A 43,234-nucleotide genomic window follows, 5' to 3' on the forward strand; every position below is an offset into this window, starting at 1 on the left:
TGTGGCCAAGGCAACTCCCGACGTGCGGCAGGCCTTGCAGGCCCTGCATCAGGATTTGTGCAAAATGGTCGAGGACATGGGGCCGCAGATGGTGCGACATGGGCCAGCGCATGCGGATTTTACGCAGAAAAACCTGATCTGGGATGGGGCGCAGCTCTGGGGCGTCGATATTCAGGGCGCGCACCCGGCCCCCCTGTTGCATATGATGGCGCGGTTTTCTCTGGGACAGAATGTGTGGCGCAGGCCACAGGATTTGGCGGCATTGCATCCGGCGCGGTTTTCGGCTGGCGCAGATTTTGCGCAGGTGTTTCGCTTTGCTTTGGGCTGGGAGATGTACCGCCGTTACAGCGGGCGGGCCTATGCCAACCAGACTGGGTTGGTTTGCGATGACATTGCATTTTTCCTGTCGGGGTGGATGCCTCCGGCAGCGGTGGCCAGCAAAGCCGCGACATAGCAAAGGGTAAGGCATATGGTGTGGCGTGAGGTGACAGAGCGTGATTTGACCTGGATGGAGGATTTCCTGCGGGTCCACATGCAGAGTTCGATGTTTTTTCTCAGTAACTTGCGGGAGTATGGCCTGCAGGGGGCAGAGGACCGTGCCATGCGTATCTGGGCGCTTGAGGACGGGCGCAAAGGGCTTTTTGCGCTGTCCAATGGCGGTATGATCCTGATGCAGGCGCCGGAGGCGTCTGAGGCAGACTGGCGCGCGGCGGCAGAGCTATGCAAAGGGCGGGCGTTGATTGGCTGCCTTGGGGAAGGCGCTCAGGTGGCGGCATTTATGCCGCTGGCTGGCTTGGATCAGCGGAAGATGTCTCTCAATGAGCGGGAGCCGGGCTATCGTTTGGATCTGGGTCAGATGCGGGTGCCCGATTGCAGCGGTTTCACGCTGACCCCGCTGGATGCGCAATATCGGGATTTGGCCATCGCGTGGCGCAGTGTCTATCATGGCGAGGTGCTCGGCACCCCGGCAGAGGCATGCGAAGAGGCCGCAACACGTGACATTGACGGATGTCTGGAAAGAGACAGTCATCGGATGCTGCTTAAAGACGGTGTGGTCGTGAGCATGACCGGGTTCAACGCCACATTGCCGGATACTGTGCAGATTGGTGGTGTCTATACGCCACCGGAGCTGCGCGGGCAGGGTCTGGCGCGGCGGGCTGTTGCGCTGCATTTGATTGAGGCGCGCGCGAAAGGCGTGGCGCATGCCATTCTGTTTGCCGCCAATGAGGCCGCGGCGCGGGCTTATGAAGCGATTGGATTTGAACGCAACGGGACTTTTTCCCTGATGCTGTTTCATGCAGAAGAGGAGACGGCATGAGTTTTATCCGACCAGAAGCCCGCGCGGCGGTGGTGCAGTGGCGTGAAGCGGTGATTGGGGCGGCTGTGCTGCTGCTTGGTCTTTGGGGGGCGAGCGGCTTTGGCCTTGTGAAGTGGCTGGGCGTGGCCTTGGTGGCGCTGGGGGCTGTGCTGATTGTCAGCGGTTTGCAACGTGGGCGGTTTCGCACCGGAAGTGGTGGCCCCGGCGTGGTGCAGGTGGATGAGGGGCAGGTTGCCTATTTTGGTCCGCTCAATGGCGGCAGCGTGGCGGTGCGCAGTCTCAGCCGCGTGGTCCTGGATGGGCGCAGCCGCCCCGCCGTCTGGGCGCTTTATGAGCCGGGGCAGGCACCACTTCACATTCCCGTCAATGCCGCAGGGGCGGAGGCACTGTTTGATGCCTTTGCCAGCCTAGAGGGCATGCGCACCGAACATATGCTGCAACAACTTAAGGCTGTGTCGGATCAACCGGTTGTGATCTGGACAAAAGGGGATCGCGACAGTCAGGGGCGCAGGCTGCATTGACACCGCTGTGAAATCAGATCACCACTGATTTTCAAAATTGTCTTCAGGAGCAGAGCAAACGCTATGTCCATTCCTCAGTCCGGTGGTGGCCCGATCGAACACCACGATCAGTTGGCCGAATATCTCAGCTCTGGTTGCAAGCCCAAAGAAGACTGGCGCATTGGCACGGAGCACGAGAAGTTCGGCTATTGCAAAGACAGCCTGAAACCCCTGCCATATGAGGGCGAGCGCTCTATTCTGGCGGTGCTGGAAGGGCTGCGCGATGGCCATGGCTGGACCCCTCTGCAAGAGGGCGGCAAGCTGATTGGGCTGGAAAAAGATGGCGCCAATGTGAGCCTTGAGCCCGGCGGACAACTGGAGCTGTCTGGTGCGCCTCTGGAGAGTATTCATCAGACCTGTGATGAGGTGAATCAGCACCTCAAGGACGTGAAAGACATCGCCGACAAGATCGGCGTGGGCTTCATCGGGTTGGGCTCGGCCCCGATCTGGAGCCATGACGAGATGCCGGTGATGCCCAAAGGGCGTTACAAGCTGATGACCGATTACATGGACCGCGTGGGCACCATGGGTAAGGTCATGATGTACCGGACATGTACGGTGCAGGTGAACATCGACTTTTCAAGTGAAGCGGACATGGTGCAAAAACTGCGCGTGGCGCTGGCGTTGCAGCCGGTGGCCAATGCGCTGTTTGCCAATTCACCGTTTCTGGATGGCAAGCCCAATGGCGTGAAATCGACCCGTGGGCTGGTGTGGCGCAATCTGGATGAGGACCGCACCGGCATGCTGCCCTTCGTGTTTGACGAGGGTTTTGGCTTTGAGCGCTGGGTGCAATATGCGTTGGATGTGCCGATGTATTTTGTCTACCGCGACGGGAAATATATCGATGCGCTGGGCATGAGCTTCCGTGATTTCCTCAAGGGCGAACTGCCTGCCTTGCCCGGTGAAATGCCCACCCTGAGCGATTGGGCGGATCATCTCACCACGGCCTTCCCGGAGGCGCGGATCAAGAAATTCATGGAGATGCGCGGGGCAGATGGTGGCCCGTGGCGGCGGCTCTGTGCGCTGCCTGCCTTCTGGGTTGGCCTGATGTATGATCAGTCTTCGCTCGATGCGGCCTGGGATCTGGTGAAAGACTGGAATGCGGAGACCCGTGAGGCGTTGCGTGTGGCCGCCAGTGAACAGGCGCTTCAGGCGCAGGTCGGCAAGATCAACATGCATGAGTTGGCGCGCGAAGTGCTGGAGATTTCTGAAGCAGGTCTGAAGGCACGCGGCATGGCCGGGGCCGGTGGGCTGGTGCCGGATGAGACCCATTTCCTCAACGCGCTGAAAGAAAGTGTGGAGAGTGGGCAAGTGCCTGCGGATGAGCTGTTGGCACAGTATCATGGCGATTGGAACGGCGATCTGACCAAGATCTACGGGGCTTATAGTTACTGATCCAGAGGGTCACCGATTGAGATGAGGCCAAGATCTAAATCAGATAGGCCTCATCGTGACACTCTGGTGGAAAGCTGGCGAGGCTTTCGGCGGGCAAATCCAAATGAGCGAGCGCTTCTGGAAAGCCGGTGACGATGTCGATGGTGACGAGATCGTCTTCCAGCATGGTGAGCGCCTGAAACATTTGGGCCAGATGTCCGGTGAGCGTGGAATTGCACACGATGCAGATATGCACCTGTTCGCCGCGAATGCGGTAACGCTCGTGGGTCAGTGTGGCAAATTTCAGCATTTCCCGGAAGCCGATGTCGGCGTCTGTCACATCCTGAAGGTTCACAACCTGCGGCATTCCGGGCTTGTATAGTGGATCAGAGTGCATGCATTCTGACGAACCGGAAAGATCCGCCATTGTGATCGCACCGCTGAACCGTCGATAGGCCACGCCGGTCGGTTTCAGTATGGACGTGTGAATCGGCATTCAAATTCCAAAACATGAATTTTTCAAAATCAAATTGGACTGGTTGGTTCAATAAAACAACAAAGATTTCAGTCGGATGATCTAAATGGTGTCCAAAAGGTCAATTATCTAGCGCCCGTGCCGACGCGCGTTAGGTGTCGTCTTGAGTGCGCTGGTCGATGAGGTGGGCTTCTGTCAGGCAGCCCTCAGGGAGAAGAGGCAGCAGATCTGCGGGCAAGTCCAGAAGTGCGAAGACTTCAGGGTAACCTGCGAGTACATGAACATGACCAGACTCTCCACTGAGGTCGATGAAGGTTTGGTACATCTCGATCGCATCTAAAACTGGGTTCTTGGACAAGATCATGATGTGTTCAGTCGCACCGCCACGGGCGTTGTTGTAGGCCTGCACATCCAATGCGAAGGTTTTCATTTCGTCAAAGCCGATGTCCACCGCGGTTATGTCCAAGTGGTCTTCGACTTCATTCATGCTGGGACGGTAGTCCGGGTGTGCGTGCGCCTTTGCAACGGCCTGTCTGATTTCTGCCATTGTGATCTTGCCGGAATAACGGCGCAGCACCAGCGAAAGCTCTGGAAGAATATGCGTTGAGATTGGCATGATCAGGCTCCCTGAAGTGCTGGGTAAGACGTCGGCGGGGGAGTAAAGGTGTTTGGAACTGAATTCAATTTGGTACGATCTAAGAATGGGGTGTCAGTGATACGATGAAACTCTTAACAAGGTGCAATTGTGCTTTTGTTTGTGCATTTGCGATCAATCATCGCCTCTTATGTGGGCGTTAGGCAAAGTTTTTTTCGCCCAAGGCCGCTTTTTTATCGACCGGTGCGTTGGCAAAATATGTGACGTACATGGGGGTGGTCATGCAACCCATCGATGTGGGCTTTCGCGTTTGTCGGAGTTTTAGGCCTTATTTAAAGCGTGCTGGGAAGAGGTGGCGGGGGCGGGTTTTCACATGGGAATCTTGGGCGCACGCGGAGCGTGTTTCTGCTTTGAATAAAGTGGTTATCTGACGTGAGCGTCAAAGGTTCTGACGTGGCACGGCTGCCTGCGCGTTAGCAGATCATCAATCAATCTATGTGCATTTAAAGCAATGAGTTTGGAAGAAACGTGACTGTGTCCTCTGGCATCGGCTGCGTTTCGTGGCGGGCGCCTGTGTGGTGACCGTCGCCAGAATGGAGAGTTTGAGTGATGACCCCCGCCTTCAGCAATTTGATCGGAACCGGCACGCCGATTTTGACGCTGTCAGATGCCGCACAGGACATTTATGACAGTGTGCGTGATCTGCCGATTGTGTCGCCGCATGGTCACTGTGATCCACGTTGGTTTGCTGAAAACACCCCTTTTGCGGATCCGGTGGAGGTCTTGATCCATCCCGATCAGGGCGTGTTGCGCATGCTTTACAGCCAAGGTGTCTCTCTGGAGGATTTGGGTGTTGGTGTGGCCGCGCATCAGAGAGAGGGGCGGGCGATATTCAGAACCTTTGCACGCCATTTTCATAAGTTCCGGGGCACGCCTACGGACCTTTGGATGGCGACCACATTGGCGCGGATTTTTGGGATCACCGCCCCTTTGAATGCGGATAACGCCGATGCGGTCTATGATAAGATCGATGCGGAGATCAAATCCACTCAGATGTACCCGCATGCATTGCTTGCGAGCTTCAACATTGAGGTTTTGGCGACGACGGACAGTGCGCTGGATGACTTGGCCCATCACAAGGCCGCGCGGAAGCATAAATTGCGCGGCAAGGTCGTGCCTACTTTTTGTCCCGATGCGGTGCTGGATCCACGCCGGGGGGACTTTAAAGCGAATGTGGTCAAACTGGCGGAGATCACCGATCAGGATACCTCTTCGTTTGAGGGGTATCTTGAAGCCCTGCGGGACCGCCGGGCCTATTTCATGGCGTATGGGGCGACCGCAACGGTGCACAGCCTGCCGGAGCTTGGCACCTGTTACATGACGGAGCGACGCGCGGCGACGCTTTTTGCCAAAGCAATGGGCGGCAAGATTGCTCCAAAGGAGGCGCAGAGCCTCTATGGGCATATGCTCACGGAAATGGCGCAAATGTCGGCTGAGGATGGTCTGGTGATGCAGATCCATGCGGGCACGCGTGTGAATACCAATAAAGAAATGTTTGAGCGGTTTGGGCCCAACACCGGCGCGGATGTTCCGCAGTCTGTAAACTTTATTGACGGTCTGGATGCGTTGTTGAACCGTGTTGGGCATTCACGCGACATCAACATTGTTGTGTTCACACCGGATGCGTCAGCTTGTGAGCGTGAGCTGGCTCCGATGGCCGGGCATTGGCCGGCGCTGCGGCTGGGATCGCCGTGGCGGTTCCGTCATGGTGTTAATGGTATTGCACGGTATCTGGATCATGTGGTGGAAAGCACTGGCTATTGGAACCTCGCCGGTTTCAGTGACAACACGCGCGCTTTCATGTCCATCCCTGCACGCCACGATCTTTGGCGGCGGGGTGTCAGTCTGCATTTGGCGCAGCAGCGTCAGCGCGGCGTTCTTGGGCGCGGAGATGTGGATGAGATTGCCCAGATGCTATGTCGGGATCTGGCCATTGATGCGTACAAGTTCAGTTCTTTTGTGTGATGATCCGCAATTTGCCGGTGTGTCGCCTGTGTTAGAGGCCGCGCTTGCGAACCGGGCGTGCCGTTGAGCCAGGCTGTGGTGGTCTATGGTGTGCAGGGCGGTTTGGGTCTTGCGCTGGCGCGCCGCTATGCGCGGCACATGATGCCGCAGGACGCGCTTGTGCTGATTGTGCGGCCTTCTGAGAGCTTTGCGGAGACCATTGCAGAGGTGCGCGACCTTGCGCGCTGTCGGGTGTTTGGAGTGGCGGCTTGTGCGGGCGCTTCTGAGTGGCGAGTGAGGCAGTGCGCAGGGTTGGCTCAGGCCGCAGTGGTGCCGTGCTGTTTGGTTGTTCCAGTGGTGGCAGAGGAAGAGTTGCCAGAAGACGTGGCGGCACTGGTGCGGCAACTTCGCGTGCCTCAGGTCGCTCTGATCGGAGAGGCTTTGACGGCGCGGCGGATGGCGGCAAAGCTGCGCAGACAGGTTGCGGCGCAGGCCGTGTCCATCCGTGCGTTCTGTGCCGAAGCCTGTGCGACAACCAATGCCGCGCAGTTGCCGTCATTTTCTAAGAACAATGCGCGTGCGGGGCTGGCAGATGTGGTTGCGATGATGTCTTCTCCACATGGTCGACAACTCTGGCAGAGCAATCTGGTGGCGCGCTGCTGAATTTGGCCGTGCGGGGCCATAAGGCAACCCGATCATCCGCGTTTGCGGCGCTGCCCGATGTGGCTGGCGCGATGGGCCTGCCGCTTCTGGAGATATAGAATGGCGATACGATGTGGTCTGATTGGCCCCGGCATGAGGGGATAAGGGCACATTCGCACCCTCAATTTGCGTGAAAGACGGCACCGTGGGCAGGCATTGCATCTGAAGTTCTTAGGCAGGCGGACAGTGCGCGTGACGTGTGCGTTTGTCCGTTGGCGGCGCTGAAATCGGAAGTATAGGGGCAAAATGCACTTTTTCACTGTCATGCCGGGCTTGCAGGTTTAGGATGGGGAAAATATCAACATCGCACAGCCCGGTTTGGATGGGCGCGTGATGGGGGCTTATGCGGGGCTCGCCATGGAGCCTCAGGTCTGGCTGGATGCCCATCACCACGAAGATTTTCCGCAGGCCGTTTTGCGGCCCGCAGAGCGCTATCACCAACAAACACAATTTGTCTTTTCGAAAGGGCAGAGATGAGCAACTTCAACGGATATCTGCTGGAAGCCAACCTGATTGGCGGTCAGTGGGTAGGGGCCGACAGCGGCGCGACAACCGAGATCACCAACCCGGCCACCGGTGCTGTTCTGGGCACGGTGCCTGAAGTGGGCGGCGCAGAGACAGAGCGCGCCATCGCCGCAGCAAGTGCGGCCTTCAAGAGCTGGTCCAAGACCAATCTGATGGAGCGCGTGGGGCTGCTGCACAAGCTGCATGACGCGCTGATGGACCATCAGGAAGACCTCGCGCAACTGCTGACCGCCGAGCAGGGCAAGCCTCTGTTTGAGGCGCGTGGCGAGATTGCGATTGGTGCGGCCTATGTGCGCTGGTTTGCCGAGGAAATCCGCCGCAACAAAGGTGAGATCATTCCGGCACCGACAAATGACAAACGTCTGTTGGTGACCCACCATCCGGTCGGTGTGGTTGGCATGATCACGCCGTGGAACTTCCCAAGCTCGATGCTGGCGCGCAAGATCGCGCCCGCGCTGGCGGCAGGCTGTACCGTGGTGGCGAAACCTGCGCCGCAGACGCCTTACAGCGGTCTGGCCTGGGGCAAGCTGTGTCAGGATGTGGGCTTCCCGGATGGTGTGGTCAACATCGTGACCGGCGATGCGCCGGCGATTGGTGGTGCGATCATGGCCAATAAAGACGTGCGCAAAGTGACCTTCACCGGCTCCACAGGTGTGGGCAAGTTGCTGCTGCGGCAGGCGGCGGATCAGGTGAAGAAGGTCTCCATGGAGCTGGGCGGCAACGCGCCGTTCATCGTGTTTGACGATGCGGATCTGGATGCGGCCGTGGAAGGCGCGATGATCGCGAAATTCCGCAACATGGGGCAGACCTGTGTCTGTACCAACCGCTTCTATGTGCAGGCGGGCATTCACGATGCTTTTGTGGCCAAGCTGAAAGAAGCGATTGCCGCGATGAAGGTGGGTGATGGCACCGAGGATGGCGTCGTGCAGGGGCCGCTGATTGATGAAAACGCGGTGAAGAAGGTTGAGGGCATGATTGCCGACGCCAAGGCCAAAGGCGGCGAGATCGTGCTGGGCGGCGCACGCCATGCGCTGGGCCAGACCTTCTTTGAGCCAACGCTGATCACCGGCGCGACATCTGAGATGTCTTTCTCAACCGATGAGATCTTTGGCCCGCTGGCGGCGATCTACAAGTTTGAAGACGAAGAAGATGCCGTGGCGGCGGCCAATGCCACCGACTATGGGCTTGCGGCCTATGCCTACACCAAAGATCTCGCCCGAGCGTTTCGCATGAATGAGACGCTGGAATATGGCATGGTTGGGGTGAACTCCGGTTTGATCACCACCGTGGAAGCGCCCTTTGGCGGCGTGAAAGAAAGCGGCATGGGCAAAGAAGGCGGCAGCCAGGGTTTGGATGATTATCTGATCACCAAATACACCTGCGTTGCTGGGCTCTAAGCGCCCGATTGAAAAGGGAGATCTCTGATGATTTTGATCACAGAGTTCATGGATGACATGGCGGTTGGGCGGCTTAAGGCGGCCCACGCCACTACTTATGCACCCCAGTTGGCTGATGTGCAGGAAGATATTCCTGCGCAGATGGCCGGGGTGCAGGCGCTGATCGTGCGCAACCGCACGCAGGTCACGGCTGCGTTGCTCGATGCGTCACCAGATTTGAAATGCGTTGGGCGCTTGGGCGTTGGGCTCGACAATATTGATCTCGCGGCCTGCAAGGCGCGCGGGGTGGAGGTCATGCCTGCGCTGGGGGCCAATACGCTGTCGGTGGCGGAATATGTGGTGACCAATGCACTGGTGCTGTTGCGCGATGCCTATGATGCCAAACTGGCGATGCTGGCCGGCGACTGGCCGCGCGCGCAGTGTTCGGGCCGTGAGGCGGGCGGGCGTGTGTTGGGCCTCTTGGGGTTTGGTGCCAATGCGCAGGAAACCGGCCTTCTGGCGCGGGCCATGGGGATGACGCTGATCGCCTATGATCCGTTTTTGCCTGCGGACCACCCGGCCTGGCAGAGTGCTGAGCGCGGCGAGATTGCAGATGTGCTGGCCAAGGCGGATGTGGTGAGCCTGCATGTGCCGCTGACGGATCAGACGCGCCATATGATGAATGCCGGAGCCTTTGCGCAGATGAAACCGGGCGCGGTGGTGATTAATGCGGCGCGGGGCGGCGTTTTGGATGAGGTGGCTTTGGTAGCGGCCCTGAAGGCGGGCCAGATTGGCGGCGCGGCATTGGATGTCTTTGAGACGGAGCCTCTGACCAAAGAGGCAGCAGAGAAATTTAAAGGGGTCGGCAATCTGATCCTCACCCCGCATATCGCGGGGGTCACGCAGGATAGCAATGTCCGGGTGAGCGAGATGATTGCCGATTTGGTGCTGAAACGATTGGGGTAAGCTTGGCTTAGGGAGGAACAATGGCTACAGAAATGGATCATCAGATCGTCCGAGATCTGAAGGCAGCGGGGATCGACTATGTCACCTCGGTGCCCTGCAAACAACTCGCCGGGGTGCTTGAGGTGCTCGATGATGAGGCAAGTATCCTGCATATGCCGTCCAACAAAGAAGATGAGGGCATGGGGCTTTGCGCCGGGGCCTATATGGGCGGCATGCGGCCTTGTATTGTGATGCAGAACACCGCGCTGGGCGTGGTGGTGAACACGCTGGCAACACTCATTCAATTCTATCAGATCCCGCTGCCCATGCTGATTTCCTATCGCGGGGAAGTGGGCGAGCCGGTGGCCTGTCAGGTAGAGATGGCGCTGCACACCAAGGCGATCCTGAACCAGCTGCACATCCCGACCTACCACTTCCATAAGCCAGAGGATGCCGCCGAGCTGCCCGGCATTCTGGAATATGCGCAGATGGCCTCTAAGCCGGTCGCCATTTTGTGTGATGCTTCTTTCTGGAGGGCTTCCGCATGATCCGTAATGACGTATTTCAGACGCTGAAACCGATTATCCGCGAGCATCTTGTGGTTTGTAACATCGGTGCGCCGAGTCAAGAACTGCATGCGATGGATGATCAGCCGTCCAATTTCTACATGTTGGGCACCATGGGGCTGGCGTCTTCGATTGGTCTGGGGCTGGCCGCGGCGCAGGACAAGCCGGTGATCGCGATTGACGGGGATGGTTCTGTGCTCACCAATATGGGCACGTTGGCCACCATCGGGAACAATGCGCAGGGCAACTTTACGCTGCTGATCATCGACAATGGCTCTTATGGATCGACGGGCGATCAGCCGACCTATGCAGGGATGAAAACCGATCTGGCGGCCGTGGCACGGGCTTGTGGCGCGGAAAACGTGCAGACCGTTTCTGCGCAAGACACAGCCGCAGCGGTCAAGGCGGCGATTGCCAGTGACGAGATGACCATCATCGTCTCCAAATGTGAAAGCGGCAACGTGAAGGTGCCGGTGATCAAGACCAATCCGATCGTGATCCGCGAGCGCTTTATGGAGGAAGTGCGGCGGTAAGATTATCCTTTAGGAGGATTTTCTCAAAAGGGTGCCGGCAGCGGTGCCCTTTTTTTACTTGTTAAGTAACTGTGAGGGATGTGGAGGCGGCAAAAGGCCGACGAGAGACTTGCCAAGCGCGGCTTGCGGGGCAATCATCACCGCACCAACTTTATCAGGGAGTGAAAGTGATGAAGTTCAAAACAATGATGCTGGCCACCGTTGCCGTTGCGGCGATGCCGATGCTGGCACAAGCAGAAACTCTGCGCTGGGCTCGTGCCGGGGATGCGCTGACGTTGGACCCACATGCGCAAAATGAAGGGCCGACCTCGGCTCTTGCGCACCAGATCATGGAAACGCTGGTGATGCGGGACCATTCCGGGGCCATGGTACCCTCGCTGGCGACCGAATGGGGCCCCTCTGCGGACAACCCGAATGTGTGGGTGTTCAAGCTGCGTGAAGGTGTGACCTTCCATGATGGCGCAAGTTTTGACAGCGAAGATGTGAAATTCTCGCTTGACCGCGCGATGACAGAAGACTCTGACTACAAAGAGCTGCTGGCCTCTGTGAAGGAAGTGCGCGCCACCGATGCTTACACGATCGAGATTGAGACCAATGGTCCCAACCCGATCATGGCCAACAACCTGACCAATATGTTCATCATGGACAAGGACTGGGCAGAGGCCAACAACGCCACCAAGGTGCAGGACTTTGAGGGCGGCGAGGATACCTTTGCAGCCAAGAACGCCAATGGCACCGGCCCTTACAAGCTGGTCAGCCGCGAGCCGGATGTGAAGACAGTTCTGACGATCAACGAAAACTACTGGGGCAAGGATGAGTTCCCACTGGAAGTGACCGAGATCATCTATACCCCGATCCAGAACGCAGCGACCCGTGTGGCCGCGATGCTCTCTGGTGAGGTGGACTTCATTCAGGATGTGCCGGTGCAGGATCTGAGCCGGGTGGACAGCACAGAGGGGCTGGAAGTGCGTACAGCCCCGCAGAATCGCGTGATCTTCTTCGGGATGAACCAAGCGGCAGAAGACATTGCCAATGATGATGTGGACGGTGTGAACCCGATGTCTGATGTGCGCGTGCGCAAGGCGATGTCCATGGCGATTGATCGCAACGCGATCATGAAGGTTGTGATGCGCGGCCAATCCGCCCCTGCGGGCATGATCGCGCCGCCGTTTGTGAACGGCTGGAACACTGAGATGGACAGCTCTTCCAAGACAGACATCGAGGCGGCCAAAGCCTTGATGGCGGAAGCGGGCTATGCGGACGGCTTTGGCATCACGCTGAACTGCCCAAATGACCGCTATGTCAACGACGAGAAGATCTGTCAGGCGGCTGTGGGCATGCTCGCTAAAATTGGCGTAAAGGTGAACCTCGACGCCAAGCCCAAGGCACAGCACTTCCCGCTGCTGAGCAATCTGGAAACAGATTTCTACATGCTGGGCTGGGGTGTTCCGACCTATGATTCTGAGTATATCTTCAACTTCCTCGCCCACTCCAAAGGCGAGAAATATGGCTCCTGGAACGCAACCCGCTTTGCGGATGCGGATCTGGACGCGAAGATCGAAGCGCTGGCCGGGGAAACCGATCTGGAGAAGCGCAACGGCATGATCAACGAGATCTGGCAGGTGGTGCAGGATCAGCAGCTTTACATCCCGATCCACCATCAGGTGCTGAACTGGGGCATGAAGACCAATGTGGGTACCATTGTGGAGCCTGAGGATTCGCCAAAGTTCAAATATTTCACCATGAACTAAGATCTCAGACGGCCCTTTGCCGCTCTGCACCCCCCGTAGCCTGATCGCTGCGGGGGTTTTTCTTTGCGGGTTTTGGCTCTGAAGGGGGGCGCAAAAAGGCCATAATCTGTGCCGGAGTTCGGTCACATTCATCCTTCATTAACCATAATAGAGGGCTCCCGCCGATGGGTGGGGCTGCCGCAAAATGGGGGCGGCAATGTGAGGCATGATCGATGCGACATGGATTCCGACTCGGTGATTTTGAAACGCCTGTTTCGCAGGCTGAGACGGCGCGTGAGCGCAGGCGGGACGACCGTAGATTGATGCGTGAGGTCAACCGGCGGATGCGCCGGGCCATGGCGCGCGCGACCGCTGCGGATCAGATCTCTGCGGTGGAACGCGTGATGGCGCGCAATGCCCGACAGCTTGAACAGCAGCGCGAAGAGGCGCGGTTGCGGCGTGATATCGTGATGGCGCGGCGCTGGCCACGCCCGCGGCTGCTGGCGTTGATTGTGGTGATCACACTGGCGGCGGTGGTGCCGTCGGTGACGTTGCGCCTTATGATCTGGATGGTGATTTTGCTGCTGCTGACAGCTGTGATGCTCGGGCCGGAGCGGGCGCGGGATGGGATGTTGATCGCATGGCGTCATGTGGCAGGTGTTTGGGGCAGCGACTGGCATGTGCTGCGCCGTATGATTGGCGTGGGAGAGCGGTGAAGGTCGCCACAGTTTTTCCATGATTTGACCGCAGATTTGCCACCGTGCCCCCGGAGGGTTTTTCGCCAAAGTGCGGATCTGTGGGGGCGGTGGTGCAAAAGGGTTTGTAAGGCGACGTAGAACGAGTGGTGATATGACCGATGGTTTGATGGTCGCAGATGCCCCCAAAGGGTCATCAGGCGACGAGGACATGCAAGCGAAAGAGATCAGCGCCGGTGGCGAAGGCTTTAGTGATGCCACGCTGGAGACCATCCGGGCCCTTTTGGCGGAAGCGGATCCGGTGCCGGAGCCCAAGCCCTTGCGTGCGGCCCCGTTTGCGCGGATGCGCCGTGTGGATGGCGCGCAGGTCAGCTCGCATACCGGTTCTGATGGCGCAGGGGCCAGAGACCTGGCTGCCCCGGTAACTTCCCAAGTTTCAGAAGCTGACCCGGAGGTTGCCTTTGCTCCGCGCAGTTGGCGCAGGATTGAAGTGGTTGAAGGGCGAGCCGGGCGCAATCTGCGCCGGTTTCTGATGTCGCCCCGAATGGTCTCTCTGGCCTTTCTCTGTGGCGTGGTGATCTGGCAGCCGTGGTTTATCCCCATGCTGGCGTTGCTGATCGTATCGACGTTGCTTTTGATTGGGGCGCTGATTGGACAGGACCGCATGGCACGCATCGTGCTTTATGTGCTGAAGCGTTTTGTCTGGGCCGATCCGGCGCTGGGGCGGTTCCTGCAAAAGATCTTGCCGTACCGCTGGCACGGGGTGTTGCACCGTCCGGCCAGTGAGGAAGATGTCTGGGATGGGCCGATTGATCCGAGTTTTGCGGATCGGATTGCGCGACTGCGCAGCTAGGCCCTTGAATTTGGCGCGCAGCCCAAGTATGTCAGCCCCTGATCAAGGCAAAGAAGAAGCGTCATGGCGAAAACCAATCCGATCACATTTATTCAGCAAGTCCGCGCGGAAGTCTCCAAAGTGGTCTGGCCGACCCGTCGCGAAGTGCTGCTGACCACCGTGATGGTGTTCATCATGGCCGCGCTGACGGCGGCGTTTTTCTCGCTGGTGGATATCCTTATCCGCTCTGGCCTTCAGGGCGTTCTGGCGCTGTTTGGCTGAGGGCTGCCCATGTGGTTGTGCCTTGAAACCAAGGCACAACAGGGGTAGTCACTGGCACATAAGATGCTTGGCGTGTGACGAATCGAGTTGCACGCCGATTTTTTGTTCCTGATAGTCTGATTTGAGACACTGGACATAAACGAGAGTCCGGCTGGTGCCGGCAAGGACGGGAAGAACAACACATGGCGAAACGGTGGTATTCGGTCAGCGTGCTTTCGAACTTCGAAAAGAAGGTCGCCGAGACAATTCGCACATCGGTCGAAGAGCAGGGGCTTGAGGATCAGATTGACGAAGTGCTGGTCCCGACCGAGGAAGTGATTGAGGTGCGTCGCGGCAAGAAAGTGACCAGCGAGCGCCGCTTTATGCCGGGCTACGTGCTGGTGCATATGGAAATGTCCGACCAAGGCTATCACCTGATCAACTCCATCAACCGCGTCACAGGCTTCTTGGGTCCACAGGGCCGTCCGATGCCGATGCGTGATGCGGAAGTGCAGGGTATCCTGGGCCGCGTGGAAGAGGGTGAAGCCGCGACACCGAAGTTGATGATCAGCTTTGAAGTGGGTGAGAAGGTCAAAGTTAACGACGGTCCGTTTGAGGATTTCGACGGTATGGTCGAGGAAGTGGACGAAGAGAACCAGCGCCTGAAGGTGACGGTCTCCATCTTTGGCCGCGAGACTCCGGTCGAGCTGGAATACACGCAGGTGACCAAGCAGATGTAAGTCTGCGATATAAGTTTGTAGGAAACCCCGATGCCTTGGCATTGGGGTTTTTTGTTTTTTGGGGTTGGAGGGGGCGATTTGCGGGAAAGGTGCGCAGTGAATGCGCACCCTACGGGGTGTCAGTGGTGCAGGCGATGGGCGAGGTCGGAGACCATTTCTTTGATCACCGCAGGGTCGTCTGCCCTCAGCGCGTAAAAACACAGACCCGCCAGATCTGCGCTTAACTGACGGGCGCGTTTATGGGGGGCGGTGTTGGCGGGCAGTTCCCCTGCGTCGATGGCCTGCTGAAAGATGTCTTCAAAGACGGCGTCATTTTTGGTGAGCAGCTCTGCAATTTTCTCTTCGATCATCTGATTGCCGTGGCTGCTTTCCAGCGTGGCCTTCACCAGATAGCAGACCGGCAGAGGGGCCTCCGCATTGGACAGCGGATGTGCCTCTGTGATGAAGGCGGCGAGACCTGCCAGCGGCGAGCTGGCCTTGGCCAAAAGCTCCGCGCGCAGGGTCTGCAGGCGCGTTGCGTAGCGTTCAAGGCTCAGACAGTAGAGTTTCGCCTTGCTGCCAAAGGCAGCGTAGAGCGAGCCGGGGTGCATGCCTGTGGCGCGCTCCAGATCCTTGAGGGACGTGGAGGCATAGCCCTGCTGCCAGAACAGGTCCAGCGCGGCGCCAAGGGCGGCATCTTTATCATGGCTTACATTCATGGGGGCAATCTAATCGGGCTTTCAGATAATGCCAAGGTCACGTTTGAGTGATTGCTCAAGTTGGCGTATTGAGCAATCACTCAAGTTACCCATATGAGAGGGACGTTGATAAATTGAAAAGGACTTCCTCCCATGACCACCTTCCCCCGTTACACCGCAGAAACCGCCCCAGAAGCCGCCAAGGAGCGTTTGGTTGCCTCCGAAAAGGCCTATGGGTTTCTGCCCGGCCTTTATCAGGTGATGGCCGGTGCGCCGCAGTTGCTTGAAACCTATCAGCGCACCCACGAAGCCTTTGTCAGCACCAGTTTTGACAACACCGAACTGACCGTGGTGTGGCAGACGATCAATGTGGAGCATGAGTGCCACTATTGTGTGCCTGCCCACACCGGCATTGCCCATTCGATGAATGTGGACGCCGGGGTGATTGACGCGCTGCGCAATGAAACGCCGCTGGCCGATCCTAAGCTGGAAGCGCTGCGGACATTCACACTGGCGCTTGTGCGCGGCCGTGGCCATGTGGCGCCAGAGGCCTATGAGGCGTTTTACGCGGCGGGCTATGGCACACAGCAGGTGCTTGAGATCATTCTGGGCCTGTCACAGAAGATCCTGAGCAATTACACCAACCATGTGGCACAGACGGCTGTGGATCCGGCCTTTGAGCCGTTTGCCTGGAGCAAGGCGGAGAAGGCGGCCTAAGCCTCTTTCGAAATATAGGAGAAGGCCCCGGTGTTTTTATTGGGGCCTTTTCATTTTGGGCGGAATGATCACAGCGAGTCTGTGTCGGCGCTGTCTGGGTAGTCACATTCGCTGCAGTCTGCATTGGCGCAGTAGCCCGGTATGCACTGCGGGCCTGCGTAGTCTGAGGCAGGATCGGCAATACAGGCGTGATCAGCCGTATAAGTCTGGCTCTTACAGGCGCCGCCTTCGGTGCAGACCGCCTCTGTGCCGGTCAGAAACTGATACATTTCGCCGGTTTTGACGTTTTCCTCTGGATTGTCGCTGCTCTCTTCGAAGGTGCAGATCGCGGTCAGGGTTGAGGTTTGCGAGGTGTTGAGGGCTTGTTGAAACTCCTGTGACTGCGCGTAGGAGGCGGCAACGCTGGCGGAGACTTTGGAGGAGGTGCCGAAGATACCAAATTCCGCCTCTATTGAGTTGGTCACCACGACCCCCCATTGATGCTGTGTGGACCAGGTGTCGGTTTTGGAGGTGCCAAAGCTGATGGAGCGGCGCAATTCTTTGCAGCTTGTGCCGGTGCAGCGGGCGACAAGGCTCCATTTGCCTTCAGAGCTCACGGTGGCGGGTGCGAGCACGTCATAGTAGCAGCGCTTTTTGGCGTCTTTATTGGGATCATAGCCAAAGAACTTGTCGCTGCAGGGAACGTTGCCGCCATTGCGGCGGTGCAGACGGGTGTCCCAACCGGTTTCATTACCATATCTGAGGACCATGGTGGTGGAGACGTTTTCCTGTGGTGTGCAGGTCATGCCCTCTTTCGCGCATTCCTTGAAGCCGTAGATGCCTTTGGTGTAGGCGGGGCCAACATAGCAGAATTTCTCGGTGCCCTGTGCTGGGTCGATGCCGAAGTAGCTATCGCTGCAGGTGACTTTTTGATCGCTTTGTGCGTTGTCACCGGTACTGCCTTGAAAGAGGCCATATACGTATTTTTCCGGTGCGCCATAGCGCATCCAGAACAGACCTTCGCCCTTATGATAAAAGCTCCCGCCTTCTTTTGCGACTTCGGTCCAGGCCGGGTCGTCCACTGCGGGGGCGTCAAAGATGTTTTCTTGAGTAAAGGCGCATTCTTTTGTGATGTTGTCCTGAGACAGTCCAGAGAGGGGGTCCCCGGCGACAGAGCTGTTGCAGGGGATGCGGGTGGTATTGAAGGTCACCCAATAGGTATATGTGCCGTTTAAGCCATAGCGCGTGGTCAGCAGGCCTTGGGTTTCCGGTTCGCAGGTGGAGTCCTTCTTTGCGCAGGCCACCCACGGGAGCGGTTGCGGGCCAGGGGGCGCGGTGGTCAGTTCGGGGAGAGTTTCAAGCGCGTTGCGTGAGACCGGATCCTGCGCAGTGGCGAGTTGTGGGGAGAGCAGGAGTGTCAGGGCAAGGCCGAGCCCTGTAAGGCAGCTTTTCTGGAAAGTCACAGCAATATCCTCGGTACAAAATAAAGCAAAACTGGTGAACGATAGAGGGGGTAATGCAACGCAGGGTAGCATTAATTCATCAATCTGAACACTGATTTTCCCGGTGTTTGTGACGGTGCGTCGCAAAGAGGGGGGATGAGTGCGCATTTTTCTTGCCAAGGAGAGGGGATCTGCCTATGTCAAAAGTGGTAAACTTATTTTACCAATAGCCGCGCGGGAGGGTGTGCCATGAGATTGAGCGATTGCCATAATTTTCAGGATTTTCGGAAGCTGGCCAAGAAGCGCCTGCCGGGGCCGGTGTTTCATTACATCGACGGGGCCGCGGATGATGAGATCACCTATCGCCGCAATACCACCAGCTTTGATGATGTGGATCTGGTGCCCAATGTTCTGAATGGCGTGGAAAATGTGGACATGTCGGTAGAAGTCATGGGCCAGAAGCTGGACATGCCGATCTACTGCGCGCCGACTGCTTTGCAGCGCCTGTTCCATCACGAAGGGGAGCGCGCGGTTGGTAAGGCGGCGACCAAATATGGCACGATGTTTGGGGTATCCTCGCTGGCGACGGTGACGGTTGAAGAGATCGAGAAGATCGCGCCCGGCCCAAAGATGTTCCAATTCTACTTCCACAAGGACCGTGGCTTGAATGATGCGCTGCTGGAGCGGGCGCGGGCGGCGAATTTCAACGTGATGGCCTTGACGGTGGACACGATCACCGGAGGCAACCGGGAGCGCGATCTGCGCACGGGCTTTACCTCGCCTCCCAAGCTGACCGCCGCTTCGGCGCTGAGCTTTGCCACCCATCCGATGTGGGCGTGGAACTTCTTTACCAAAGAGAAGTTTGACATGCCCCATCTCTCAGGCCACGTGCAGGCGGGCACCAACCTGGCGGTCTCTGTGGGGGAGTATTTCTCTACCATGCTGGATCAGTCGATGAACTGGGAAGACGCAGAAAAGCTCTGTGCGCAGTGGAATGGCCAGTTTGCACTCAAGGGGATCATGAGCGTTGAGGATGCCAAGCGGGCGGTGGATATTGGCTGTACCGGCATCATGGTGTCCAACCATGGCGGGCGGCAGCTGGATGGATCACGTGCGCCGTTTGATCAGTTGGCGGAGATCTGTGACGCGGTGGGCGACAAGATTGACGTGATCTGCGAGGGCGGTATTCAGCGCGGCACTCATGTGCTCAAGGCGCTGTCGGTGGGGGCGAAAGCCTGTTCCGGCGGGCGGCTCTATCTCTATGCGCTGGCGGGTGCCGGGCAGGCCGGGGTTGAGCGTGTGCTGGGCAATATGCGCACCGAGATTGAGCGCGATATGAAGCTCATGGGCATCACCAGTTTGGATCAATTGAGCCGGGACAATCTGCGCTGGCGCTAATCGCGCGGAGAAAGTGTATTTCAGGCGTTGATTGAACGTCTGTGGGTGTGGTTTGAGGGCGCGTAACATCACGCGCCCTTTTTATGTCTCAGATCCCGGATTCCAAAGTCATGTCCAAACCCTCTCTGCCTGCTGCTGTCTGGGGGCTGGGCTTTGTCAGCCTGTTGATGGATGTGTCATCGGAGATGATCAACACGCTGCTGCCGGCCTATCTGGCAGGCGGGCTGGGGGTGTCGGCGCTGGCGATTGGGTTTATTGAAGGGCTCTCCGTAGCGGTTGCGACTGGGGCCAAGTTTCTCTCTGGGGTGCTGGCCGATGTCAGTCGCCGGGCCAAGCCGTTGGCGGTGCTGGGCTATGGGCTTGGTGCGCTGTCGCGGTTGATTTTCCCATGGGCGGTGACGCTGGATCAGATTGTGCTGGCCAAAGCGCTGGACCGGGTGGGGAAGGGCATTCGCGGGGCGCCACGGGACGCGATCCTCACAGCGGCCAGCCCGCCAGAGCTGCGCGGCGCGAGTTTTGGTCTGCGCAAATCGCTGGACACGGTGGGCGGCTTTGTTGGGCCGTTGATTGCGGTGGGGGCGATGGTGTTGCTGGCGGGCAATATTCAGCAGGTCTTCTGGCTGGCCACCATTCCGGCGGCGCTCTGTATGGTGGCGTTGATCTGGTTTGTGAAAGAACCCGCCGGGGAGACCGTGATCAAGCGCAGCAGCTTTCGCCTGACAGAGGCGCTGCTGCTGACACCACAGGTCTGGGGTGTGATTGGTCTGGCATCGGTGATCATGCTGGCGCGGTTTAGCGAGGCTTTTGTGTTGCTCAAAGCATTGGACATTGGGATCAGCGCCACCTGGGTGCCGCTGTCGCTGGTGGTGATGCATGTGGCTTACGGGCGGGCTGACGGCTTATCCGGTGGGGCGCCTGTCTGATCGGGTTGGCAGTTCGGGCCTGCTGCTGTGCAGTCTGGGCTTTCTTGTGGTGGCGCATCTCACACTTGCGGTGGCGGGGAGTGTCTGGGCGTATGTGGCGGGCACGGTGCTCTGGGGGCTGCATATGGGGTTTTCCCAAGGGCTGCTGGGCGCGATGATTGCCAGCGCGACGCCGGATCACCTGAAAGGCAGCGCCTTTGGCACGTTTAACCTTGTGACCGGGCTGGTGGTGCTGATTGGCAATACGGCGGCCGGGGCCTTCTGGCATGGCTTTGGGGCGCAGGCGCCGTTTCTGGTTGGCGCTGGGCTGACGGTTTTGGCGATGGGAGTGATTGCGCTTTGGTTGCCTCGGGCGAAGGTGGGGTGAGGTTTGGGGAGGTGCGCAGTGAATGCGCACCCTACGGGGTTGCCAAACATCCAAAACAGGCGTAAGTGCCGCCTCTATCGTCTTTGGGCGAGATTCTCTCGTGGGAGGTTTTGGCATCGCGATGCTTGGGCCGGACCACGCAACACAAACCGGGCGGAACGCGTTTCGCCTATGTTGAAAGGAAAACCAAATGGCTAAGAAGCTTGCTGGTACAATGAAGCTGCAGGTTCCTGCAGGTCAAGCCAACCCTTCCCCACCCGTCGGTCCGGCGCTGGGTCAGCGCGGCATCAACATCATGGAATTCTGTAAAGCGTTCAACGCCAAGACACAGGACATGGAGCCAGGTGCGCCTTGCCCAACCGTGATCACCTACTATCAAGACAAGTCCTTCACCATGGACATCAAGACGCCGCCTGCGTCTTACTACCTGAAGAAGGCTGCCAAGCTGAAATCCGGTGCAAACCTGCCAGGTCGTGAGACCGTGGGTTCCGTGACCGCCGCTCAGGTGAAAGAAATCGCCGAAGCGAAAATGAAAGACCTGAACGCAAACGACATCGATGCTGCAATGCAGATCATCCTTGGCTCCGCGCGTTCCATGGGCATCGAGGTGAAGTAATGGCTAAGCTTGGTAAACGTACTGCCGCAGCGCGTGAAGCGTTCGCAGGCAAATCCAACCTGACCGTTGAAGAAGCTGTTGCTCTGGTCAAAGGTTCCGCCTCCGCGAAGTTCGACGAAACTGTTGAAATCGCTGTTCAGCTGGGTGTTGACCCACGTCACGCAGACCAGATGGTCCGCGGCGTTGTTGGTCTGCCAAACGGCACCGGCAAAGACGTGCGCGTTGCGGTTTTCGCACGTGGTCCGAAAGCTGAAGAAGCACAGGCAGCAGGCGCGGACATCGTTGGCGCAGAAGATCTGATGGAAACCGTTCAGGGCGGCACCATCGATTTTGATCGCTGTATCGCGACTCCTGACATGATGCCGGTTGTTGGCCGTCTGGGTAAAGTGCTTGGTCCACGTAACCTGATGCCAAACCCAAAAGTTGGCACCGTGACCATGGATGTTGCTGAAGCTGTGAAAAACGCCAAAGGCGGCGAAGTGCAGTTTAAAGTGGAAAAAGCCGGTGTTGTACACGCGGGCGTTGGCAAAGCGTCTTTTGACGAAGGCAAGCTGGTTGAGAACGTGAAAGCGTTCATGGACGCTGTCCTGAAAGCCAAGCCTGCTGGTGCCAAAGGTGCCTACGTGAAGAAGATCGCCCTGTCCTCGACCATGGGCCCAGGCGTGACCATCTCCGTGGACAGCGCATCCGCATAAGATCTCCGGATCTGAGAGATTTGAAGGCGTCCCTTTGGGGGCGCCTTTTTTATTTCTTGTTTGGGGATATGAGGCGGTCTGCAACTGCGGAGGGTGAAGCGGGTGTGGTGTCGGGACAGCGGATGATGGAATCGGAACTGTCGAAAGCCAGACGACTGGCAGAAGCACGTCTTGGTGCTCAGTGGCGGCTGGCTTTTTGCTGGACATATGCAGCCGCAGATGATGTGTTTGAAGCCATTAAAACAACCGCCAGCCTGTGCTGCCCGAAGAAGCTTTGGGGTGGGATTTTGAAACGCATTTTGATTGACCGTGGTGGGCCTATGGGTGGCGAGGGTCGAACTGGCGGCAGCAGAGTGTGCCGAAGCGCGTGAAATTTGGGCGGACGTGAAAGACAGCGGCTCGGCACAGGTGGTTGAGGAGTATCTTTCGGTCTTTGGAGATTGTGCGATTTATTCAGGATTGGCACGGGAAAGGCTGCCGGTTTTAGCGTAGCGCCCGCCGGCTGCGCAGTGGTTCTGAACTGATGGCCTGTTTTTGAACAAATTTCAGATGCCCCAACACGGGTTTGAAAGCCTCGCGGTGGTCATCGCGCGCCATGTAATCCAGGATCCGGTAGATGTTGATTGGCTGTTGCTGAATGAGGCCAATGATACGGTCCTGCGCCTCTTCTGGAGCGTAGTTGTCGATCAACTGGCAGGCGCTTTGTGTCGGGGTGAGGATGTAGAAATCCTGAGGGCGGCGTGGCGTGAAATGGATGGCATCAAACGGGGATTCTCCGAGCGCGCGGAATTTTGGCATGATCAGGCGCATGTCTGCGGCGTGATGTTCGATGATGTGCCCCGTGCGCTGGCGAAATCCCAGAGGCTGCAGCTTTTGCAGGATATGGGTGCGCATGGGGCCTGCGAGCGTGTCCACATCAGCGCGGTCGTAACGCAGATCATCAAAAACGGAGATCAGTTGCAGGTCCCAATCCACCACATGGAGGTAGGGATCTTTGTCTAATGCGCGCAGGCTGTCTTTGAGAGTTTCCAGACTGGGGGCCGCATCTGCCGCCGTGCCTGTTTTCGCAGGCGTTTGTGCGAAGCCCGAAAAGGTGGTGGTGATCCGTTGCAGAAGGCTGCGCATGGCCATAGGGGGCTCCTCGGACAGGTTTTCGTTTCTTTACCTGTTACGCGCGGGCGGTGCAGCGGGTTCAGTCAAATTTGATCGGGCACGTGGGCGCGCATGTAGAGGTTCTCTTTGCGGTCATCTATTGATCTGGATGCCCCGTAATAACATCTGAAGAGAAGAGCTTGCCTCAGGAGGATGAGAGATGTTGCAGGAGAAACGCAAGGATCTGGACTCAGAGAAGCAGAAGAAGCTGTTGCAGCGGATGGTGTCGGAACTGAGCCATCTGTATCCTGACCTCTACTATCAACCGACCAGCGAGGTCGCTGATCTGATCCAGCGTCATGTGGCGGGAGAGGCCAAGCTCAATGCTGAAGAGCACGCGCTGCTCAAAGTGTTGAGCAAACGCGACATTGAAGTTCTGCTCAGCTTGCACTGAGCTCTGTCTTTGACGGCTTGGTCTGTGTGACCGATTCAGAGCGCGACGGTCACGCTGTAGCCAAAGGTTTCCTGAGTGCCGGGCTGCAAGGTGGTGCTGTTGGGGCGGTCTGCGATTTGTGGACCTGCGCCATGCAGGGCGGCCGTGCCATGCCAAGGTTCGATACAAAGGAAGGGGGCCTGCTTTGGCTTCCACAGGGCAATGTCTGGCAGATTGTCGAAGGTGAAGGAGAGGTTTGGCCCGTCTTTCGACCCATAGCGCAGGAGGCTGGGCGTGCCATCCGGGAACACCAATGCGCCCTCCTCAAAGAGCGCTTCTGACAATGGGAGGGTGCCTGCCTGAAACGGGCCTGGCACCAAATCTGGCTCCAGCAGGCCATCAGGGCGCAGCGGGCGTTGCTTGGGGTTGGCTGTGGCAGGCAATTTTATCATGTGGGTCTGATCCGTGGCACCGGGCAGGGGCCAGAGGAACGCCGGGTGAAAGCCAAAACCAAAAGGCATTGGCTGATCTGAGAGATTTTCCACCTCTGCCGTGACCGACACTGTGGGGCCGGAGAGCGCGTGGGTGAGGCGCAGGGTAAATTCAAAAGGGTAGACGGCGCGTGTGGCGGCATCTGCCCGCAGGACATGACGGCACATCGTTGGGGTTTGTGTCTCAATAGCGAAGGGGCTCCGGCGGGCGAAGCCGTGCTGCGGCATGTTTGCGTGATGCGCGCCCACGGCAATGGTGTCGTCAGGCGCGCGCCCGACAATGGGGAACAGAACAGGTGCGCGCCCAGTCCAGAAGGTGGCGTCGCCGTGCCAGAGCAGATCGCGTCCATCGGCCGTGCGCAGAAACTGCATCTCTGCGCCGATGGTGGCGACGGACAGGCTCAGGTGGTCGTTTGTCAGGATGCAATCAGAGGTCATGAAAGGGCTTTGTGGATAAAGGTGGCAGGAATGTCTGTCCCGACAGTAGCGTTCTGAGCAGAGAATGACATGGTGTTTTTGATGGGGGCGGTTAGGGGCTAGGCGTCCCGCATGTGCTGCCCAGCTTAGTGATTTCCTGTAAGTGCGTCGGATGTGCCCGCTATAATCTGGCCAGGCAGCATGAAAGTGCTCTGTGATGTCTTGCATTGAAGGCGGAACAGGGGTAGGACGCGCCTGCCCAGCCTGGAGATCGCATCTGCGATTCTTTCTGGGGTGGCCTGTCCAAGACGGAGGGTTCCGGCATATGCCTGAATAATTCCTTCCCGAGATGGGGTAAGAGACAAGAATTCTAAGAAGGCCCTTTCCGGGTGCTTCGGCGATCTTGGTTCCCAACCCTTTGTTTGGACCTAAACGCATGCCGCTTTGCGGTGTGCAAAACTGAGCCGGGGTGCAAGCCCCATATTTGGAGTAAAACTGTGGATAGAGCACAAAAAGAGAAGGTGGTCGAGGAACTCGGCCAGATCTTTGAAAGCTCTGGCGTTGTAGTGGTTGCCCACTACGCGGGTCTCACGGTTGCTGACATGCAAGATCTGCGTGCACGTGCGCGTGACGCGGGTGGTGCAGTACGTGTCGCCAAGAACAGGCTCGCCAAGATCGCCCTGGAAGGCAAACCATGCGAGAGCATGGGTGACCTTCTGTCGGGTATGACCGTTCTGACCTATTCCGAGGACCCTGTGGCAGCCGCCAAAGTGGCCGAGGACTTCGCCAAGACGAACAAGAAGTTCGAAATCCTTGGCGGTGCAATGGGCGAGAACGCTCTGGACCGTGCCGGTGTTGAAGCCGTGTCGAAAATGCCTTCCCGCGACGAGCTTATCGCTCAGATCGCTGGCATGCTCGGCGCACCTGCTTCCAGCATCGCCGGTGCCATTGGCGCACCTGCTTCGAACATCGCATCCATCCTGTCTACCATCGAGGAAAAGGCAGAGGCTGCGTAAGCAACTTTTTGAACCGCGTAGGGTGAATGCCCAACGTTGGAACACATATCTGATAACGGAAAGAGTCTAAAATGGCTGATCTGAAAGCACTCGCAGAAAGCATCGTGGGTCTGACCCTGCTGGAAGCACAAGAACTGAAAACCATCCTCAAAGACGAGTATGGCATCGAGCCAGCCGCCGGTGGCGCGGTTGTCATGGCAGCAGCTGGCGGCGACGCCGGTGGCGCAGCTGAAGAAGAGAAGACTGAATTCGACGTGATCCTGAAATCCGCAGGCGCATCGAAAATCAACGTCATCAAAGAAGTTCGCGGCATCACAGGCCTGGGCCTGAAAGAAGCCAAAGAGCTGGTTGAAGCTGGTGGCAAAGCCGTCAAAGAAGGCGTGTCCAAGGACGAAGCCGAAGAGATCAAAGGCAAGCTGGAAGCAGCTGGCGCCGAGGTCGAAGTTAAGTAATTCGGATTTTTTCCGATTTGCTGCAGGCGTCCCATTTGGGGCGCCTGTTTTCATTTCAGCACCTGTTGCGATTGCCCAGCAGACTCGGGTAAACCCCTTGTTTTGGTGATCTAGCGGTTGCCATCAGGCGCACAATGGGCAATCACAGGGGCGAGAGCGCCTGCGGACGTCAGCGCCAAGCAGCAAACCTGGCCCCGGTCTTTGGTGCGGGCCACAGATAAGAAGTCGACTATGAAACACTCCATTCCCCTGACGGCACTTCCTGAGAATACAGTTTTTGGCGCAGGCGATGTTTTCGTCCTGTTTGGTGAGCTTTTCGGACGTGGCTATGCGACCGGTCTGATTGACGCGGCAAAGGCGGCGGGCATGACGCTTGTGGGCATCACCGTGGGGCGTCGCGAAGATGATGGCGCGCTGCGTGCGCTGACCGATGAGGAACTGGCGGCTGCAGAGGACAACCTTGGTGGCAAGATCATCAACATTCCGATGATGGCGGGCTTTGATATGGATGCGCCGGAAGGGGGCGCGACGCCAACCGACATGCTCTCTGACATGACGCTGGATAACTGGCAGGAGTACAAGCTGGATTGGGATAAGGTGGATGCGTGCCGCGAGATTGGCACGGCGCGCTTTGTGCAGTCGCTTGAAAAAGTCATGGCAGAGCTTGAGGGGCTGATCCCTGCGGGCAAGAACGTGTTCTTTGCTCACACCATGGCAGGGGGCATTCCACGCGCCAAAGCCTTTCTGGCGATTGCCAATCGTATCTACAAAGGCCGTGGCGCGCGCCACATGCCGTCGCAGGCGCTGATGGACAGTGATCTGGGTAAACTGATCCTGCAGAACTTTGACGAGGTGACCGCAAACAGCTTTGGTCATCTGCTGGAGCACAGTGCTGCGCTGCGCAGCAAGATCGAAGCCGGCGGCGGGCAGGTGCGTTACACTGCTTATGGCTACCACGGCACCCGCGTGCTGATCGACGGGGCCTATCAGTGGCAGACCTACACCAGCTATACGCAGGGCTATGCCAAGATGAACCTGGAAGGCTTTGCGCAGAAGGCTTGGGAGCAGGGCGTGAAGGCGACCGTGTTCAACTGCCCGGAAATTCGGACCAACTCTTCGGATGTGTTTGCGGGGATTGAGCTGTCACTGGTGCCGCTGCTGGAAGCTTACCGCAAAGAAGGTGGTGGTGACTGGGCGCAGGGCGTTTGGGACGAATGTCAGGCGCTGCTGCAAGACGACGTGAAGCTGGAAGATATTCTCGCCACCGTTGGTGCCTATCAGCAGAATCCTGTGATGCAGTCTTTCTACAACTTTGAAGCCTGGCCGATGCAGAACAGCCTTGAGCAGGTGGAGATGACCGTGGGCACCTCGGCAGATATCGTGGCGCTGCATAAAAATCGCAAAGAGCTGGTGAGTGATGTGCTGAGTGCGCATGTGGTGAGCGCAACCGGCGCGCTGATCTTTGGCGCGTCCAGCGATGCGGATGGCCCGGTTCTGTGGCTGGACCATGATCTGGTGGCGCAGCAGTTGATTGCAGCGCACAGCTGATCCATCGCATGACAATTTTGCAGAGACAGGCGCCTTATCGGGCGCCTGTTTGTGTGCTCGTCTCCAATTAGTAATCGTTTATCCGTCATATTCTGCAAAATCTGTCGTAGCCTTGGCGATATATGTGGACTACTAGCGGGGGAATAACGCTTGGTGAGAAGGGGAGTTTCAGAGAGGCGGCAATTGCCATTACCACCAGCGTAATTGTCCATTCGATGCCTTCCTCTACAGCTTTTGCCAAGAAACCATCTGGATCGCAAAATTCCGCACGTAGTTCTTGGGCAATGCCTTCCAAGAAGCTCCGGCCGCGCTGTTTGTCTATGAAGTTCAGAGCATCTCCAATTCTAGGGGCTAGAATGCTCTCTGGCATTGCTGCGGAAAGAGATGAGCTCAACCCCGTCAAGCCGGGGCCAGGCATACCTGCCATGACATCGATGCCCATATCTGCATCCGCATAAATCACGTCCTCGCCAAGGAGCGATGCTTTTTTGTCCAGCATCTCGGCCAGATCAATCATTTCCTCTAATTTCATTGCGCAGATCCCTTTGCTAAATCCCGTTTTGAAATTGGTTGTTGTGCGTCCTGTGATCGGCCGAGGTTGCGGCGCAACTAGCCATGTCTCGCACGTATCAAAATGCTAGGCAGTAAACGGAGGTTGAGAAACCTATCAAAAATGATGGGTTTTGCTGACTGGCAAACGCCTTTGTGATACACTTAACCCAACTGGTTTGGTTGATGAGTGTTCGTTTCATGAAGAACGCGGTTGTGGATTTTTTAGATAATCTATTTTTTGCGCAGACTGCGGATGAGCTTTATGCCGTTTCTAAGGCCTATTTTGGGGATCTTGGCTTCCGCTATGTGAACGTTTCTTATTTTCAAACGGAAACGGCGCAGCATTTGGGGATGTTTTCAAACATGTCCCAAGACTGGCTATCACATTATCAGTTGTCTGGTTACAGCGCTATTGATCCATATATCCGCATGGGGGATGCGCTGGACGGGCGTAAAGTGGTCTCACATGATGCGCTTCTGGATTGCGATAGCGTGCGGCGTGATCCTGTTTTACAGAGGCTGCTTTTGGAGGGCAGGCAGGAAGGTCTGCAATCAAGTTTTTTGCAGTGTGGCGTTAGTCGCTTTATGGGGTTGAAGGCGGGGATAAACTTGATCCTTGATCGGGATGTGGAGGAGTTGATCCGCCTCCAAGAAGAAAAGCGCCAAGAGCTTTTTGTGGGTGCTGCTTTGGCTCAGAGCGCGTTTATGGCTTGTACTAAGAAAGAGAAGCTATGCGCGGAGTATATCAATTTCTCTGGCTTTCAGCCGCGCCTGTCGCCGCGTGAAGCAGAGGTGGTGAAGTGGCTTGCGCAGGGGCTGCGGAATGATCGCATTGCCGATAAGCTCAAAATATCGACTGCCACAGTGAATTTTCACATTGTCTCCGCAAAGCGCAGATTGGACGTAAAAACACGCGAACAGCTTGTTGCTGTCGCTATACTTCAGGGAATTGTCGAGTTCTGAAGTGATGGAGAGTAGGCTTTCTTGTTCTGTGTGGTTTTGTGGGGATGGGCTTCAATTGAATTTGTCAAGCCCAAAGGGGTTGCCAAATAAGGCTTGATTCAATATTCGGTAATCTCTTGCGGTTTCGAGCGATTCGGGACCGCTTTTTGTCCTTTGTGGATTTGATAGATAGGCGGCGCGCAGTGGGTGGCGGATTCCACCCGATCAGAATTAAGTAAATATCAGAAAACAAACGAAAATAGGGTTTGCCCCGGCTTGGCAAGCCTCTTGGGTGGCGCAGAGCGCGCGGTCAGGAGGCTTTCCAAGGCAGGGTTTGGAACGGGAGGCCCCCTTTGGGACGGGGGCCGGGAATTGTCCAGATCTTGACCCTCTCGTATGGGCGCAGTGCCGAGGACCCGACGGCACTTGTGTTCGGTGAGAAATGAAAGGTGACGATAGTCATGGCTCAAAGCTTTCTTGGCCAGAAACGTTTGCGCAAATACTACGGCAAGATCCGCGAAGTGCTGGAGATGCCGAACCTGATCGAGGTTCAGAAATCCTCATATGATCTTTTCCTGAAATCCGGTGATGCACCGCAGCCAACCGCTGGCGAAGGCATCATGGGCGTGTTCCAGTCGGTGTTCCCGATCAAGGATTTCAATGAGACTTCCATTCTGGAATTCGTCAACTACGAGCTGGAAAAGCCGAAGTACGATGTAGAAGAATGTCAGCAGCGTGACATGACCTACAGCGCGCCTTTGAAGGTGACTCTGCGCCTCATCGTATTTGATGTGGACGAAGACACCGGCGCGAAGTCTGTGAAAGACATCAAAGAACAAGACGTGTTCATGGGCGATATGCCTCTGATGACACAGAACGGCACCTTTGTGGTGAACGGCACCGAGCGCGTGATCGTGTCTCAGATGCACCGTTCTCCGGGCGTGTTCTTTGATCATGACAAAGGCAAAACCCACTCCTCCGGCAAACTGCTGTTTGCCTGCCGCATCATTCCCTACCGCGGCAGCTGGCTGGACTTTGAGTTTGACGCCAAAGACATCGTTTTCGCGCGGATCGACCGCCGTCGTAAACTGCCTGTGACAACCCTGCTGTATGCGCTGGGTCTGGACCAGGAAGGCATCATGGATGCTTATTACGACACTGTGAACTACACGCTGGACAAGAGCAAAGGTTGGGTCACCAAGTTCTTCCCTGAGCGTGTGCGCGGCACCCGCCCGACACAGGATCTGATCGACGCGGCCACCGGAGAAGTGATTGCTGAAGCTGGCAAGAAGGTCACGCCACGTGCGGTGAAAAAGATCATCGACGAAGGTAAGATCACCGACCTGCTGGTGCCGTTTGAGCACATCGTTGGCAAGTTTGTAGCGCGGGACCTCATCAATGAGGAAACCGGTGCAATCTACGTGGAAGCCGGTGACGAGCTGACACTGGAATATGACAAAGACGGCGACCTGATTGGCGGTACTGTGAAAGACCTGATTGATGCAGGCTTCACCGAGATCCCGGTTCTGGACATCGACAACATCAATGTCGGCCCTTACATGCGCAACACCATGGCGGCGGACAAGAACATGGGCCGCGATACCGCGCTGATGGACATCTATCGCGTGATGCGTCCGGGTGAGCCACCCACCGTTGAAGCGGCCAGCGCGCTGTTTGACACACTGTTCTTTGACAGCGAGCGTTATGACCTGTCTGCGGTTGGCCGTGTGAAGATGAACATGCGTCTCGCGCTGGATGCGGAAGACACCCAGCGGACCCTGCGCAAGGAAGACATCATCTCCTGCATCAAGGCGCTGGTGGACCTGCGGGACGGCCGTGGCGACGTGGACGACATCGACCACCTCGGCAACCGCCGTGTGCGCTCCGTTGGTGAGTTGATGGAGAACCAGTACCGTGTTGGCCTGCTGCGCATGGAACGTGCGATCAAAGAGCGTATGAGCTCTGTTGAGATCGACACGGTGATGCCGCAAGACCTGATCAACGCGAAGCCTGCGGCGGCGGCTGTGCGTGAATTCTTCGGCTCTTCGCAGCTGTCGCAGTTCATGGACCAGACCAACCCGCTGTCTGAAGTGACGCACAAGCGCCGTCTCTCCGCGTTGGGCCCAGGCGGTCTGACCCGTGAGCGTGCAGGCTTTGAGGTGCGCGACGTGCACGCGACCCACTACGGTCGTATGTGCCCGATTGAGACGCCGGAAGGTCCAAACATTGGTCTGATCAACTCTCTGGCGACTTTTGCCCGCGTGAACAAATACGGCTTCATCGAAACACCGTATCGTAAGGTTGAGAACGGCGTGGTCTCCGATGAGGTGAACTACATGTCCGCAACCGAAGAGCAGCGTCACACCGTTGCTCAGGCGAACGCGGCGCTGGATGAAAACGGCAAATTCGTAAATGAGTTCGTCAACACCCGTCAGGCGGGTGAATATACGCTGGCGTCTTCGGAAAACGTCGATCTGATCGACGTGAGCCCGAAACAGCTGGTGTCTGTGGCGGCCTCGCTCATCCCATTCCTTGAAAACGACGACGCCAACCGCGCTCTGATGGGCTCGAACATGCAACGTCAGGCGGTTCCACTGCTGCGTGCTGAGGCACCGTTGGTGGGGACCGGTATTGAGGAAAAAGTGGCGATCGACTCCGGCGCGGCCATTCAGGCCAAGCGTGCCGGCATCATCGACCAAGTGGATGCACAGCGTATCGTGATCCGTGCCACCTCCGATCTGGAGCTGGGCGATGCGGGTGTGGATATCTATCGTCTGCGCAAGTTCCAGCGTTCCAACCAGAACACCTGCATCAACCAGCGTCCGCTGGTGAAAGTGGGTGACACGGTGTCCAAAGGTGAGGTGATTGCCGATGGTCCGTCCACCGATATTGGTGAACTGGCGCTTGGTAAAAACGTGGTTGTCGCGTTTATGCCTTGGAACGGTTACAACTACGAAGACTCCATTCTGATCTCCGAGCGCATCGCGCGTGACGACGTGTTTACTTCGGTTCACATCGAAGAATTCGAAGTTGCCGCACGTGACACCAAGCTTGGCCCAGAAGAGATCACCCGCGACATTCCAAACGTCGGTGAAGAAGCGCTGCGCAACCTCGATGAGGCTGGCATCGTTTACATCGGTGCGGACGTTGAGCCGGGCGATATCCTCGTTGGTAAGATCACACCGAAGGGCGAAAGCCCGATGACACCGGAAGAAAAGCTTCTGCGTGCCATCTTTGGTGAGAAAGCCTCTGACGTGCGTGACACCTCGCTGCGCGTGAAGCCGGGTGACTTCGGGACTGTTGTGGAAGTGCGTGTCTTCAACCGCCATGGTGTGGAAAAAGACGAGCGTGCGCTGCAGATCGAGCGGGAAGAAATCGAACGTCTGGCACGTGACCGTGACGACGAACTCGGCATTCTGGACCGCAACATCTATGCCCGTCTGAAAGGCATGATCCTTGGCAAAGTGGCTGTGAAAGGCCCGAAAGGCGTCAAAGCGAACTCGGAAATCACCGAAGAGCTGCTGGCAAGCCTGAGCCGTGGTCAGTGGTGGCAGCTGGCGCTGGAAGATGAGCAGGACGCACAGATCGTTGAGGCTCTGAACGAGCAGTATGAGATCCAGAAACGTGCGCTTGAGCACCGTTTTGAGGACAAGGTCGAGAAAGTCCGTCGCGGCGATGATCTGCCACCGGGTGTGATGAAGATGGTCAAAGTCTTCATCGCTGTGAAGCGTAAGCTTCAGCCGGGCGATAAGATGGCCGGTCGTCACGGGAACAAAGGTGTTATTTCCAAGGTTGTGCCTATGGAAGACATGCCGTTCCTCGCAGATGGTACACCGGTTGACTTCTGTCTGAACCCACTGGGCGTGCCTTCGCGTATGAACGTTGGTCAGATCCTTGAAACCCACATGGGTTGGGCCGCACGTGGCCTTGGTCTGAAGATCGATGACGCGGTGCAGGAATACCGTCGCTCCGGCGATCTGACACCTGTGCGTGAGATGATGCGTCTGGCCTATGGCGAAGATGTCTATGAAGAAGGCATCGCAGGCATGGACGAAGGTCAGCTTCTGGAAGCGGCGGGCAATGTGACCCGTGGTGTTCCAATCGCGACCCCAGTCTTTGACGGCGCCAAAGAAGGTGACGTGAACGACGCGCTGGTGCGTGCTGGCTTCTCGGAAAGCGGTCAGTCGATCCTGTTTGACGGTCGGACCGGTGAACAGTTCGCACGTCCGGTGACCGTGGGTATTAAGTACCTGCTGAAACTGCACCACCTGGTGGACGACAAAATCCACGCGCGTTCGACCGGCCCATACTCCCTCGTCACACAGCAGCCGCTGGGTGGTAAGGCACAGTTTGGTGGTCAGCGTTTCGGGGAGATGGAGGTCTGGGCTCTGGAAGCTTACGGCGCCGCCTACACCCTGCAGGAAATGCTCACCGTTAAGTCGGATGACGTGGCAGGCCGGACCAAGGTCTATGAAAGCATCGTCAAGGGCGAGGACAACTTTGAAGCGGGCGTCCCAGAATCGTTCAACGTTCTGGTGAAAGAAGTCCGTGGTCTCGGCCTGAATATGGAACTCCTGGATTCGGAGGAAGGTGAGTGAGGGCGCGGGCTCTCACTCCATCCACTCTCCCAGCAGAATTTGAGGTATCAAAATGAACCAGGAACTGACGAACAACCCGTTTAACCCGCTGGCTGCACCTAAGGCGTTTGATGAGATCAAAGTGTCTCTCGCGTCTCCGGAGCGGATCCTGTCGTGGTCTTACGGTGAGATCAAAAAACCAGAAACCATCAACTACCGGACGTTCAAGCCAGAGCGTGACGGTCTGTTCTGTGCGCGTATCTTTGGCCCGATCAAAGACTATGAATGTCTCTGCGGCAAATATAAGCGCATGAAGTATCGCGGCGTTGTCTGCGAAAAATGTGGTGTTGAAGTTACCCTTCAGAAAGTGCGTCGTGAGCGCATGGGCCACATTGAGCTGGCCGCGCCTGTGGCCCACATCTGGTTCCTGAAATCGCTGCCATCCCGCATCGGCCTGATGCTGGACATGACACTGCGTGATCTAGAACGTGTGCTGTACTTTGAAAACTACGTTGTTATCGAGCCCGGTCTGACTGACCTGACCTACGGGCAGATGATGACCGAAGAAGAGTACATGGATGCGCAGGACGCATACGGCATGGACGCTTTCACCGCCAATATCGGTGCCGAAGCGATCCGTGAGATGCTGTCCCAGATTGATCTGGAATCTGAAGCCGAGCAGCTGCGTGCCGATCTGGCCGAAGCGACCGGCGAGCTGAAGCCAAAGAAGATCATCAAGCGTCTGAAAGTTGTGGAAAGCTTCATTGAGTCCGGCAACCGTCCGGAGTGGATGATCCTGACCGTGATCCCGGTAATCCCGCCAGAGCTGCGCCCGCTGGTGCCGCTGGATGGTGGCCGCTTTGCGACCTCTGATCTCAACGATCTCTATCGTCGTGTGATCAACCGGAACAACCGTCTGAAGCGTCTGATCGAACTGCGTGCGCCTGATATCATCGTGCGGAACGAAAAGCGGATGCTGCAGGAATCTGTGGATGCGCTGTTTGACAACGGCCGTCGTGGCCGCGTGATCACTGGCGCCAACAAGCGTCCGCTGAAATCGCTGTCTGACATGCTGAAAGGGAAGCAGGGTCGTTTCCGTCAGAACCTTTTGGGGAAACGTGTCGACTTCTCTGGCCGTTCGGTGATTGTGACCGGTCCGGAACTGAAACTGCATCAGTGTGGTCTTCCCAAGAAGATGGCGTTGGAGCTGTTCAAACCGTTCATCTACTCGCGTCTGGAAGCCAAAGGGCTCTCTTCCACTGTGAAGCAGGCCAAGAAGCTGGTGGAAAAAGAGCGTCCTGAAGTTTGGGATATCCTTGATGAGGTGATCCGCGAACACCCTGTCATGCTGAACCGTGCGCCGACGCTGCACCGTTTGGGCATTCAGGCGTTTGAACCCACCCTGATCGAAGGCAAGGCTATTCAGTTGCACCCGCTGGTCTGTTCTGCGTTTAACGCGGACTTTGACGGTGACCAGATGGCTGTGCACGTGCCGCTCTCGCTGGAAGCTCAGCTGGAAGCGCGCGTTTTGATGATGTCCACCAACAACGTTCTGTCCCCTGCAAACGGTGCCCCGATCATCGTTCCTTCGCAGGATATGATCTTGGGTCTCTACTACACCACCATCATGCGTGAAGGCATGAAGGGTGAGGGCATGGTGTTCTCCTCCATTGAGGAAGTGCAGTATGCGCTGGACTCCGGTGCGGTTCACCTGCACGCCAAAGTGCACGCCCGTATCCCTCAGATCGACGAGAACGGTCTGGAAGTGGTGCAGCGTTTTGAAACCACGCCGGGCCGTGTGCGTCTGGGTGCGCTTCTGCCGCAGAACAACAAGGCGCCCTTTGAGCTGGTGAACAAGCTGCTGCGTAAGAAAGACGTGCAGAACGTAATTGACACCGTCTATCGCTACTGTGGTCAGAAAGAGTCCGTGATCTTCTGTGACCAGATCATGACCATGGGCTTCCGTGAAGCGTTCAAGGCGGGCATCTCGTTTGGTAAAGACGACATGGTGATCCCGGACAACAAGTGGACCATCGTGGATGACACCCGTGATCAGGTGAAAGACTTCGAACAGCAGTACATGGACGGCCTGATCACTCAGGGCGAAAAGTACAACAAAGTTGTCGATGCCTGGAGCAAGTGTAACGACAAGGTCACCGATGCGATGATGGGAACCATCTCCGCGGCGAAGACCGAAGAGAATGGTGCCGAAGCGGAGCCAAACTCGGTTTACATGATGGCGCACTCTGGTGCGCGTGGCTCGGTCACGCAGATGAAGCAGCTGGGCGGGATGCGCGGCCTGATGGCGAAGCCGAACGGCGACATCATCGAGACCCCGATTATCTCGAACTTTAAAGAAGGTCTGACCGTTCTGGAGTACTTCAACTCCACCCACGGTGCCCGTAAGGGTCTGTCAGATACCGCTCTGAAAACTGCGAACTCCGGTTATCTGACCCGTCGTCTTGTGGACGTGGCGCAGGACTGCATCGTGCGCATGCACGACTGTGGCACTGACAACGCGATCAACGCGGAAGCGGCTGTGAACGACGGTGAGGTTGTTTCTTCGCTGGCAGAGCGTGTTCTGGGCCGTGTGTCGGCTGAGGACATCATGAAGCCGGGCACCGATGAGGTGCTGGTGGCGCATGGTCAATTGATCGACGAGCGTATGGCGGATTCCATCGATGAAGCTGGCGTGCAGAACGCACGTATCCGCAGCCCGCTGACCTGTGAGGCCGAAGAGGGCGTCTGTGCCATGTGCTATGGCCGTGACTTGGCACGCGGCACGCTGGTAAACACCGGCGAAGCCGTCGGCATCATCGCGGCGCAGTCGATTGGGGAACCTGGGACACAGCTGACGATGCGGACCTTCCACATCGGGGGTGTTGCGCAGGGTGGTCAACAGTCGTTCCTGGAAGCGAGCCAGGAAGGCAAGATCGTCTTTGAAAACGCCACCATCCTGGAGAACGCCAATGGCGAGGCTCTGGTGATGGGCCGTAACATGAAGCTGATCATTCAGGGCGAAGACGGCGACGAGCGTGCCAACCATAAGGTTGGGTATGGCTCCAAGCTGTTTGTCAAAGATGGTCAGACCATTGGCCGCGGCGACAAGCTGTTTGAATGGGACCCATACACCCTGCCAATTCTGGCGGAGAAAGACGGTAAAGCGAAGTTTGTGGACCTCATCACCGGTCTGTCGGTGCGTGACGAAACCGATGACGCCACCGGTATGACCCAGAAGATCGTGTCTGACTGGCGTGCGGCACCGAAGGGCAATGAGCTTAAGCCGGAAGTGATCCTTGTGGATGCGGATGGTGAGCCTGTGCGCAACGATGCTGGCAACCCGGTTCACTACCCAATGTCTGTGGACGCGATTCTGTCGGTCGAAGATCAGCAGGACGTGAAAGCCGGTGACGTTATCGCGCGTATCCCGCGTGAAGGCGCCAAGACCAAGGACATTACCGGTGGTCTGCCACGTGTTGCCGAACTGTTCGAAGCCCGTCGTCCGAAAGATCACGCGATCATCGCCGAAATCGATGGTTACGTGCGCTTTGGCCGCGACTACAAGAACAAGCGCCGCATCGCGATCGAGCCGTCTGATGAGTCCAAGGAGACCGTGGAATACATGGTGCCCAAGGGCAAACACATCCCTGTGCAGGAAGGCGACTTCGTGCAGAAAGGGGATTACATCATGGACGGGAACCCGGCGCCGCATGACATCCTCTCCATCATGGGGGTTGAAGCGCTGGCGGATTACATGATCGACGAAGTGCAGGACGTGTATCGCCTGCAGGGTGTGAAGATCAACGACAAGCACATCGAGGTGATTGTGCGTCAGATGCTGCAGAAGTGGGAAATCTCTGACAGTGGTGAAACCACCCTGCTCAAAGGCGAACACGTCGAGAAGGCTGAGTTTGTTGCAGCCAATGAGAAGGCGCTGGCGGAAGGCCGTCGTCCTGCTCAGGGTGAGCCGATCCTGCTGGGTATCACCAAAGCGTCGTTGCAGACCCGGTCGTTCATCTCTGCGGCTTCGTTCCAGGAGACCACCCGCGTTCTTACCGAAGCCTCCGTGCAGGGTAAGAAAGACAAGCTGGTTGGCCTTAAAGAGAATGTCATCGTGGGTCGTTTGATCCCGGCCGGTACGGGTGGTGCGACACAGAAAGTGCGCAGCATTGCTTCTGAGCGTGACAACGTGGTGATCGAAGCGCGTCGTGAGGAGGCCGAAGCGGCCGCCCGTCTGGCCGCCCCAGTGGAAGATGTGAGCGCGGATGACGTGTTTGACAGCGGTCTGGTGGAGACACCTGAGAGCCGCGACTTCGACTAAGACCTCAGACATCTGAAGATTTGAAAGGGCCCCCGGCAAAAAAGCCGGGGGCCCTTTTGCCTTCGGCGAGAGTGTTTTGGTCAGAAGAAGTCACAAGAGGTCTGGGCTTGGCAAAGCCGTCAGACGGCCCTAACGTCGCGCGGTTGCAGCTGAGGGGAGAGGGCGATGGCGGCGCTGTCGGACAATACAAAGGGGGCACTTTTGATGATGTGCTCCATGGCGGCCTTTACGTTCAATGATACATTGATCAAGTCGCTGGGGCCGCAGGTGCCGTTGTTTCAGATGCTGTTTCTGCGTGGGGCCATGGCCTCGGTATTGATCTGGCTGCTGGCACGGCGTGTGGGGCGGCTGCGCTGGCGTCTGGCACGCCGAGACTGGGGGCTGATTGGGCTGCGCACTGGTGCAGAAATTGGCGCCGCTTATTTCTTTATCACCGCGCTTTATCACATGCCCATCGCCAATGTGACCGCGATCCTTCAGATCCTTCCGCTGACCGTCACTTTGGGCGGGGCCCTGTTTTTTGGAGAAAGCGTGGGTTGGCGTCGGGCCTCAGCGATTGTGGCTGGGTTCTGCGGTATGTTGTTGATTGTCAGACCCGGGGCCGAGGGGTTTGACCACTATACAGTTTACGCCCTGATCGCTGTGGGGTTTGTCACTCTGCGGGATCTCGCCACGCGCAAAATGTCAGCTGAGGTGCCCTCCATGACCGTTACCTTAGTGGCGTCGCTGGGGGTGATGTCGTTTGCCGGAGTGGCGAGCCTTGGCGCAGACTGGGTGCGCATGGAGCTGGCGCAATGGGCGCTACTTGCCGGGGCCGCCGTATTCATTCTGGGAGGCTATCTGTTTTCCGTCCTCGTCATGCGGGTCGGAGAGGTCAGCTTTGTGGCACCGTTTCGCTACAGCGGGTTGCTGTGGGCCCTGCTGCTGGGATTTCTGGTGTTTGATGACTGGCCGGACCCAATCACGCTTTTGGGCGCGCTGATTGTGGTCAGCGCAGGCGTGTTCACGCTGGTACGTGGACGCCGCCTCAGTCAGGCAAAGACGGTGCGGACCTGATCCGCGTCGATGGCAAAGCGGGATTTAAACTGCGCCGCTTCTTCGCCGGTGAGTGGCGTGACGGGCACGGGTTTGACCTTTTTCTGGCGGCTGTCGTTGTAGCCATTGTGGGTGCGCACCCACATGGGCGTGTCGGTGAAGCTCAGCGTGGGCATGAACTGGTTCATAATGCCATGGCGGAAATTCATAATGGTCAGATCACAGCCGCCGCGCACATACATGCCCAGTGACGCCACATAGAGATTGCGCACCGTGTCAGCGGCGGCGATGCCTGCGCTGCTCATTTCTGCGATATAGCCGCGGTTCCAGTCAAAAGCGACCGTGCGGTGTTGGGGCAGGAGCGGCGCAACGTCCTCTGCTGCCGCGCGCAGACGCTCGAAAAAATCCACAGAGATGGCATCATCATCGTCATGACGGAACTGTAGGCAGGGGGCCTTGGGATCTTTGCGCGCGCCATTGAGCAGTTTCTTCATCAAAGGGCGGTGTGGCTCTGGTGGATGGGCGACGATGGTGATCTGCGGGATGTCCGTCGTGAGGTCATGCAGCCGTTCCACGTGGCGTTTGGTCAGCGTGTCTCCGATCAGCAGGATCATCTCAAAATTCTGATCGGTCTGGGCCTTCAGGCAGGGCAGGGCCACAGTTTCCATCAGTTGAAAGCGCTCTTCCAACCGGTCTTCTTGATAGAGAAAGGCAATGCGGTCTTCGATGGTGTCATGTTCTACTTGAAACCCACCAAGAGCCGGGTAAGAAAACCGGCACAGGCCAATCACCTGCATGTCCTTACTGTCGATCATTGCTTGCCTTCCCTGTGTTGGCGCCACATTGGCAGGACGCGGCGGTCAGTGCAACCGGACCGCTGTTGACAAGTGTCGCGACTCCCAATATACGCGCGCTCATCCGGCGATGGGGGAAGTGTATCCTGAGCCGTTTCACACCTGTAGTGGTCAAGTTCCGGTCTGCTTTGAAGGCCGCAACCTCTGAGACTCCACCGCGTCGTTTGCCTCGGAATGGAAACGATTGCGGTTTTTGCGCTTGTGCATGCACATGGTGCAGAAAACACAGATAACCGCGTCGGGCTTCGGTCTGGCGTATAAATGGAAGCAATAGGAAAGAGACCCTATGCCAACGATTCAGCAGCTGATCCGCAAACCGCGTCAGCCTAAAATCAAGCGCTCCAAGTCGCAGCACCTGGAGCAGTGCCCTCAGAAGCGCGGCGTGTGCACACGTGTATACACCACCACACCTAAGAAACCGAACTCCGCTATGCGTAAAGTTGCGAAGGTGCGCCTGACCAACGGTTACGAAGTGATTTCCTACATCCCAGGTGAAAGCCACAACCTTCAGGAACACTCTGTGGTTCTGATCCGTGGCGGTCGTGTAAAAGACCTTCCGGGTGTCCGTTACCACATCCTGCGCGGTGTTCTGGATACCCAAGGCGTTAAAGACCGTAAGCAACGTCGTTCAAAGTACGGCGCGAAGCGTCCTAAGTAAGAAGGAGAGGCTGATATGTCACGTCGTCACGCCGCCGAAAAACGCGAAATTCTGCCTGACGCCAAATTTGGCGATAAGGTTCTGAGCAAATTCATGAACAACCTGATGATCGACGGCAAAAAATCTGTTGCCGAAAAGATCGTTTACAACGCGCTGGACCGCGTTGAAAACAAGGTGAAGCGCGCCCCTGTTGAAGTGTTCCACGAAGCACTCGACAACATCAAACCATCGGTTGAGGTTCGCTCCCGCCGTGTGGGTGGTGCCACCTATCAGGTTCCGGTCGAAGTGCGCCCTGAGCGCCGTGAAGCCCTGGCCATCCGTTGGCTGATCACTGCTTCCCGTGGCCGCAACGAAAACACCATGGAAGAACGCCTGGCCGGTGAACTTCTGGATGCCGTGAACTCCCGCGGTACCGCCGTTAAGAAGCGCGAAGACACTCACAAGATGGCAGAAGCTAACAAAGCCTTCAGCCATTATCGCTGGTAAATCCCATAAAGGCTTAGACCAATGGCACGCGAATATACGCTCGAACATTACCGTAACTTCGGTATCATGGCGCACATCGACGCAGGTAAAACCACCTGCTCCGAGCGCATCCTGTATTACACCGGCAAATCCCACAACATCGGTGAGGTGCACGACGGTGCAGCCACCATGGACTGGATGGAGCAGGAGCAGGAACGTGGTATCACCATCACTTCCGCTGCGACGACCACTTTCTGGGAGCGCACCGAGGATGGCAAATCCGCAGATTCCGCTAAGCACCGTCTGAACATCATCGACACCCCCGGCCACGTTGACTTCACCATTGAAGTTGAGCGTTCTCTGGCGGTTCTCGATGGTGCTGTCTGTGTTCTGGACGCCAACGCTGGTGTTGAACCTCAGACCGAAACCGTGTGGCGTCAGGCTGACCGCTACAAGGTTCCACGCATGGTGTTCGTCAACAAGATGGACAAAATCGGCGCGGACTTCTTCAACTGTGTTCACATGATTGAAGACCGTACCGGTGCGACCGCTGTTCCAATCGCTTTCCCAATTGGCGCCGAAACCGAGCTGGAAGGCCTGGTTGATCTGGTGACCATGGAAGAGTGGCTGTGGCAGGGTGAAGACCTCGGCGCAAGCTGGGTGAAAGCACCGATCCGTGACGAACTCAAAGATCTGGCTGACGAATGGCGCGGCAAGATGGTGGAAGCGGCTGTCGAAATGGACGACGACGCCATGGAAGCCTATCTGGAAGGTGAAGAACCTGACGTGCCAACCCTGCGCAAACTGCTGCGCAAAGGGACACTGGAAATGGCCTTTGTGCCTGTTCTGGGTGGCTCTGCGTTCAAAAACAAAGGTGTTCAGCCTCTGCTCAACGCTGTGATCGACTACCTGCCGTCCCCACTGGACGTTGTTGATTACATGGGCTTTGAGCCGGGTGATGAGAGCGAAGAGCGTAACATTGCCCGTCGTGCAGACGACGACATGGCGTTCTCCGGTCTGGCGTTCAAAATCATGAACGACCCGTTTGTTGGCTCCCTGACCTTTACCCGGATCTACTCCGGTGTGCTGAACAAGGGTGACACGCTCTTGAACTCCACCAAAGGTCGTAAAGAGCGCATCGGTCGTATGATGATGATGCACTCCAACAACCGCGAAGAAATCACCGAAGCATTCGCAGGTGACATCATCGCGCTGGCAGGTCTGAAAGACACAACCACCGGTGACACGCTCTGTGCCACCAACGACCCGGTAGTTCTGGAAACCATGACCTTCCCGGATCCGGTGATCGAAATCGCTGTTGAGCCAAAGACCAAAGCTGACCAAGAGAAAATGTCTCAGGGTCTGCAGCGTCTGGCAGCCGAAGATCCATCCTTCCGCGTGGAGACCGACATCGAGTCCGGTCAGACCATCATGAAGGGTATGGGCGAACTTCACCTGGACATCCTCGTGGATCGTCTGAAGCGTGAGTTCAAGGTTGAGGCCAACATCGGTGCGCCACAGGTGGCTTATCGTGAGACCATCTCCAAGGCGATCGAGCACACCTACACCCACAAGAAACAGTCCGGTGGTTCCGGTCAGTACGCTGAAGTCAAAATGGAAATCATGCCGACTGAAGCAGGGGAAGGCTACTCTTTCGAAAGCCGCATCGTTGGTGGTGCTGTTCCGAAGGAATACATCCCGGGTGTGGAAAAAGGCATCCAGTCTGTTATGGACTCCGGTCCTCTGGCTGGTTTCCCAGTGATCGACTTCAAAGTTGCTCTGATCGACGGTAAGTTCCACGACGTGGACTCCAGCGTTCTGGCCTTTGAAATCGCAGCTCGTATGGCAATGCGCGAAGGCATGAAACTGGCCGGCGCGAAACTGCTTGAGCCGATCATGAAAGTGGAAGTGATCACACCGGAAGAATACACAGGTGGCATCATTGGCGACCTCACCTCCCGTCGCGGGCAGGTGTCCGGTCAGGAGCCTCGCGGTAACGCGGTTGCGATCGACGCATTTGTGCCACTGGCCAACATGTTCGGTTACATCAACAACCTGCGTTCGATGTCTTCCGGTCGTGCCCAGTTCACCATGCAGTTCGATCACTACGATCCGGTTCCGCAGAACATCTCTGACGAGATCCAAGCGAAATACGCATAATTTCCGGTGCGCGGGAGACCGCGCACCCTACCCCTGTAGGGTGTGTGCTTGCACGCACCGTTTGAGAGAAAAAGGAGCCATATCATGGCAAAGGAAAAGTTTGAGCGCAGTAAACCGCACTGCAACATCGGCACCATTGGTCACGTTGACCACGGTAAAACCACACTGACAGCTGC

The 43,234-nt window shown here is 57.2% G+C and carries 42 protein-coding genes; 34 read left to right on the forward strand and 8 right to left on the reverse strand.

The features are described from left to right. The 4 genes from SHM7688_RS10010 to SHM7688_RS10025 form a co-directional block, all read left to right on the forward strand. Nucleotides 1–454, forward strand: a 454-nt coding sequence (locus SHM7688_RS10010; RefSeq protein ID WP_158500686.1) for a hypothetical protein, incomplete at its 5' end; no start/stop codon positions are given. A 15-nt stretch (nucleotides 455–469) separates the two neighbouring features. Continuing rightward, nucleotides 470–1,318, forward strand: a complete 849-nt coding sequence (locus tag SHM7688_RS10015; protein WP_058239803.1) for a GNAT family N-acetyltransferase — start codon at nucleotides 470–472, stop codon at nucleotides 1,316–1,318. Beyond that, nucleotides 1,315–1,839: a hypothetical protein gene (locus tag SHM7688_RS10020; RefSeq protein WP_058239804.1), complete on the forward strand. Its 525-nt coding sequence runs from the start codon at nucleotides 1,315–1,317 to the stop codon at nucleotides 1,837–1,839. The genes SHM7688_RS10015 and SHM7688_RS10020 overlap by 4 nt, the downstream gene beginning before the upstream one ends. A 63-nt stretch (nucleotides 1,840–1,902) precedes the next feature. Beyond that, a complete protein-coding gene (locus SHM7688_RS10025; RefSeq protein ID WP_058239805.1) occupies nucleotides 1,903–3,273 on the forward strand; it encodes a glutamate--cysteine ligase in 1,371 nt (456 codons plus the stop codon). 34 nt (nucleotides 3,274–3,307) lie between these two features. Here SHM7688_RS10025 and SHM7688_RS10030 read toward each other — a convergent pair whose 3' ends face one another. Next, complete coding sequence (locus tag SHM7688_RS10030) at nucleotides 3,308–3,748, reverse strand: hypothetical protein (RefSeq protein ID WP_144432546.1); 441 nt, start codon at nucleotides 3,746–3,748, stop codon at nucleotides 3,308–3,310. A gap of 130 nt (nucleotides 3,749–3,878) precedes the next feature. Beyond that, the gene (locus SHM7688_RS10035) at nucleotides 3,879–4,343 is read right to left on the reverse strand and encodes a hypothetical protein (protein ID WP_058239807.1); all 465 of its coding nucleotides are present in this window, start codon (nucleotides 4,341–4,343) and stop codon (nucleotides 3,879–3,881) included. Nucleotides 4,344–4,931: 588 nt separating this feature from the next. Between SHM7688_RS10035 and uxaC the strand changes: the two genes are divergently transcribed. The 11 genes from uxaC to nusG all read left to right on the forward strand — a co-directional run bounded on the left by uxaC (nucleotide 4,932) and on the right by nusG (nucleotide 15,231). Then, entirely contained in the window at nucleotides 4,932–6,347 is a 1,416-nt protein-coding gene (gene uxaC, locus SHM7688_RS10040; protein WP_058239808.1) for a glucuronate isomerase, read from the forward strand. Between the two features lie 63 nt (nucleotides 6,348–6,410). Next, nucleotides 6,411–6,989 carry a hypothetical protein gene (locus tag SHM7688_RS10045; RefSeq protein ID WP_058239809.1) on the forward strand — a complete coding sequence of 193 codons (579 nt, stop codon included), beginning with the start codon at nucleotides 6,411–6,413 and terminating at the stop codon, nucleotides 6,987–6,989. 512 nt (nucleotides 6,990–7,501) lie between these two features. Further along, nucleotides 7,502–8,950, forward strand: a complete 1,449-nt coding sequence (locus tag SHM7688_RS10050; protein ID WP_058239810.1) for an NAD-dependent succinate-semialdehyde dehydrogenase — start codon at nucleotides 7,502–7,504, stop codon at nucleotides 8,948–8,950. Nucleotides 8,951–8,977: 27 nt separating this feature from the next. Further along, on the forward strand, nucleotides 8,978–9,895 hold the full coding sequence (locus tag SHM7688_RS10055) for a hydroxyacid dehydrogenase (protein ID WP_058239811.1): 918 nt from the start codon (nucleotides 8,978–8,980) through the stop codon (nucleotides 9,893–9,895). A gap of 20 nt (nucleotides 9,896–9,915) precedes the next feature. Beyond that, the gene (gene comD, locus SHM7688_RS10060) at nucleotides 9,916–10,422 is read left to right on the forward strand and encodes a sulfopyruvate decarboxylase subunit alpha (protein WP_223229270.1); all 507 of its coding nucleotides are present in this window, start codon (nucleotides 9,916–9,918) and stop codon (nucleotides 10,420–10,422) included. Beyond that, the gene (comE, locus tag SHM7688_RS10065; RefSeq protein ID WP_058239813.1) at nucleotides 10,419–10,973 is read left to right on the forward strand and encodes a sulfopyruvate decarboxylase subunit beta; all 555 of its coding nucleotides are present in this window, start codon (nucleotides 10,419–10,421) and stop codon (nucleotides 10,971–10,973) included. The genes comD and comE overlap by 4 nt, the downstream gene beginning before the upstream one ends. Nucleotides 10,974–11,143: 170 nt before the next feature. Then, on the forward strand, nucleotides 11,144–12,724 hold the full coding sequence (locus SHM7688_RS10070) for an ABC transporter substrate-binding protein (protein ID WP_058239814.1): 1,581 nt from the start codon (nucleotides 11,144–11,146) through the stop codon (nucleotides 12,722–12,724). A gap of 212 nt (nucleotides 12,725–12,936) precedes the next feature. Then, complete coding sequence (locus tag SHM7688_RS10075; RefSeq protein WP_144432547.1) at nucleotides 12,937–13,419, forward strand: hypothetical protein; 483 nt, start codon at nucleotides 12,937–12,939, stop codon at nucleotides 13,417–13,419. A 133-nt stretch (nucleotides 13,420–13,552) separates the two neighbouring features. Further along, nucleotides 13,553–14,251, forward strand: coding sequence for a hypothetical protein (locus tag SHM7688_RS10080; RefSeq protein ID WP_058239816.1), 699 nt, complete (start codon nucleotides 13,553–13,555; stop codon nucleotides 14,249–14,251). A gap of 63 nt (nucleotides 14,252–14,314) precedes the next feature. Then, nucleotides 14,315–14,512, forward strand: coding sequence for a preprotein translocase subunit SecE (gene secE / locus SHM7688_RS10085; RefSeq protein WP_058239817.1), 198 nt, complete (start codon nucleotides 14,315–14,317; stop codon nucleotides 14,510–14,512). A 182-nt stretch (nucleotides 14,513–14,694) separates the two neighbouring features. After that, nucleotides 14,695–15,231: a transcription termination/antitermination protein NusG gene (nusG, locus tag SHM7688_RS10090; protein ID WP_058239818.1), complete on the forward strand. Its 537-nt coding sequence runs from the start codon at nucleotides 14,695–14,697 to the stop codon at nucleotides 15,229–15,231. 119 nt (nucleotides 15,232–15,350) lie between these two features. Here nusG and SHM7688_RS10095 read toward each other — a convergent pair whose 3' ends face one another. Next, entirely contained in the window at nucleotides 15,351–15,929 is a 579-nt protein-coding gene (locus tag SHM7688_RS10095; RefSeq protein ID WP_058239819.1) for a TetR/AcrR family transcriptional regulator, read from the reverse strand. 132 nt (nucleotides 15,930–16,061) lie between these two features. Between SHM7688_RS10095 and SHM7688_RS10100 the strand changes: the two genes are divergently transcribed. Further along, complete coding sequence (locus tag SHM7688_RS10100; protein ID WP_058239820.1) at nucleotides 16,062–16,625, forward strand: carboxymuconolactone decarboxylase family protein; 564 nt, start codon at nucleotides 16,062–16,064, stop codon at nucleotides 16,623–16,625. 68 nt (nucleotides 16,626–16,693) lie between these two features. Here SHM7688_RS10100 and SHM7688_RS10105 read toward each other — a convergent pair whose 3' ends face one another. Next, nucleotides 16,694–18,067 carry a hypothetical protein gene (locus tag SHM7688_RS10105; protein WP_144432548.1) on the reverse strand — a complete coding sequence of 458 codons (1,374 nt, stop codon included), beginning with the start codon at nucleotides 18,065–18,067 and terminating at the stop codon, nucleotides 16,694–16,696. A gap of 228 nt (nucleotides 18,068–18,295) precedes the next feature. Between SHM7688_RS10105 and SHM7688_RS10110 the strand changes: the two genes are divergently transcribed. The 6 genes from SHM7688_RS10110 (at nucleotide 18,296) to SHM7688_RS10130 (ending at nucleotide 22,416) form a co-directional block, all read left to right on the forward strand. After that, entirely contained in the window at nucleotides 18,296–19,444 is a 1,149-nt protein-coding gene (locus SHM7688_RS10110) for an alpha-hydroxy acid oxidase (protein ID WP_058239822.1), read from the forward strand. Between the two features lie 110 nt (nucleotides 19,445–19,554). Next, a complete protein-coding gene (locus SHM7688_RS10115; protein ID WP_223229271.1) occupies nucleotides 19,555–20,367 on the forward strand; it encodes an MFS transporter in 813 nt (270 codons plus the stop codon). Continuing rightward, a complete protein-coding gene (locus SHM7688_RS20045) occupies nucleotides 20,318–20,734 on the forward strand; it encodes an MFS transporter (protein WP_223229272.1) in 417 nt (138 codons plus the stop codon). Before SHM7688_RS10115 ends, SHM7688_RS20045 begins: the two co-directional genes overlap by 50 nt. A gap of 190 nt (nucleotides 20,735–20,924) precedes the next feature. Then, nucleotides 20,925–21,350 carry a 50S ribosomal protein L11 gene (rplK, locus tag SHM7688_RS10120; RefSeq protein ID WP_058239823.1) on the forward strand — a complete coding sequence of 142 codons (426 nt, stop codon included), beginning with the start codon at nucleotides 20,925–20,927 and terminating at the stop codon, nucleotides 21,348–21,350. Continuing rightward, nucleotides 21,350–22,045 carry a 50S ribosomal protein L1 gene (rplA, locus tag SHM7688_RS10125; protein ID WP_058239824.1) on the forward strand — a complete coding sequence of 232 codons (696 nt, stop codon included), beginning with the start codon at nucleotides 21,350–21,352 and terminating at the stop codon, nucleotides 22,043–22,045. The genes rplK and rplA overlap by 1 nt, the downstream gene beginning before the upstream one ends. A gap of 122 nt (nucleotides 22,046–22,167) precedes the next feature. Further along, nucleotides 22,168–22,416 (forward strand): hypothetical protein, encoded by a 249-nt coding sequence (locus tag SHM7688_RS10130; RefSeq protein ID WP_199556618.1) that lies wholly within the window; start codon nucleotides 22,168–22,170, stop codon nucleotides 22,414–22,416. Between the two features lie 112 nt (nucleotides 22,417–22,528). Here the strand turns inward: SHM7688_RS10130 and SHM7688_RS10135 are convergent, their stop codons facing one another. Next, on the reverse strand, nucleotides 22,529–23,176 hold the full coding sequence (locus SHM7688_RS10135; RefSeq protein WP_058239826.1) for a hypothetical protein: 648 nt from the start codon (nucleotides 23,174–23,176) through the stop codon (nucleotides 22,529–22,531). Nucleotides 23,177–23,357: 181 nt separating this feature from the next. On the opposite strand from SHM7688_RS10135, the gene SHM7688_RS10140 reads away from it, so the two are divergent. Continuing rightward, on the forward strand, nucleotides 23,358–23,591 hold the full coding sequence (locus tag SHM7688_RS10140; protein ID WP_058239827.1) for a hypothetical protein: 234 nt from the start codon (nucleotides 23,358–23,360) through the stop codon (nucleotides 23,589–23,591). 35 nt (nucleotides 23,592–23,626) lie between these two features. Here SHM7688_RS10140 and SHM7688_RS10145 read toward each other — a convergent pair whose 3' ends face one another. Further along, a complete protein-coding gene (locus tag SHM7688_RS10145) occupies nucleotides 23,627–24,499 on the reverse strand; it encodes an aldose 1-epimerase family protein (protein ID WP_058239828.1) in 873 nt (290 codons plus the stop codon). 476 nt (nucleotides 24,500–24,975) lie between these two features. Here SHM7688_RS10145 and rplJ point away from each other — a divergent pair, with 476 nt between their 5' ends. From rplJ to SHM7688_RS10160, 3 genes are all read left to right on the forward strand, one after another. Then, complete coding sequence (gene rplJ, locus SHM7688_RS10150) at nucleotides 24,976–25,494, forward strand: 50S ribosomal protein L10 (RefSeq protein WP_058239829.1); 519 nt, start codon at nucleotides 24,976–24,978, stop codon at nucleotides 25,492–25,494. 71 nt (nucleotides 25,495–25,565) lie between these two features. Beyond that, a complete protein-coding gene (rplL, locus tag SHM7688_RS10155) occupies nucleotides 25,566–25,946 on the forward strand; it encodes a 50S ribosomal protein L7/L12 (RefSeq protein WP_058239830.1) in 381 nt (126 codons plus the stop codon). A gap of 231 nt (nucleotides 25,947–26,177) precedes the next feature. Next, a complete protein-coding gene (locus SHM7688_RS10160; RefSeq protein ID WP_058239831.1) occupies nucleotides 26,178–27,494 on the forward strand; it encodes an enoyl ACP reductase FabMG family protein in 1,317 nt (438 codons plus the stop codon). Nucleotides 27,495–27,579: 85 nt separating this feature from the next. On the opposite strand, the gene SHM7688_RS10165 is transcribed toward SHM7688_RS10160, so the two are convergent. Then, nucleotides 27,580–28,026 (reverse strand): hypothetical protein, encoded by a 447-nt coding sequence (locus SHM7688_RS10165; RefSeq protein WP_058239832.1) that lies wholly within the window; start codon nucleotides 28,024–28,026, stop codon nucleotides 27,580–27,582. A gap of 218 nt (nucleotides 28,027–28,244) precedes the next feature. Here SHM7688_RS10165 and SHM7688_RS10170 point away from each other — a divergent pair, with 218 nt between their 5' ends. The 4 genes from SHM7688_RS10170 (at nucleotide 28,245) to SHM7688_RS10185 (ending at nucleotide 38,942) form a co-directional block, all read left to right on the forward strand. Next, nucleotides 28,245–29,009 (forward strand): helix-turn-helix transcriptional regulator, encoded by a 765-nt coding sequence (locus tag SHM7688_RS10170; protein ID WP_158500687.1) that lies wholly within the window; start codon nucleotides 28,245–28,247, stop codon nucleotides 29,007–29,009. A 440-nt stretch (nucleotides 29,010–29,449) separates the two neighbouring features. After that, a complete protein-coding gene (gene rpoB / locus SHM7688_RS10175) occupies nucleotides 29,450–33,586 on the forward strand; it encodes a DNA-directed RNA polymerase subunit beta (protein ID WP_058239834.1) in 4,137 nt (1,378 codons plus the stop codon). A gap of 52 nt (nucleotides 33,587–33,638) precedes the next feature. Then, nucleotides 33,639–37,886, forward strand: coding sequence for a DNA-directed RNA polymerase subunit beta' (gene rpoC / locus SHM7688_RS10180; protein ID WP_058239835.1), 4,248 nt, complete (start codon nucleotides 33,639–33,641; stop codon nucleotides 37,884–37,886). Between the two features lie 165 nt (nucleotides 37,887–38,051). Next, nucleotides 38,052–38,942, forward strand: a complete 891-nt coding sequence (locus SHM7688_RS10185) for a DMT family transporter (RefSeq protein WP_058239836.1) — start codon at nucleotides 38,052–38,054, stop codon at nucleotides 38,940–38,942. Here the strand turns inward: SHM7688_RS10185 and SHM7688_RS10190 are convergent. Beyond that, a complete protein-coding gene (locus SHM7688_RS10190) occupies nucleotides 38,918–39,718 on the reverse strand; it encodes a putative rhamnosyl transferase (protein WP_058239848.1) in 801 nt (266 codons plus the stop codon). The genes SHM7688_RS10185 and SHM7688_RS10190 overlap by 25 nt on opposite strands. A 343-nt stretch (nucleotides 39,719–40,061) precedes the next feature. Here SHM7688_RS10190 and rpsL point away from each other — a divergent pair, with 343 nt between their 5' ends. The 4 genes from rpsL to SHM7688_RS19420 all read left to right on the forward strand — a co-directional run. After that, on the forward strand, nucleotides 40,062–40,433 hold the full coding sequence (rpsL, locus tag SHM7688_RS10195) for a 30S ribosomal protein S12 (RefSeq protein ID WP_054000841.1): 372 nt from the start codon (nucleotides 40,062–40,064) through the stop codon (nucleotides 40,431–40,433). Between the two features lie 15 nt (nucleotides 40,434–40,448). Next, complete coding sequence (rpsG, locus tag SHM7688_RS10200) at nucleotides 40,449–40,919, forward strand: 30S ribosomal protein S7 (protein WP_058239837.1); 471 nt, start codon at nucleotides 40,449–40,451, stop codon at nucleotides 40,917–40,919. Between the two features lie 21 nt (nucleotides 40,920–40,940). Further along, a complete protein-coding gene (gene fusA, locus SHM7688_RS10205; protein WP_058239838.1) occupies nucleotides 40,941–43,058 on the forward strand; it encodes an elongation factor G in 2,118 nt (705 codons plus the stop codon). 84 nt (nucleotides 43,059–43,142) lie between these two features. Next, nucleotides 43,143–43,234, forward strand: a 92-nt coding sequence (locus SHM7688_RS19420; RefSeq protein ID WP_131822069.1) for a GTP-binding protein, incomplete at its 3' end; no start/stop codon positions are given.

The sequence above is a fragment of the Shimia marina genome (assembly GCF_001458175.1).
GTDB lineage: Bacteria > Pseudomonadota > Alphaproteobacteria > Rhodobacterales > Rhodobacteraceae > Shimia > Shimia marina.

Excerpts from the sequence above, each read along its gene's own strand:
- SHM7688_RS10015 (WP_058239803.1), top strand. The coding sequence starts at position 470 with ATGGTGTGGCGTGAGGTGACAGAGCGTGATTTGACCTGGATGGAGGAT.
- SHM7688_RS10020 (WP_058239804.1), top strand. The coding sequence starts at position 1,315 with ATGAGTTTTATCCGACCAGAAGCCCGCGCGGCGGTGGTGCAGTGGCGT.
- SHM7688_RS10025 (WP_058239805.1), top strand. The coding sequence starts at position 1,903 with ATGTCCATTCCTCAGTCCGGTGGTGGCCCGATCGAACACCACGATCAG.
- SHM7688_RS10030 (WP_144432546.1), bottom strand. The coding sequence starts at position 3,748 with ATGCCGATTCACACGTCCATACTGAAACCGACCGGCGTGGCCTATCGA.
- SHM7688_RS10035 (WP_058239807.1), bottom strand. The coding sequence starts at position 4,343 with ATGCCAATCTCAACGCATATTCTTCCAGAGCTTTCGCTGGTGCTGCGC.
- uxaC (WP_058239808.1), top strand. The coding sequence starts at position 4,932 with ATGACCCCCGCCTTCAGCAATTTGATCGGAACCGGCACGCCGATTTTG.
- SHM7688_RS10050 (WP_058239810.1), top strand. The coding sequence starts at position 7,502 with ATGAGCAACTTCAACGGATATCTGCTGGAAGCCAACCTGATTGGCGGT.
- SHM7688_RS10055 (WP_058239811.1), top strand. The coding sequence starts at position 8,978 with ATGATTTTGATCACAGAGTTCATGGATGACATGGCGGTTGGGCGGCTT.
- comD (WP_223229270.1), top strand. The coding sequence starts at position 9,916 with ATGGCTACAGAAATGGATCATCAGATCGTCCGAGATCTGAAGGCAGCG.
- comE (WP_058239813.1), top strand. The coding sequence starts at position 10,419 with ATGATCCGTAATGACGTATTTCAGACGCTGAAACCGATTATCCGCGAG.
- SHM7688_RS10070 (WP_058239814.1), top strand. The coding sequence starts at position 11,144 with ATGAAGTTCAAAACAATGATGCTGGCCACCGTTGCCGTTGCGGCGATG.
- SHM7688_RS10075 (WP_144432547.1), top strand. The coding sequence starts at position 12,937 with ATGCGACATGGATTCCGACTCGGTGATTTTGAAACGCCTGTTTCGCAG.
- SHM7688_RS10080 (WP_058239816.1), top strand. The coding sequence starts at position 13,553 with ATGACCGATGGTTTGATGGTCGCAGATGCCCCCAAAGGGTCATCAGGC.
- secE (WP_058239817.1), top strand. The coding sequence starts at position 14,315 with ATGGCGAAAACCAATCCGATCACATTTATTCAGCAAGTCCGCGCGGAA.
- nusG (WP_058239818.1), top strand. The coding sequence starts at position 14,695 with ATGGCGAAACGGTGGTATTCGGTCAGCGTGCTTTCGAACTTCGAAAAG.
- SHM7688_RS10095 (WP_058239819.1), bottom strand. The coding sequence starts at position 15,929 with ATGAATGTAAGCCATGATAAAGATGCCGCCCTTGGCGCCGCGCTGGAC.
- SHM7688_RS10100 (WP_058239820.1), top strand. The coding sequence starts at position 16,062 with ATGACCACCTTCCCCCGTTACACCGCAGAAACCGCCCCAGAAGCCGCC.
- SHM7688_RS10110 (WP_058239822.1), top strand. The coding sequence starts at position 18,296 with ATGAGATTGAGCGATTGCCATAATTTTCAGGATTTTCGGAAGCTGGCC.
- SHM7688_RS10115 (WP_223229271.1), top strand. The coding sequence starts at position 19,555 with ATGTCCAAACCCTCTCTGCCTGCTGCTGTCTGGGGGCTGGGCTTTGTC.
- SHM7688_RS20045 (WP_223229272.1), top strand. The coding sequence starts at position 20,318 with ATGTGGCTTACGGGCGGGCTGACGGCTTATCCGGTGGGGCGCCTGTCT.
- rplK (WP_058239823.1), top strand. The coding sequence starts at position 20,925 with ATGGCTAAGAAGCTTGCTGGTACAATGAAGCTGCAGGTTCCTGCAGGT.
- rplA (WP_058239824.1), top strand. The coding sequence starts at position 21,350 with ATGGCTAAGCTTGGTAAACGTACTGCCGCAGCGCGTGAAGCGTTCGCA.
- SHM7688_RS10130 (WP_199556618.1), top strand. The coding sequence starts at position 22,168 with ATGATGGAATCGGAACTGTCGAAAGCCAGACGACTGGCAGAAGCACGT.
- SHM7688_RS10135 (WP_058239826.1), bottom strand. The coding sequence starts at position 23,176 with ATGGCCATGCGCAGCCTTCTGCAACGGATCACCACCACCTTTTCGGGC.
- SHM7688_RS10140 (WP_058239827.1), top strand. The coding sequence starts at position 23,358 with ATGTTGCAGGAGAAACGCAAGGATCTGGACTCAGAGAAGCAGAAGAAG.
- SHM7688_RS10145 (WP_058239828.1), bottom strand. The coding sequence starts at position 24,499 with ATGACCTCTGATTGCATCCTGACAAACGACCACCTGAGCCTGTCCGTC.
- rplL (WP_058239830.1), top strand. The coding sequence starts at position 25,566 with ATGGCTGATCTGAAAGCACTCGCAGAAAGCATCGTGGGTCTGACCCTG.
- SHM7688_RS10160 (WP_058239831.1), top strand. The coding sequence starts at position 26,178 with ATGAAACACTCCATTCCCCTGACGGCACTTCCTGAGAATACAGTTTTT.
- SHM7688_RS10165 (WP_058239832.1), bottom strand. The coding sequence starts at position 28,026 with ATGAAATTAGAGGAAATGATTGATCTGGCCGAGATGCTGGACAAAAAA.
- SHM7688_RS10170 (WP_158500687.1), top strand. The coding sequence starts at position 28,245 with ATGAAGAACGCGGTTGTGGATTTTTTAGATAATCTATTTTTTGCGCAG.
- rpoB (WP_058239834.1), top strand. The coding sequence starts at position 29,450 with ATGGCTCAAAGCTTTCTTGGCCAGAAACGTTTGCGCAAATACTACGGC.
- rpoC (WP_058239835.1), top strand. The coding sequence starts at position 33,639 with ATGAACCAGGAACTGACGAACAACCCGTTTAACCCGCTGGCTGCACCT.
- SHM7688_RS10185 (WP_058239836.1), top strand. The coding sequence starts at position 38,052 with ATGGCGGCGCTGTCGGACAATACAAAGGGGGCACTTTTGATGATGTGC.
- SHM7688_RS10190 (WP_058239848.1), bottom strand. The coding sequence starts at position 39,718 with ATGCAGGTGATTGGCCTGTGCCGGTTTTCTTACCCGGCTCTTGGTGGG.
- rpsL (WP_054000841.1), top strand. The coding sequence starts at position 40,062 with ATGCCAACGATTCAGCAGCTGATCCGCAAACCGCGTCAGCCTAAAATC.
- rpsG (WP_058239837.1), top strand. The coding sequence starts at position 40,449 with ATGTCACGTCGTCACGCCGCCGAAAAACGCGAAATTCTGCCTGACGCC.
- fusA (WP_058239838.1), top strand. The coding sequence starts at position 40,941 with ATGGCACGCGAATATACGCTCGAACATTACCGTAACTTCGGTATCATG.